This window comes from Duganella sp. GW822-FHT06D06 (genome assembly GCF_058799615.1).
In genome coordinates this window covers 228,197-285,867 of the sequence record NZ_JBXALQ010000003.1, presented here as the reverse complement: position 1 = coordinate 285,867, position 57,671 = coordinate 228,197, and the positions used below count along the sequence as shown (strand labels likewise).

Here is a 57,671-nt window from a genome sequence, read left to right as displayed (position 1 = left end):
CATGGGCCTGCTCGGTCTGCTGCTCCGCCAGCAACTTGAGCAAAGCCTTTTGACCGGCCAGGTCTTGCGCGCGCGCCGCCGTGATGGCATCGAACAGCTCGCGCGCCTTGGGAACGTTGATGACTTTGTCAAACTTGTCGAGCAGACCCTTGTTGACCGCGCGCAGGGCGTTCATGGCCTCGGTTTCGCGCTGTATCAGCGCCGGATCGGAGGCCAGCGCCGCATCGCGCATCAGCTTGTGGATCACGGCGACGTTGTGCTTGACGGTCGTCGCCAACTCGATCTTGTAGTAGCGATCGTCGATCATGTTGCTCATGCGGGTTTCCGCCGCCGCCATGCGCGACATGGCGATCGCGATGACCACCAACAGCAGCACAACCACCAGCCCGAATGCCAGGCCGAGCCGGGCGCCGATTTTCAGATTTGCGAAGTTCATGGACTACTCCCTCAGGCAGCAAGCGTGACGAAGACAGCTCTAGGCGAGGGCACCTGCCGCAGCAAATGCCTGAAGGAAAATATACTGCAAATTGAAAGTCAGTTGGGAAAAACCGGCCGTGACTGTTGCGCGGCTGGCCACGCTGCGGGTTTAGAAATCGACCAGGAAACCGGCGCCCAGCGACTTCTGCCGGTAGTTGTAATCGATCAAGCTTTGGCCATAGCCGCTGAAGGCTTGCAGGTAGCCCTTCAGGTTGGCGAGCACCGGGAACGCCCAACCGGCCTGCAAGGCGCCACGCCCCGAGGTAAAGTTATGGCGCACCAGCAGCGAGTACTCGTTGCCGTCGTTGCGATAGCTGAGGTTGAGGTCGCCATGCCCCAGGTAATCGACGATGTCGACGTTGTCGTTGTTCGAGCGGGCGTTGTCCAGCCGCTTCCAGACGCGTAGTTGGGCGGCCAGCTTGCCGTGCTCGGCGCCCACTTCCGCATACACCCGGTTCCAGCTGCGCGACAAGGTCGAGGTCTGGCCGTTCGACTGGTGCACCATGCCCACCGTCAGGTAGCGGACGTCGAGGGCCGGGCCCAGGTTCAGGTTCAGCGGCGTGGTCAGCATCAGCTCGGGCTGGTAGTTGGTCTCGCGGAAAGGGCTGGAAGCGGCGCGGTTGTAGGCCTGCCAAAAACTGTTCTGCGTGTAGCCGAACCACAGGTCGATCGGCGTCCTGAGCGCCTGCTCGATCAGCTTCATCTTGAAACTGAGCTGGTAGGTCAGCTCCACGTGCTGCGACTTGATGCCGGCCGGCGTGAAATCGTCAAAAGGCGCATCATTGGAGCTGGTGCTGTAATTGGTCAGCAGCAGATAGGTATCGCGGTGCGGACGGACGTTGAACACGCCGCGCTTGGCCGAGCGGTCCAGCTCCCACCACTGCACCATGCGCGAGACGGAGTCTTCCGGCGGAATGGTGGTGATCTTGGCGACCACCGGCGGCAGCACCGGCGCGGCGGGCGGCTCGGCCGGCTGGGTGCTGGACGGCAGCGTCAAGGCGGTGGCCAGTTTGCTGACTTTGCCAGGGTCGGGAACGCCGACCGCGGCGCCGCCGGCGGCCTGGATCGCAGGGCCGGCCTTGGCCAGACCGTCGTAGCAGGCCAGGCGGGCGCTGGCGTCGCCCAGCACGGAGCAGCGCTCCAGGCGCAGCTCCAGATCGGTCGCCGTTGGCAGGGTTGCGGACTGGGCTAAAGCCAGAGCCGGGGCCATGCCCAAGGATAGAAGCAGGGCGTGTTTCAATGGAACAGTCATGGAGAACTTTCAGTTAAACTTGCTAGTTATTCTACAGCCTATATTAATTGCCGCGAGTCATGTCGCACGGCAGAAATAACCTGGCTCTTGAAATTTGCATTAATCGCTACACTTGAGACTTCCTGCATTCACATTGCATCAAGGAGAGAATGATGACCCGCAAGACCCCCATCGAGCGTTACCGCAACATTGGCATCAGCGCCCACATCGACGCTGGCAAGACCACGACCACGGAGCGCATCCTGTTTTATACCGGCGTCAATCACAAAATCGGCGAGGTGCACAATGGCGCCGCGACGATGGACTGGATGGAGCAGGAGCAGGAACGCGGGATCACCATCACCTCCGCCGCCACCACCGCCTTCTGGAAAGGCATGGCGGGCAATTTCGCCGAGCACCGCATCAACATCATCGATACGCCCGGCCACGTCGACTTCACCATCGAGGTGGAGCGCTCCATGCGCGTGCTGGACGGCGCCGTCATGGTGTACGACGCCGTGGGCGGCGTGCAGCCGCAATCCGAGACGGTCTGGCGCCAGGCCAACAAATACGCCGTGCCGCGCATCGCCTTCATCAACAAGATGGACCGCGTCGGCGCCGACTTCTTCCGCGTGCGCGAGCAGATCGCCGCGCGGCTGAAGGGCGTCGCCATTCCGATCCAGATTCCGCTGGGCGCCGAGGACAATTTCCACGGCGTGGTGGACCTGGTCAAGATGCGCGCGATTAACTGGGACGACGAAAGCCTGGGCGTCAAGTTCAGCTACGAGGACATCCCCGCGCACCTGCAGGCGCTGGCGCAGGAGTGGCACGACAAGATGGTCGAGGCCGCCGCCGAAGGTTCGCCCGAGCTGCTGGAAAAATACCTGGACGGCGGCGTGCTGAGCGAAGATGAGATCAAGGCCGGACTGCGCCAGCGCACCATCCGCAACGAGATCGTGCCCATGCTGGCCGGCAGCGCCTTCAAGAACCGCGGCGTGCAGGCGATGCTGGACGCGGTGGTCGAGTATCTGCCATCGCCGCTGGACGTGCCGGCCATCGCCGGGCATGACGAGGATGACAATCCGATCGAGCGTCATCCCAGCGACAGCGATCCGTTCTCGGCGCTGGCGTTCAAGATCATGACCGATCCCTTCGTCGGCCAGCTGACCTTCTTCCGCGTGTATTCGGGCGTGGTCAATTCCGGCGACACGGTCTACAACCCGACCAAGAGCCAGAAGGAGCGCCTGGGCCGCATCCTGCAGATGCACGCCAACGAGCGCAAGGAGATCAAGGAAGTCTACGCCGGCGACATCGCGGCGGCGGTGGGCCTGAAGGGCGTGACCACCGGCGACACACTGAGCTCGCCGGAGCATGTGATCGTGCTGGAAAAGATGATCTTCCCGGAGCCGGTGATCTCGCAGGCGGTCGAGCCGAAGACCAAGGTCGACCAGGAAAAGATGGGCATCGCCCTGAACCGGTTGGCGCAGGAAGACCCGTCGTTCCGCGTGCACACCGACGAGGAATCGGGCCAGACCATCATGTCCGGCATGGGCGAGCTGCACCTGGAGATCCTGGTGGACCGCATGCGGCGCGAGTTCGGCGTCGAAGCGACGGTGGGCAAGCCGCAGGTGGCGTATCGCGAAACCATCCAGAAGATGGCCAGCGATATCGAAGGCAAGTTCGTCAAGCAGTCCGGCGGACGCGGGCAGTACGGCCACGTGGTGCTGACCTTGGAGCCGATGGAGCCGGGCAAGGGTTATCTGTTCGTCGACGCCATCAAGGGCGGCGTGGTGCCGCGCGAGTTCATCCCCGCGGTCGACAAGGGCGTGCAGGAGACCTTGCGCAGCGGCGTGCTGGCCGGTTATCCGGTGGTTGACGTCAAGGTGACGCTGACCTTCGGCTCCTACCACGACGTCGACTCGAACGAGAACGCCTTCCGCATGGCCGGTTCGATGGCCTTCAAGGACGGCATGAAGCGCGCCGATCCAGTGCTGCTGGAGCCGATGATGCAGGTGGAAGTGGAGACGCCGGAAGAGTTCATGGGCAACGCCATGGGCGATCTGACGGCGCGGCGCGGCATGGTGCAGGGCATGGACGAGATTCCTGGCGGCGGCGGCAAGATCATCCGCGCGCTGGTGCCGCTGGCCGAGATGTTCGGCTACTCCACCACGCTACGTTCGCTGACGCAGGGCCGGGCGACGTACACGATGGAGTTCAAGCACTACGCCGCCGTGCCGAAGCACATCCTGGACCACATCGCGACCTCGTCCAAGGCACGCCACTAGCCCACCCCGGGGTCAGGTCTGACAATCGGACACGAGCTCGACCGTAATGACGTTCTACGGCCGAGCTCGTGTCCGAATGTCAGACCTGACCCCGGGTTTATTCGAAGACCTTCAGCTTGAGCTGGACGGAAATGGCGCCGTAGAGCCGGTCCTTGTAGGTCGGCACGATGGCGACATTGACGCCCACGCTCTTGTATTCGAAGCTGGCGGTCGGGATGGCCGCCAGGAACCAGCCGCCGTCGCGCATCTTGGGATAGCCGCTAAAGGCTCCCGCCACCGCACCCAGGCGCACCGGGCCGATCTTCCACGGCTGGTAGTACACGCCCACATAATTCGAATAGCCGCGGTCGCTGTTGTAGAAGCGGCCCGCCGTCGCCGATGCCACCGTCGAAAAACGGTACTCGGCGCCCAGGCCGGGATTGCTGTCGTTCAGGCCTTTGTCGCGCTGGAAGTGGCGGGAGTAGAAACCGCCGTTCAGCCACACTTCCTTCAGCGGCGCCGGTTCGATGGTTTCGAAGGTGTCGGCCGCGGCCGCGCCGGACAGGCCGGCCAGCAGCGCGCCGGCAATACGTAAACTTTTGATCATCCGAAGCTTTCTTCGTCATGTGAGGACGTTGGATTATAGCGAAGGATTGCGTCCTCCTTGATCTGGATTAGACGGGAAATATTTTCCTTGTGGAAAATAAGAGCTCCACGTCCAACAGGGAGTCCTTCATGAAACGCTACACCGCAACGGCCTGCACCCTGGCCATCACGCTGGCGCTGGCCGCCTGCGCCTCCACCACCAAACCCGGCGTCGTCGGCGCCCAGCGCCAACAATTGATGCTGGTGTCGGCCGATACGGTCGAGAAAATGGCGCTGGTGAACTACACCCAGCAAAACCAGCAGGCGAAGGCGGCCGGCCGCCTGGTCACCGGCGGCGCCGAATACGATCGCCTGGCCCGCATCGCCAAGCGGCTGGAAAAACAGGTGGGCGCCTTCCGCGACGACGCCGCCAAGTGGAACTGGCAATTGGTGCTGATCGACGCGCCCATCCTCAACGCCTCGTGCGCGCCGGGCGGCAAGATCACTTTCTACAGCGGCCTGGTGCGCCAGCTGAAACTGAGCGACGATGAGATCGCCGTCATCATGGGACACGAGGTGGCGCACGCCTTGCGCGAGCACGGCCGCGAGCGGGTGTCGAAAGCCTATGCGCAGAACGCCCTGAGCCAGGCGGCGCTGATGGCCGCGCCCAACAGTCCGGCGCAGGTCGAGGCCGCCAACCAGGTGGCGCACTATCTGTACGTGTTGCCGAACTCGCGGCAGAACGAATCGGAAGCCGACGGCATGGGCCTGGAACTGGCGGCCCGCGCCGGCTACAACCCGAACGCGGCGATCTCGGTCTGGAACAAGATGGCGGCCGCCAACAAGGGCAAGGCGCCGGCCGAATTCCTGTCCACGCATCCGTCCGACCAGACTCGCATCACCGACCTGAGCGCGTTGATGCCCAAGGTGGCGCCGCTGTACCAAGCGGCGCGGCGCTAATCGCGGACGGCGCGTCGACGTTTCTGTGTCAGATCAAGTTTGTGCCGTTGCCGGTGCATAGGCCGCATCGGCAGTCGCGCACTGGACGACGCAGGTTCTAGACGCGGCCTTAGTTCGTGTGGCGCGGAGTTGCGGAGTTGCGATAAATTAAACTAATCGGTGGACCACCGGAATTGCTGCGAGTACACTGCAATGAGCAACCGCACCATATTCCAGCTGGCCTAGTGACTTGTGAATGAGTATTGACTTGCCTATCTCGTCCCGCTGGACGTCATGCGCCCCGTTGAATAGAGAGTCGCGAAACGGGTTCCGTATCCTCAGCCCTTACGAGAAAGTACAGTTATGTCCTCGCACAGCAAGCCGGCTTCCGGCAGCGAAGGTCCGATGGCGAGCGCCAGCGAACAATCGGAATTTTTGCAGAATATATTGGAGTCGTCGACCGAATATTCCATTATCGGCAAGGACTTGAAGGGCAAGATCCAACTGTGGAACGCCGGCGCGCGTAGGCTGTATGGATACGAGCCGGAGGATGTCATCGGCAAGGCCTACTCGTCGATGCTGCACACGCCCGAAGATATCGCCGCCGGCCGCCCCGAGCAGATCATGACGGCGGCCATGGAGAATGGCAAGTGGGAAGGCACCTTGACGCGCGTGCGAAACAACGGCAGCCGCTTCACGGCGCGGGTGGTCATCACGCCACGTCGCGACAGCTCGGGCAAGGCGATAGGCTATCTGCTGATCTCGAAGGATATTTCCGATGAAATTCGCCTGACCGAAGAGCTCAGGGCCACGCAATTCTATGCCCGCAGCCTGATCGAGGCTTCGCTCGATCCGCTGGTCACCATCAGCCCGGAAGGCAAGATCACCGACGTCAACGAAGGTTCGATCAAGGTCACCGGCGTGCCGCGCGAAAAACTGATCGGCACCGACTTTTCCGATTACTTCACCGAACCGGACAAGGCCCGCGAAGGCTATCAGCAAGTGTTTTCCCGCGGCGCGGTCACCGACTACCCGCTGACCATCCGGCACAAAGATGGCCGCCTCATCGACGTGCTGTACAACGCCTCCGTGTACAAGGATGCGCAGGGCAACGTGCTGGGCGTGTTTGCCGCCGCGCGCGACGTGACGGCGCAAAAGCAAGCCTCGCAATATGCGCGCAGCCTGATTGAAGCCTCGCTCGATCCGCTGGTCACCATCAGCCCGGAAGGCAAGATCACCGACGTCAACGAAGGCTCGATCAAGGTCACCGGGGTGCCGCGCGGGAAGCTGATCGGCACCGACTTTTCCGACTACTTCACCGAGCCGGCCAGGGCCCGCGAGGGCTACGAGCAAGTGTTCGCCGAAGGCTATGTCACCGACTATCCGCTGACCATACGGGGCAAGGACGGCAGCCTGACGGACGTGCTCTATAACGCGTCCGTGTACAAGGATGCGCGCGGCAACGTGCTGGGCGTGTTTGCCGCAGCCCGCGACGTCACCGCGCAGAAGCAGGCGTCGCAATATGCCCGTAGCCTGATCGAGGCCTCGCTCGATCCGCTGGTGACCATCAGTGCCGAGGGCAAGATCACCGACGTCAACGCGGCGTCCGCGGAAATCACCGGACTGGCGCGCGAAAAGCTGATCGGCACCGATTTCTCCGACTACTTCACCGAACCGGAAAAAGCGCGCGAGGGCTACAAGCAAGTGTTCGACAAGGGCCTGGTCTCGAACTATCCGCTGACCATACGCCATCGCGACAGCAAACTCACCGACGTGCTGTACAACGCTTCAGTCTACAAGGACACGCGCGGCAATGTGCTGGGGGTGTTCGCCGCCGCGCGCGATGTGACGGCGCAAAAAAAAGCCGAGGCCGAAGTCGCCGAGCAACGCACCAAGGAATTGGAGCGGCTGGCCGAGCTCGAACGTTTTCAACGCCTGACGGTCGGACGCGAACTCAAGATGATCGAGCTGAAGAAGGAGATTGAGGAACACAAAAGGGCGATCGGCCAGCTGAGAACCGTGGAAGGAAGATGATGCCGATGCCAGACATCGCGGCATACAGGCGTGACCCGGACCAGCAGTTCAGCCAGGAGGAATATGCCCGGGCAGTCCTCAACATCCTCGACGATGCGGCCGAAGAACGCGCGCGCCTGCACGAAGCCCAGCGCGCGGTGCTCAATATCCTGGAGGACGCCGCCGAGGAAAGGAGCCTGCTGGAACTGACCCAAAAGGCGGTGCTGAATATCCTGGACGATTCCGACGACGAAAAAATTCGTCTGGAGGAAATGCAGAAGGCCGTCCTGAATATCCTCGATGACCTGGCCGGCGAAATGGAGGAACGCACCCATCTGGAAGAACGTTTTCGCTCCCTGCTGGAGACCGCCCCGGACGCGATCGTCATCGTCAACGATGCGGGCCGGATCGTGCTGGTGAATGCGCAAACCGAGACCCTGTTCGGCTATGCGCGCCAGGAACTGCTGGGTTCGACAATCGAGGTGCTGTTGCCAGAACGCTTCAGAGGCAAGCATCCGCGCCACCGCATGGGATTTACCACCGAACCACGGGTCCGTCCGATGGGCGCCGATCTCGAGCTGTATGGACGGCGCAAGGACGGTACCGAGTTTCCAACCGAAATCCTGTTGAGCCCGGTGGTGACCGACGAAGGCGCGCTGGTGTCGGCGGCCATCCGCGATGTCACCCGTACCAAGGAGATCGAACACCAGATTCGCGCCTCGCTGAAGGAAAAGGAGGCGCTGCTGCAGGAGATCCACCACCGGGTCAAGAACAATCTGCAAATCATCGCCAGCCTGCTGTCGCTGCAATCGGGCTATATCAGCGACCCGCATACCTTGCGGCAGTTCCAGGACAGTCAGGGACGCATCCGGTCGATGGCCCTGATCCATGAAAAGCTCTACCAGTCGGAGACGCTGGCGGCGGTGGACCTGGCGGACTATGTGCGCTCGCTAACAGGAATCTTGATGCGCTCCTATACCGCCAACGCCCACGTCCACCTGGAATGCCAGACCGATGCGGCGATGGTCAGCATCGACACCGCAGTGCCGCTGGGACTGATGCTCAACGAATTGGTGACCAATGCGCTGAAGTACGCTTTCCCGGACGATCGGCGCGGTTGCCTGACGGTGACCCTGCGCGCCGTGGCGGACGGCGAGCTGGCGCTCATGGTGCACGACGACGGCATCGGCATGCCGGCCGATTTTCAGCTCGATCAAGCGAGCTCGTTGGGCTTGCGGCTGGTCCGCATGTTCGCCAAACAGTTGCGGGCCGCTATTTCGATGCGCTCGGAACCCGGCCATACCTCGTTCGATATCCACGTCAAGGAGTCGGTGCTCAAGTCACCGTCATAAACTATGCAAGCTGCACAGAACAAAATTCGGGTCCTGGTCGTGGAGGATGAGATCGTCGTGTCGGAAGATCTTCAGCAGCGCCTGCGGGCGCTGGGCTACGAGGTGACGGGCGCGGCCGATACCGGCGCCGAGGCGATACGGCTGGCTATCCTGACGATACCCGACGTGGCGCTGATGGACATTATGTTGCACGGCAAGGCCGAGGGCATCGAGGCGGCCGAGTATTTGCGGGAACAGTTGGACTTGCCGGTCATCTTCCTGACCGCGCACAGCGACGCCGCCACCTTGCAGCGCGCGCGCCTGACCGATCCCGCCGGCTACATCGTCAAGCCCTTCGACGATGCGCAACTACGCGTGGCCCTGGACATGGCGCCGGCCCGGCACGAGATGGAGCGCAAGGCGCGCCGCGTGGCGCGCTGGCTCACCGCGACGCTGACCAGCATCGGCGATGCGGTGGTCGCCACCAATACCAGGGCCGAGATTATCCTGATCAATCCGGCGGCGGAAAAGTTGACCGGCTGGAGCCAGGCGGAAGCGGCCGGCAAGCCGTTTGCCGAGGTGGTGCGCTTGGTGAACCAAGTCAGCCGGACGCCGCTCGAAGATCCCGCCACGCGCGCGCTGCGCCAGGGACTGACGATACGCATTGATCCCCATACCTTGTTGCTGACCCGTTCGGGCGCAGAACGGTTTGTGGACGACAGTGCCTCGCCCATCGTCGACGAGAGCGGCACGATACTGGGCGCGGTGGTCGTTCTGGTTGATTCGACCGACCGGCTGGCCACGCAGAGCCGGGTGCAGGCCTTGGCGCGCCAGGTGGAGAACCTGCTGGCCGACCAGGAGCGCAACGCCACGACCACTGCCGAGCTGGAGGCGTTCGCCGCCGCGGTGAGCCACGATTTGCGCGGGCCATTGAACGCCATTGCCGGCTTTTCCTATCTGCTCTCCCAGCAGCACCGCAAGCATCTCGATTCGAGCGGGCAGCGTTTCCTTGATCATGTGCAGAAAAATGCGCGGGAAATGATCAACATGACGGACGGCTATCTGCGTTTTCTCGGCCTGAGTCGAGGACAGGAACTGGTGCTGAGCGAGGTCGACGTGTACGAGCTGGTGCAAGACATATTCCGTAGCCTGACCGCGCGATCGGATACGCGGCCGGTCCAGTTCTGCTGCGCGCCATTGCCGATGATCGTCGGCGACGATGTCATGCTGCGGCAGGTGTTCGTCAATTTGCTGGGCAATGCCATCAAGTATACGTCCAGGCAGGAGCAGCCCGCGATCGCGGTGGGGGCCACGACGGAGGGCGAGGGCGCGGCGGCCAGGCATACCTTTTTTGTGCGGGACAATGGTGTCGGCTTCGACGCGTCCGGCGCCGAGAAACTGTTCGAGCCATTCCAACGCTTCCACAGCGTGGCCGATTTTCCCGGGACGGGGGTGGGCCTGTCGATCGTCAAGCGGATAGTCGAACACCATGGGGGCGCGCTGTGGGCGGAGAGCCAGGCGGGGAACGGCGCCACTTTCTTTTTGACGTTGACGGCGCGCGCCGGCATGAAATGAGCGCCACCATGCGCCCCGCCCGACTGTTGATTGTTGAAGACCAGGCCGTTATCGCGGCCGATCTGGACGCCAGCCTGACGCGCTGTGGCTACCAGGTGTGCGGCTTGGCGGCGTCCGGCCCCGAGGCCTTGCAGATGACGCATCGCTACCGGCCGGACCTGGTGCTGATGGATATACGCTTGCAAGGTTCGATGGACGGTATCCAGACCGCCGAGAAGCTGCGCCGCGAACTCGACACCGGGGTGATTTTCCTGTCGGCCCATACCGATGGCGCGACCATGCAAAGGGCCAAATTGGCGACGCCCTACGGTTTTCTGGTGAAGCCGTTCGATGAGCGGGAAGTGCAGATCAATGTCGAGGTGGCGCTGCACAAGCGCCAGGTCGAGCGTCAGCTGGCCGATGCCAACCTGGAAATTCACCGGCTGAACAACAGTCTGACGCAGCAGATGGCGGAGCGCACGAGCAAACTGGCGCTGACCCTCGATAAACTAAAGAAGGCCGAACATGACGCGTATTACGACATGCTGACCGGGCTGGCGAATCGCGCCCATTTCATCGAGCAATTGCATCAGCAGCTGGAAATCTGCAACCGCAACTGTGGTTGCCTGGCCTTGCTCTACCTGGATATCGACGGCTTTAAGGGCGTCAACGACACGCTGGGCCATCTGGCGGGCGATGCTTTGCTGTGCGCGGTGGCGACGCGGATGGAACGCAATATCCGCCGCGCCGATCTCGTCGCCCGGCTGGGGGGCGACGAGTTTGTCGTGATGCTGGTGCAATCGGACTTGAGACAGGCCAAGCTGGTCGCCGATAAGCTGGTGGCGACGCTGTCGCGGCCCTATCGGCTGGCCCGGCGCACGGTCAGTGTTTCGGCCAGCATCGGCGTGGCGTCCTACCCGGAGACGGGCGATTCCGGCGCCGGGCTGCTGGCACGGGCCGACATCGCCTTGTACGAGGCCAAACGGGCGGGCAAGCGCTGCGCCGTGGCGGCCACCCCGGGCAACGCGAGGATCGCGCCATGATACTGACCTCGCTGCTGATCGTAGAGGACCAGGCCGTCATCGCCGCCGACCTGGAGGCGAAGCTGACCCGCCGCGGCTACCAGGTATGCGGCATTGCCGCCAGCGGCGAGGAGGCGCTGGAGCTGGCCCGCCTCCATCATCCCGGCCTGGCGTTGATGGACATACGGTTGCAGGGAACCATGGATGGCATCCAGACCGCCGAGATCCTGCGGCGCGAACTGGACGTGCCGGTGATCTTTCTCAGCGCCTATTCGGACGAGCTGACGCTGCAGCGCGTCAAGGCGACCCAGCCCTACGCCTTCCTGATCAAACCCTACGACGAACAGGAACTGCAATTCAACATCGAGATGGCGGTCAGAAAGCACGCGGACGAGTCGCATCCGACGGCGGACGAGCGCCAGATCAGCATCTTGATCGTCGAGGACGAGGCGGTGATCGCGGAAAATCTCAAGGGCGGCCTGACGCAAAACGGCTACCTGGTGTGCGGCATCGCCGCCAGCGGCGAAGAGGCGCTGGAGCTGGCGCGTCAGCACCAGCCGGACCTGGTGTTGATGGACATCCGGCTGCAAGGGGCGATGGACGGCATCGAGGCGGCCGCCATCCTGAAGCGCGAACTCGACATCCCGGTCATCTTTGTCAGCGCCCATTCGGATAGCCAGACGCTGCAACGCGCCACCGAAAGCACCCCCTATGCATTTCTGCTCAAGCCGTATGATGACCGTGAATTGCAACTCAATATAGAGGTGGCTGTCCACAAGCACGCAGGCGAACGGCAACTGGCCGTCGCGCACCAGGAAATCAAGCGCATCAACGCTACGCTGGAACTGCGCGTTACGGAACGTACCGCGGCGTTGGCGGCGGCCTTGGCGGAAATCCAACGCGAAGGGCTTGAGCGCATGGGCATGCTGGAGGATCTGCAAAAGAGCGAGGTCCGCTTCCGTCAATTGGCGGAGAACATACCGCAGGTCTTCTTTCTGACCGACTTATGCGAAAGTCGTTTGTTCTACGTTAGCCTGGCCTACGAAGAAATATGGGGCCGCAGTTGCGCCAGCCTGTATGAACAGCCAGGCTCATGGATCGAGGCGGTCCATCCGGACGACCGGGCGGCGCTACTGCAAAGTGCGCCCGAGCGGGCGGCGAGCGGCCGCTTCGACCTGACCTACCGCATCCTGCGCCCGGACGGCGCGTTGCGCTGGATACGCGCGCGCGGCTTTCCGATCGCCGACAGCAGCGGGCAGATCGTGCGCATCGCCGGCATCGCCGACGATATCACCGTTCACGTGGAACAGGAACGCCGTATCGCCCGCCTGGGGCGCATCGCGCTGGTATTGTCCAGTGTGAATTCTGCCATCGTGCGCATCCGCGATCGCGACGCCTTATTCAGTGAAGTATGCCGGATCGCCGTCGACGAGGGCGCCTATGCCATGGCCTTTATCGGGATGATGGATGCCGTCACGCAGGACGGAACGGTGGTGGCCTCGCGTGGCATGCCCGCCGGCTATGTCGACAAGATCCGGTTGACGGCGCGCGCCGGCACGCCCGACAGCGACCGCCCGGCGTGCGTCGCGGTAAGGGAACGGCGCACCGTCATTTGCAACGACGTGCGGGAGGAGCCATCCTTGACGCCATTGCGGGAAGACTTGGTGCGACACGGCCTGCTAGCGGTGGCCGCGCTGCCGCTGATGTTGGACCAGTGCGCCGCAGGCGTGCTGGTATTGTTCGGCGGCGAAGTCGGACTGTTCGACCCGGAAGAATTGAAACTGCTTAACGAGGTGGCGGGCGACATCGCGTTCGGCCTGGACTTTATCGCCAAGGCGGAGCAACTGAACTACATCGCTTATTTTGATCTGTTGACCGGCTTGCCCAACAAGATGTTGTTCCATGAGCGCTTGGCACAGTGCCTCAGCGACGCCCACGCCAGCGTCGGCAAGATCGGGGTCGTCGTGATCGACCTGGTCCGCTTTTCGCAGTTAAACGATGTTTATGGCCGCCATGTGGGCGACGCCATACTGCGCGAAGTGGCGGCCAGGATCAGGGCGGCGCTGAGCGAATCGGGGCGCCTGGCCCGGATTGCCGGCGACATGTTTGCCATATTCATACCGGAGGTACGCGAAGCGGTGGATGTGGTGGAACTGTACGAACAGCAGCTGGTCAAGGTGCTGGAGCAGCCATTCAGCATCCTCAACAAGTCGATCCACCTGACCATCCGGGCCGGCATCGCCGTCTATCCGCAAGACGGCCAGGACGCCGAGAGCTTGCTCAAGCACGCCGAAGCCGCGCTGAAGAGAGCGAAATCGTCCAACGAACGCTACCTCTACTATTCGACGCAGATGAATGCCACGATCGCGCTGCGGCTGCAGCTGGAACACGATTTGCGTGAGGCCATTAGCGCACAACAATTCCTGCTGTATTACCAGCCGCGGGTGGATCTGATCAGCGGACGCATCGTCAGCGCCGAGGCGCTGATACGGTGGCAGCATCCGGATGAAGGCCTGGTTTCCCCGTTCCACTTCATCCCGCTGGCGGAAGAAACCGGGTTGATCCTGCCGATCGGTGCGTGGGTGATTGACGCCGTGTGCGAACAGCAGGCGGACTGGCGCCGGCGCCACGTCAAGATCGTACCGGTGGCGGTGAATTTGTCGGCGGTCCAGTTCAAGAAGCGGCAGGCGCTGTCGACGATAGTCGAGGCCTTGCGACGCAGCGGACTGGAGCGCGAGTATCTCGAATTTGAGCTGACCGAATCGATACTGATGGATGATCCGGACGAAGCCGCGGCCAGCCTGACGGCCTTGAAAGCGATCGGCGGTGCGCTGGCGCTGGACGATTTCGGCACCGGCTATTCCTCGCTGGCGTATCTGAAGCGCTTTCAATTCGACATAGTCAAGATCGACCGCGCGTTCGTGACGGAGATTACCCGCAGCAGGGAGGACGCGGCCATCGCCACCGCCGTCATCGCCATGGCCCATAACCTCAATATGCTGGTGGTGGCCGAGGGGGTTGAAACTGAGGCGCAGTTAAAGTTTCTGCGCAGGCTGAGGTGCGACGAAATCCAGGGCTATTTCTTTAGCCCGCCAGTACCGGCGCATGAGTTCGAGCAAATGCTGCGCAGCGACCGCCGCCTGGCGCTGGAGCGGGAGGTTTCCGGCCGGGCCGATACGCTGCTGCTGGTGGACGACGAGCCCAATATCCTGTCGGCGCTGAAGCGCTTGTTGCGCCAGGATAGTTACCATATCCTGACGGCGTCCAACGGCGCTGAGGCATTGGAGCTGCTGGCGCTCAATGCCGTGCAGGTGGTCGTGACCGACCAGCGCATGCATGGCATGTCCGGCACCGAGTTCCTGTCCATCGTCAAGAGCATGTATCCCGATACCGTACGCCTGATCCTGACCGGCTACACGGACCTGGCAACCGTGACCGAGAGCGTCAACCGGGGCGAGATCTTTAAATTCATACCCAAGCCATGGCATGACCAGGATCTGCGCGAACTGATACGCGCCGCGTTTCGACACTACCGTCCACGCTTTCTTGCCGGCGACGAACAGGCCTAGCGGCTGGCATGAGCAATATGGATCTCGGCGTCGAGTGGGAAACTGTTTCCCGTATTTATGGACTAGTTCGCCGTTCCCGGCTCTCTTAGACTGTGCTCGCTTTCTGGCGGCGAGCCCAGACTACTCAAGGGAACATCATGAAAATTACCGCTGCGCTGGCGCGCGCCACCCATCAGGCGCTGGACGTGACAGCGCTGGACCTGGACGAGCCACGCGACGACGAAGTGCTGGTCCGCGTGATCGCCAGCGGCATCTGCCGCACCGATATCGATGTCCGGGACGGCTACCTGCCCACGCCGACGCCGGTGGTGCTCGGCCACGAAGGCAGCGGCATCGTCGAGCGGGTAGGGCGGCTGGTGCGCCGCTTCGCGCCTGGCGACCATGTCGTCATGTCGATGGGCTCCTGCGGCGTTTGCGAGTCCTGCCAGCTTGGCCTGCCCGCCTACTGCGTGCAACATGTGCCGATGAACTTCCTGGCGGCGCGGCCGGACGGCTCGGTTTGCATGCACGAGCACGGCATGGACGTGCACAGCCATTTCTTTTCCCAATCGTCGCATGCCACCTACACGGTGGCGCATCAGAGCTCGCTGGTCAAGGTGCGGGACGACGTCGATTTGCGCTGGCTGGGGCCGCTCGCTTGCGGCGTGATGACCGGCGCCGGAGGCGTCATCAATACACTGAAACCGGAGGCCGGTACCAGCATCGTAATCTTCGGCGCGGGCACGGTGGGCTTGAGCGCGCTGATGGCCAGCAAGATCGTCGGCTGCACCCGCCGCATCGTGGTCGACAACAAGCCGGCGCGGCTGGCGCTGGCGAGCGAACTGGGCGCCACCGACACCATCTTGTCGACCGCCGACGCCGACGTGGCGGCGCAGGTCCGCGCCTTGACGGACGGATTGGGCGCCCACTATGCCTTTGAATCGAGCGGAGTGAAAAGTGTGATCGGCGCCGCCCTGGCCGCCATCCGCGAACGCGGCACATGCGTCATCACCGGCGTGCTGCCGCAAGGCAGCCTGGTGGAGTTCGACGCCTGGCAGCTGCTGCGCGGCCGCACGGTGCGCGGCAGTGTGATGGGCGACTGCCTGCCGTCGCAGTTCATACCGCGCCTGGTCGAGTTCTATCGACAAGGCCTGCTGCCGCTGGAGAAGATCTGCAGCTTGTACCCGCTGGCGGACATCAACCAGGCCATCGAGGACGGCATCTCCGGCGCGGTGGTGAAAGCCATCGTCGTCATGCCGCACCCGGATTAATCACTCACTTTAAAAATGCCATGAACCCACACAGCAACGTTTTTGATTTTGTCATCCTTGGCGGCGGCTCCGCCGGCGCCGTGTTGGCCAACCGCCTGTCCGAAGATGGACGCTATCAGGTCTTGCTGATCGAGGCCGGCCGGGCCTTCGATCCCGACGCCTACCCCGAACAAATCTATAGCAGCAACGTCATCGCCGCCAACGGCGACGCCAGATACGAATGGGGCTACCACGCCAAGCCGGTCGGGCAAGCCCAGCCTGTGTATGCGCCGCGCGGCAAGGTGCTGGGCGGCAGCTCGGCCATCAACGGCGCGGTCGCGTGCCGGGCCTTGCCGTTCGACTTCGCCCGCTTCACCGCCAAAGGCCTGAAGGGCTGGAGCTTCGACGAGGTGCTGCCGTACTATAAAAGAATGGAAAGCGCGCCGCACGGCGACGAACAATGGCATGGCCGCAACGGCCCCTTGCCGATACATCAGATGAGCATGGACTACATCACTCCGGTGCAGCGGGCGATGGTGGAGGCGTGTTGGGCGCTGGGCGCGAACCGGGTGGACGACTTCAACAATCCGCAAGCCAATAACGGCGCGGGCCCCAATCCGATGAACGTGGTCAACGGCGTGCGGGTCAACACCGGCATGGCCTATCTGACGCGCACCGTGCGGGCACGCCCCAACCTGACGATACTGGACCGCAGCATGATAGACCGCTTGCTGTTCGAGGACGGCGCGGTACAAGCGGTGCTGCTGGCCGACGGCAGCAAGGTCCAGGGTGCGGAAGTCATTCTGAGTGCCGGCGCCTACGGTTCCGCCGCGATCCTGCTGCGCTCCGGCATCGGCCCGAAGGCGGATCTGGAGGCGCTGGATATTCCCGTCGTCGTCGATGCGCCGGTCGGCACACGGCTGCTGGATCACGCCTTCTACAGGATGAATTTCAGCGGCAAGGCCGAGCTGAAGGGCCAGGAGCATCCGGTGGTGGGCGCCCAGCTGTGGACCAACTCGTCGCGGGCGAGTTCGAAGCAGGAGCTCGACATCGGCATCTCGCCGTCGCATTTGCTCGATCCGGCCATCAGCCCGACCGGCGTGGCGTTTTCGCTGGGACTGGAGCTGATGCATTGCACGTCCGAGGGGCGGATCCGCTTGCAGAGCCGCGATCCGCAAGCCGCGCCGCTGATCGAACTGAATCACCTGAGCAGCGAGGAAGACATGGCGCGCATGGTGGAGTGCTTCCGCCTGGCCAGGAAACTGGCCGCCACCGAACCGCTGGGCAGCATGATCGTGGCGGAGATCTATCCCGGCCCGGCGGTCGATGACAGCGATGCGCAGATCCGGGCGGCGTTGGCGCAGGGCGTAGGCTCCTTGCAGCATCCATGCGCCACCGCGCCGATGGGTCTGCCGGACGATCCGGCGGCGGTGGTGGACGAGCAGGGTCGCGTCTACGGCGTGCGGGGGCTGCGCGTGATCGACGCCTCGATCTTCCCGGAGATACCGTTGATTAACCTGAACCCCACCGTCATCATGATGGCGGAAAAGCTGTCCGATGCGATCAAGGCTGCCGATCGGGCGCCGCTGGCGCGGCCTCGCTGATGCCGTAAGCCACCGGCCAGCCGGCCGGCAAGTGCCAGGTGCCAAACAAGCGGTCGAGGAAGGGCAGGGTCGACGAGAAGTTGCGGTCCAGCGGCGCCACGCTGGTGTGGTGCCAGTGATGGAAGGCCGGCGTGGCGATAATCGATTCCAGCGGGCCGAGCCGGACCCGCAGGTTCGAATGGATGAAGAAGCCCCACACCGTGCCGATGACGATCACCAGCGCCGGCGTGGCGCTGCCGCCCGCGCTGGCGCCGGCCAGGCCGAGCACGTACAGCGGCGTCATGCCGAACAGCCGGGTGACGATCATGTCGACCGGATGCGCATGCGTATTGATCAGGAAGTACAGGTGTTCCGGCTGGTGGTGCACCGAATGGAAATGCCACAGCCACGGCAACTGGTGGCTCAAGCGATGGCCCCAGTAAAAGCCGATCTCCGCGATCAGCAAGGACAGCGGCAACTTCACAGCCAACGGCAAGGCGCCCATGGCGGCCGGCACGGCGGACGGCAGCAGCGCTTGCGCCGCCACGGCGACCACCGACATCAACGCCGCCACGATGGCCGCCGGCAGCAGGCTGTTGAGGAAGTACAGGCCCAGATTGATCGCCAGCGCGCGGCGCGGCAAGTGGGCCTTGCGCACCGCGAGCCAACGCTCCAGCGGCACGAACACCAGCGACAGCAGCACCAGCCACACGCACAGCCGCCCCACGTTGACGGCAAAAACAGGCAGGTAGGCGAGCAGATCGTTCATCAGTGTCAAGGCGTAGTAAAAGGCGGAAACGACAATGCCGGACGCGAACGTCCGGCATCGATTCAGGCGGGCCGGGAGTTAAGCGGCCTTGGCTTTGCGGCGACGCGCGGCGAAGGCAACCAGACCCATGCCCAGACCCAGCATGCCCCAGGTTTGCGGCTCAGGCACGGCCGAGGTCATCGACACGCCATCGAGCAGCGAGAACGGTGGCACGCCGCTAGGCGTACCCACGGCCAGGAAGCTCAGCACTTCGCTGGCGCTGGTGGCGGTGAAGGTGAAGGTTTCCTTCTGCCAGCCGGTGAAACCGTGGTTGGCATTGTTCTTCACTGCGGTCGAGATGGTCTGGCCGCCCAGCGACACTTTCCACTGTTCGGTGTTCGGACCGTCGAAGGTGTATTGCTGCGCGCCAGCCCAGTAGAAGCTCAGCTTGTATTGCTGGCCGGCGACCAGGCCGTTGACGGTCTGGCGAATCGGGGCGATTTCAAACGCGCCATCGGCGGCGATGAAGTTGCCGCCGACCGGGCTGGCGCCCAGGCCGTTGGCGGAGCCATTACCGGCGCCCCACAGTTGCAGATTGCCGTAGCTGCCATTGACGCCGCCGTGGTCGGCGTTGGTGTCGCTGAACAGGAAGTTGTAGCCGGTGCTGCTCCAGCCGTGAACCTGATTGCCGGCGTAGCCGATCTGGCCGTAGTTGCCGACTTCGAAACCACCGTTGACGATCAGTTCGCCAGGGACGGCTGCGTTAGCCACGCCTGCGCACAGGGCGGCAGCGGCGGACAGGGCCATCATTATCGATTTAATACGCATGTAGAAAACTCCAGGATACGAATTTCAGGCGGGCTTCCGGCCGCCGGCGGTGTTGAAAGTTGATTGATTCTGGTCAATTAACTTGTTCTAAATGCATTATGAATGAACAATGTATAAATTGGAATATTTTTAATTTGTAAAGCAAGTTGAGCGCATTGCAACACCTGTGCTAGTAATGGAAGCGCTACCGCGACTTGCGAAAAAGAAGCAAATGCCTCAGATCGTGAAGCGCCAGCCGCGTTTTTCGGCGCCCGCCATAGCCAGCCAGAAGAGCGCGGTGAACGCCGTGGCGAACGCCAGCGAGGCCGCCCATGGTCCGAATATCGGCGTCAGCGGGGTGCTGAAAACGTAGGTGTAGAGCGGTCCCATCAGGCCGCTGCCTTCAATCAAGCAAGTGGCGATCCAGGAGCCGGCGTAGGCGGCGATGGCATTCAGGCCCATGGTCCGGCCCAGCGGCGGCCAGCCGCGCACGTCGATCAGCCGGTGAGCCAGCGCGACGGCCAGCAGACCGAAGCCGCCGGTCCACAGCACGAAGGACGAGGTCCACAGCTGTTTGTTCAGCGGCAGCACCAGCGACCACAGGCCGCCCAACAGCATCGTCGCGGCACCCGCCAGGACCAGCGTGCGGGTCTGGCCGCGCCGCAGCCAGTCGCCGGCGCGCAGGCCGAGGATGACGGTGGCCAGCGACGGCAATGTGCCCAGGATGCCCTCGGGATCGTGGCCGATGCCGGTGGCGGCGTCGTACTGGTAGGCCAGGTGGCCCAGCAGCGCGCTGTCGACGCGGTCGGACAGGTTCAGGCCCGGCTCCAGCGAACCGCCCGCCGCCAGCAGCGCCCAGTAACCGAGCAGGATCGCCACGAAAGCCGTCCATTGGGCGCGGGCGCTGCGCAGGTAGATGGCCATCAGCCCTGCCGCCGCGAAGCAGAGGCCCGTCCTTTGCAGCACGCCGAATAGCCGGAAGCCGCGCCCGTTCAGGAGCAGCATCGCCACCACGTGCAGCGCGATCCCCAGCAGCACGATGCGCACGGAGCGCAACAGCACCGAGCGCGCCAGCGGCGCGGCGTCCGCCCCCGCATCCAGGCGGGGACTGAGCGCCAGGTTGATCGAGATCCCCACGATCAGCATGAAGATGGGGAAGATGAAGTCCGGCGGCGTGCAGCCGTGCCATTCGGCGTGTTCCAGCCAGGGGTAGACGTGCGACCAGTCGCCGGCGTCGTTTACCAGCAGCATGGCGGCCACCGTCAGGCCGCGCACCGCGTCGATAGAATTGATACGCATAGTCAAAGCTTGCCGCGCAGTCCAAGGTAGTATTGGCGGCCGTTCGAATACGAGGCGATAGGCTGGTCCTTGTTCTCGCCGTAGTAGCGCAGCACGGCGTTGTTGACGTTCAGCGCATCGAAGGTAATCGACAGGTTCTCGTTGATCTTGTAGTTGATCGACGCCGCCAGGTTGCCGGTGCCCGCCATTACCTGCGGGAAGCTGTTGTACAAGCCGCCGGAGAAGCTGGAGCGATAGGTATAGGCCAGGCGGGCGCTCAAGCGGTCGTCCTCGTAGTAGGTCTCGGCATTGTAGGTGTTCTTCGAATTGCCCACAACCGGCTTGCCGTCCGCCGCGCTGCCGTCGGTGTAGGTGTAGTTGGCCAGCACGCCGACGCCGCCGAACAGGTGCTGCTGGTAGGCCAGCTCCACGCCCTTGTTCTTGGCGCTGATATTGGTCGGCGAAGAGATGGCGTAGCTGTCGAAGCGCTTGAACGAGTTGTTGAAGTAGGTGAGGTTGGCCGTGCCGTAGGTGACGTAGGACGACATGTCCATGTAGAACACGCCGGCCGACAGCAGCGCTTTCGGCGCGAAGTACCATTCCAGCGCGACGTCGTAGTTGGTCGAACGCACCGGCTTCAGCCTGGGGTTGCCGCTGCTGCCGGTCAGGTTGGTGTCGTTCAGTGTGACCGCGCCGACCATGGCGCTGAAGTCGGGGCGCGCCATGGTCTTGGCGACGGCGGCGCGCGCCACCAAGCTGGGCGACAGGTCGAACTTGAAGTTCGCGCTAGGCAACAGGTCGTTGTAGGTGGTCTCGTTCAGCGTCGGCGTGTAGACGCCGTTCACGTTGTCCTGGCCGATGGGATGGTCGCCGCCGGGGATGTTGGTGATCGTGGCCTGCTTGGTGCGCACATAGCGCACGCCCACGTTGCCGCGCCAGCCGTCGCCGGCCAGGTTGACCATGCCGTAGATGGCGCTGGATTTCTCCTTGACGTCCATTTCGCCGGCCCAGTTCTCGGTGGTCGGGCCGCCCGCCAGGTCGTACTTGGCGGCCCAGGCGGCGATGTCGCCGGGTTTGATCTGCCATACATTGCGCAGGAAGTCGGCGCTGCTGGTGATGCCGTTGCCGAAGTTGGACGGGTAGGTGGAACCGCCCCACGCCGGTAGCGGCGCCGAGGTGGTGCCGTCGCAGGCTTTGCAACTGCGGTTCTCCGGCTGGCTCACACTGCGATGGTGCTCGGCGAAGCGCACGCCGAACTTGGCCGATTCCATGACGCCGCGATCGAGCCGTAATTCGCCGTCGGCCTGGGCGTATTTTTCGCTGTCCTTGGTGATGACATGCGAACCCCAGGCTGAGGCGGTGACGTAGTTGGTGAACTTGGACGTGTCCGCGCCGGGGAAGGACATGGTGGCCGGCGACAAGCCGTTCAGCGTGTAGCTGGAACCGGCGCCGGTCAGGCCGGCCTCGTAGCCGATATCGGCAGGGGTCTTGCCGGAGCCGCGCGTGTAGCCCACGCTGCCGCTGATGCGCAGGTCCTGATTGACCTTGTAGCTGCCGTCCAGGTCAAGGTAGGCCGACGAGGACGACGAGCCGGGACGGTAGATCTGGTCGCCGAAGGCCGAGTACAGCGAGGAGTTGTAGGTCTGGGTGGCGCTGACGGCAGGGTACTGCGATGCCGGTATCGTGGCCGCCACCAGCGTGCCGCTCTTGATGGTGTAGGCCGAAGGGACCACGCCGACCGAGGCGCCGGTATCCGGATTGGTGGCGTTGATGTTGGCGGAGATGTTGTTGTAGAAGCTGCGGTTGTAGTTGGCCGCGTCCAGCTGCGAGCTGAAGCCGTTGAGGTCGAAGGTCAGGTCCTTGCTGGGCTTGAACTGCAGGTCGAAGGCGCCGCCGGTGCGCTTGCGGGTCTGCTCGAACAGCGAGGCGCTGATGCCGGCCGGCGCCAGGATCCCCGCCAGTTCCGGGTGCGCCTTGGCGGCGTTGCTGTCGGCGGCGATGGCGGTGTAGCCGTAGAACTCCTGGCCGTCGCGGCGTTCGTGGCGCTTTTCAGAGAACAGCTGCACCAGCACGCCGAAGGTCTTGGCGTCGTTCTTCCAGCCGAGCAGCGCGTTCATTTGCGGATCGGTCTTGCTCGGCAGGTCGGAGTAGATGGCTTGCACCGTGCCCTCCAACGTCAGCTGCTTCTTGAAGTCGAGCGGCTTGCGGGTCTCGATGTTGACCGAGCCGGCCACGCCGCCTTCGACCATGTCGGCCTGCTGGCTTTTCTGCACCGTGACGGCGCTGACGATTTCCGACGGCAACAGCGCGTAGCTGACGCTGCGTCCGACGGCGCCCGCCTGGTCCAGCACGAACCAGTCGCCGGTCCCGATCGCATGGCCGTTGACCTGCGTCTGGGTCAGGCTGGAGCTGGTGCCGCGAATGCTGACGCGGTCATTTTCGGCGAAACCGCCTTCGCCGCCGGCGGAGGAGGAGATGTTCACGCCCGGCACGCGCTGGATGGCGTCGGCCACGTTCTTGTCCGGCATTTTGCCGATGTCTTCGGCCGATACCACTTCGGACAGCGTATCGCTATTGCGCTTGCGGGCCAGCGCCTGTTGCAGGGAAGCGCGGATGCCGGTCACCATCACCTGTTCGGGCGGTTGGGCGGTGTCGCCGGCCTGCTGTTGCGCCATTGCCGGCACGGCGGCGGCGCATGCCAGCATCAATGCCACAGCCGTAGCGATAGGCGTGAGCGTCGTTTTGATCCCTGCGTTGCTGTCCATCTGGTCTCCCTCGTTTTAAGTGTGGCCAGATTGTCCCTAGTCTTCCTTAACGCCACCCAAAAGGAACCTTAAGGTTTTCCTAACGTTGTGGCGCGCAGACGATTGACAGTTCGGCAAGAAGATGCGTAGATACGGGCTTCACGAAAGAGGTAGCGACATATGAAGATTTGCCTGGTCGAGGACGACCTGGAATTGGGCAAGGCCTTGCAAGCGGCCTTGCAGGATGCGGGACAGGATGTGATCTGGGTACGGCGCGCCAGCGACGCCCGCCATTGGGTGGAAAACGAACCGTTCGACGCGGTGCTGCTGGACCTGGGCCTGCCCGACGGGAACGGCATCGACGTGCTGCGCGAACTGCGCTCGGCCGGCCACACGCTGCCCATCCTGGTGATCACCGCGCGCGACAGCCTGGAGGACCGCTTGAACGGCCTGGATCGCGGCGCCGACGACTACCTGGTCAAGCCCTTCGTCGTCACGGAACTGCTGGCGCGGCTGCGCGCGGTGATGCGGCGCGCCACCGGCTGGAGCGAATCCGGCGAGCCGGTGTGGAAGGTCAAGGACCTGGTGCTGGACGATAAGCGCATGCTGCTGACCCGCGCCGGGGCCAACGTGGTGCTGTCGAAAACCGAATTCGCGCTGCTGCACGCGCTGATGCGCTACCCGGACCGCGTGCTGACCCGGCGCGAGCTGGAATCGCGCGCGCTGCCCCACAGCGAAGGCGCGGCGCTGGACGTGCACATGTCGCACCTGCGGCAGAAGATCGGCGAGGGCTATATCCGCACCGTGCGCGGCGTCGGCTACGTGGTCGACAAGTGATGATGCACAACCGCTCGCTGTTCAAGCGGCTGCTGTTCGGCTTCATCTCGGTGATGATGCTGATCTGGCTGGCGAACCTGGCGCTGGATGTCTACGAAACCCGCACCAGCAAGCGGCGCGACATGCAGCGCGAACTGCGCGCCAGCGCCTTGCGCATCATCGTGCTGATGCAAACCGTCGGCGAGCGGCCGCCGGAGCAGGTCCAGCCGCTGGTGCGCAAGATGGAGCAGCTGCACTACGCGCTCTACACGGAGCTGGGCTGGTACATCCCGGCGTTGCAAACGCAGGTATGGCGCCATGGGCAACTGGTCTATGCCTCGCCGGATGCCGGCCTGCCGGCCACCAATGCCGCCGCCGGCCCGCACGGCCAGCCGCTCAAGGATGGCTGGGTGGTGTCGGTCGAAGACGATGCCGCCACCGGCGTCACGGTGCGGATGGCGACGGAGGTGATCGGCGAGTGGATGTTGCAAGTGTCCAGCATCGGCTACTATTTCGCGCCGCTGCTGTTCAGCGTACCGTTCCTGCTGCTGCCGGCGTGGTTCATCATCCGCGTCGGGCTGCGGCCGTTGAAGTCCATCGTCGGCGAGATCGAGGAGCGCTCGGCCACCGACCTGTCGCCGCTGGCGCCGTCGCCGTACCTGGAGTTGTCGCCGCTGGTCGGATCGGTCAATCGCCTGATGGAGCGGCTGACCGAAAGGCTGGAGCGCGAGCAGGAGTTCCTGGTCGATGCCGCGCACGAGCTCAAGACGCCGCTGTCCATCATCCAGATCAACGCCGACACGCTGACCACGACACGCACGGCGCAGCGGGTGGAGGAGGCCGGGCAGGGCTTGCGCACGGGCGTGCAGCGCGCCACCCACACGGTGCACCAGTTGCTGGCCTTGGCCCGCTCGGGCGGCGACAGCGATCACGCCAGCCTGGTGCCGCGCGACCTGGTCGAACTGGTGGCGGACCGGCTGGCGCTGGCCGGGCAGATCGCCGCCACGCGCCATGTCGAAATCGAACTGCAGGCGCCGGAGCGCTGCATGCTGGCCATGCACCTGGAAAGCATGGCGTCCTTGATCGATAACCTGGTCAGCAACGCGGTCAAGTATTCGCCGGAAGGTGGCCGCGTGACGGTGGCTGTCGCGGAGGTTGGCGGGCGCATAGTGCTCTCGGTCTCCGACCAGGGGCCGGGCATCGCGCCGGAAATGCAACGCAAGGTGTTCGAGCGGTTCTTCCGTCTGCCGGACCAGGACCAGGCGGGCAGTGGCTTGGGCCTGGCCATCGCCGAACGCGCCGCTGCGCGCAACCAGGGGCGCATCCAGCTGGCCAATCGCGGCAACGGGCCGGGATTGCTGGTCGTCGTCAGCTTTGCCGACGTACGGGAGTGACGTGTACTTTATGCCATATAATCGGGCCGCTGACACTCTCATACGCCGCCATGAACTACCTGACCCGTTTTCGACCACTGATCCTCGCCGTGCCGCTGCTGCTGGCCGGCTGCCAATCCACCATGCAGCGCATTGCCGATTGCAAGGTAGGCGACTGGAACGCCATCGGGCATAAGGACGGCGTGCTGGGCGAGCCATCCGACTACGCCGAGCGCAAGGACTTCTGCGACGATCACGCCGACGACAAGAAACCCGCAGCCATGGGCGCGGAGGCGCAATACGTCGCCGGCTGGGCGCAGGGTAACTGGGATCTGTGGTCGCAGCTCGGCCAGCAGGATGGCGGCAAAGGTCTCCAGCCTCAATATGAGGCACACGCCGCCGGCGACGAGGTCCGCAAGCACAAGACGCCATTGAACCGTCCCGCCTACGATGCCGGCTGGGCGATCGGTAATTCCGAATACTGGAAAGGGCAGGGCAAACGCTCAGGCACCGACGGCCAGCCGCTGTCCGCCCAGAAGGAAGCCGCGCGCGCCAAGGCCGCCGGCATGCAGCTGCGCTTCGACGCAGCCGCCTATGCCGATGGCTGGCAGATCGGCAACCGCACCTTCTGGCAGGACGCCGGCTACACCGACGCCCGCAACGGCACGCCGGACAGCGCCTTCCGCGACCGCGCGTCCAATGCCCGCAGCGCCGGCGTGCAGGTGCAGGAAGAAGCCTACCGCGCCGCCTGGAACGGCGAGATCGTCAACTACTGGCGCAATCTCGGCACGCAGGATGCCGTCAGCGGCAAGGACTTCTCCATGCGCGGCACGGAGGCGCGGGCCAAGGGCCTGAAGATCTTCGAGTCCGAGTATCGCCAGGCCTGGGAAACGCGCCTGACCGACTATTGGCGCCAGGCCGGCGCCGACGACGGCTACGGCAAACCCTTCATGCTGGACGACCGCATCGCCAACGCGGGTCGCAACGGCGTGTTCGTCATCGCGGCGACGCGCGACCTCTACACGGCCGCCTGGGATGCGCAGAACGCCAAGTACTGCATACCGGAGAACGCCTTCGAACGAGGCCGCAGCAACAGCGGCATGGCGGTGGAAGTCTGCCGCGTCGAATTGCGCAACCAGTTAAAGCACGCTTATGTCAGCGGACAGGATTTTGAAGTGGCCGCCGCCAAACACCGCCAGGCGGTCGACGACGCCAACGAGATAGCGGGGCGCCTGAACGACGCCCGCCATCGCCTGGACCGGCTGCATCGCGAGATCCGCTCGAATCTGGAAGCCAAGGACCGCATGGTCAACGACGACACCCGCAAGCAGGATGCCCGGCGCGAGCAGGAGCGCCGCGAGCTCCACGAATACATCCAGCGGCTGGAGCACCGGCTGGATGACGCCCACCGCTGGGTGGAGCGTCACGAACTGCAAATGCAGCGACTGCGCCGCGAGATCTACTAACCCTTAAAATTTGGCTTGCATTTCAACCAATATGCTCTATGATTGCACTACTGTGCTACTTAACTAGCACACTAAACACACTCATCGGAGCGCCCATGCCATCATCGCCGAACCACCGCACCCCCAGCACTGACCGTGTAAATCCCTTCCGTTTGCTGGGCGCGCTGTTGCTGGCGATGGCCGGCGGCGCGCCGGCCATCGCCGCTGAGCCCGCGCCGGCCACCTTGGGCGAGCTGGACCAGCGCCTGGCAAAAATGTTTGAACAGCGCGGCATCCCGGGCGCGGCGTTGGCCCTGGTGGAAGACGGCAAGATCGTCCTTCTCAAGGGTTACGGCGTGGCGGACAAGGCCAGCGGCGAACGGGTGACGCCGGATACGATTTTTCGTGCCGCCTCGATCTCCAAGAGCTTCACCAGCATCGCCATCATGCAGCTGGTCGAAAACGGCAAACTGAAACTGGACGCGCGACTGGCCGACCTCGCGCCCGAGATTCGCTTCAACAATCCTTGGGAACAGAGCGACCCGGTACGTCTGGTGCATCTGCTCGAACATACGACCGGCTGGCCTGACATCAGCACGCGCGTCGAACTGCAGAACGGTCCCGACTGGTCGGTGCGGCGTGGCGTCGAGTTCGCCAGCCCGGAATACGTCAGCCGCTGGCGGCCAGGCCAGTTTGGCGTCTATGCAAACGCCGGCCCGGCCGTGGCGGGCTATGTGCTGGAAAAAGTGGCGGGGCAGGATTTCGCGGCGTTCGAGCGTGAACACGTGCTGCGGCCGATGGGCATGGCCAGCGCCGATTTCACGCTGACGCCTGAACTGGCGGCCAGGCTGGCCAAGAGCTACGCGCCGGATGGCGCAGCGACGCCGTACCAGCACATCATCATGCCGCCATCCGGATCGCTGGCCACCAGCGTACGGGAACTATCGCGCCTGGTTCTGTTCTTTGTGGGCAGAGGCACGGTCGATGGACAGCGGATCCTGTCGCCGCAGTCAGTCGAACGTATCGAACACGGCGAGTCCTCGCTGGCCGCGCGGGCAGGGTTGAAGCAAGGCCACGGGCTGGGCAACTTCCCGGTGAATGACGCCGGGCCGGGTTTTCGTGGCCACAATGGTGAAATCGATTCCTTTACCTCCGTCTATGGCTATTCCGCCGTGCAAGGCAGTGGCTATGTGGTGCTGGCCAATGGCGGCGAGGGCGTCGATTTCCGGACGCCGGTTACCGGCTTGATCCAGGCCTACCTGAGCCGCAAGCACAAGCTTGCTCCAGCGCCGATATACCCGGTCGAGCAAACGGAACTCGCGGCCCTGACCGGCTTCTACCGTAACGTGACGCCGGCCAAGGATTTGATGCGCCCCTATGCGGAAGTATTGGGCATGTCGCGGGTGACCCTGGTCGATGGCGGGCTGCGTGTCGGCGGCAAGCCTTACCTACCGACCGGCAAGCACACGTTCCGCCGCGCCGATCGGGAAGCGGCCAGCCTGGCCTTCGCCGTCCAGGATGGAGAAACCTACGTGCTGTCTGGCGGCCTGGGCGACCGCAAGCGCGAAGCGACCTGGCGCGTTGCCGGCTACGCCACCGTGGCTGCGCTGGCGCTGCTTGGCGGTGTGTTTGGCCTTCTGGCGTTGCCTGTCTGGGGCGTGGCCGCTTACCGGAACACGCTGCAAGCCAAGGGCGGCTGGAAGCCGCGGCTCACGCCGCTGCTGGCCTTCGGCTGCTTGTGCGCCACGTTCATCTTGCCACTGGTCGGCATAGGCGGGGGCATCGGGACTATGGCTATGCTGGCCGCTCCAAGCATGCTTTCCGTGCCGATTTTGCTGTGCAGCGTGGCGTTCCCGCTTCTGGCGGCGGCCGGCCTTTGGTACGCGCTGACGAACAAGCACGCCAGCCGGCTGGTGCGCTGCCATGCCGGACTGACGTCGGCCGGTATCCTGGCCATCGCCGGCTACGCATGGTCGATCGGTTGGATCGGTCTGCGCACCTGGACGATGTAACGTGATCAGAAGCCGGCGCTGGACGTGATTGCGCAACTGTAGCGGTACGGCGACATGCAGCGTATCGCCCTTCCGGCTCGGCAATATTTGGTAACAATACGAGGGCATCGGGCGGCGGATCCCTGCGTTATCATTACGCCATGTCCGCGCCCCGATCCGATGAAGTCCTTATGCTCAGCTATCGCGATGGCGATCTGGCGGCGTTCGCGGAACTGTATCAGCGCCACAGCCAGGGGCTGTACCTGTTTTTGGCATGGCGTTCGCCGCGCCGGGAGTGGGTCAACGACATCATGCAGGACAGCTGGGCCAATCTGCACCAGGCCCGCGCGCGCTACGAACCCGGCGCCAGCTTCCGCACCTATCTTTTCCAGATCGCCCGCAACCGCCTGATCGACCTGATACGCATGAACGAACGCGTGCTGCTGGCCAGCGACGGCGGCGAAGGCGACTGGTTCGAGCACGTGGCCGATGCCTCGCACGACAGCCCCGCACCCGACGGGCAACTGGAACGCAAGCAGCAGACCAGCCGTTTGCATGCGATGATACGCTTGCTGCCGGTCGACCAGCGCGAGGCGCTGGTGCTGCAGCAGTTCAACGGCATGAGCCTGGAAGAAATCGCGGAGCTGGTGGCGGCGCCGGTGGAGACTGTGAAGAGTCGCCTGCGTTATGCGATGCGCAAATTGCGGCAGGAATTGGCGCCGGCGGCCGAAGAGGCGAGGGCATGAATCCACACGATCACATTGAAGACGCGGAGTTTGAAGGCTTCCTCAAAGGCGAGGGGGAGTTGGCGCGTCAGCTGCGCGACCTGCCGCAGCCGCAACTGCCGGAGAGGTTGTCCGCCGCCATCCTGGCGCGGGCGGCGTCCGATATGGATGGTGCAGCCGTGCCGGGCGCGTCGGCCAACGATGCGGTGCACGATGCCGCGCCTGCGGCGCCGCCGGCGCGCCACTATCTGCGGCGGGCGCGGGTTCCGCTTGGCCTTGCCGCCAGCGTGGTGTTGGCGTTGTTTGTGGTGCGCGGCTTGATGCCGCAGGCGTTCGCGCCGGCGGTCGAGCGAAAGGTGGCCTCGCGGGAAACCGCGCCGGTGGATGCGAAAGTAGCTGCCGCAAGTCCGGTGGAGGAGGCGCCTGCCGCTACCGTATTGGCGGCGGCGCCACCACCACCACCGCCCGCGTCGAAGTTGGCGCAGGTGAAGCGGTCGGTGGTTCGGCCTGCCACGCAGCCTGCGCCGGCCGCTGATATCGCCGTTGCTGATAGCGCAACCGCAGCGGCGCCCCCGCTATCCAAGCCGCTCCCTGTTGAAGCTTCGGCCACTGCCGACTACGCGCGCGCCCGGACGCCGATGATGCTTGCCGCGCCTGCGCCTGTGCTTTCGTCCGAGCAGAAGGTGCTGGGCTATTCCGGCGCTGCGCCGGTGGTGGCGCTGCGGAGCGCGCCGGCCGCCGAGCCCCTGTCCGCGTCGGCCTGGCTGGCCCGCATGACCGACATGCTGAAAGCCGGTCAAACGAAAGAAGCGCATGCGGAGTGGTTGAAGTTCCGCATGCGCTATCCCGATGCCGAGGTGCCGCCTGAACTACGGCAGCAGCTCGACGCGATCAATTAACGTCAAACTCTCCCACCAGTACGGTGCTGCCGGTGTCGCGCAGACGCAGCGTCACCATTTGGTCGCGCTGTTTCGGCGTGCCGAAGCCGGTGCTGAGGCGCAGTTGCACGGTGGTCGCGCCGGCCACGATCTGCTGGCGATGTCCGAACGAGTTGACTTCCACCCGGTACTTGCCTGGCTTGGCCACCCGCAGTGAAAACTCCTCCGGCCCGTAGCCGCCGGTGAAGTCGCGCGACATGCGGCCGCCCTGGTAGGTGTAGCGGTTGGCGTAGTAGCATTTTTCTCCGTTCGGATCGGTGATCCACAAGTCGATGTCGGTGTTGTCGGCGTCCCAGGTCAGCACCGCTCGCAAGGCCAGCGGCAGATTGCGCAGCAGGCGACGATCGATGCGGCTGGTATCCGGCTTGACGGCGGCCTTGGCGACGATGGCGTTGAGCTCCGCCAGCGTCACCAGTTCGATCTCGGCAAAGCGGCCATCCCACGGGCGGTTCAGCACCTCCGCAAGCTGGTCGATCGCGGGCTGCACCTGGCCGGCGGCGGCGTAGGCGAGTCCCAGGTCGCGATACGATTGCGGCTCTTCCTCGGCCAGCCGCAGCACCTGCTGGAAGACCGGGATCGCCAGCGCCGGCTCGCCGGCTTGCAGCAATCGGTAGCCCAGTATCCGCAAGATCTGGCGGTTCTCCAGGTTCATCTCCGCCAGGTTCGACAGCACGCGCAGCGCCAGGTCGCGCTGGCCTTGTTCCAGCAGCATGTCGGCGCTGTCGAGGAAGAAGGCGCTGCTGTTGGTGTAGTTCGGTTTTTCGTCCAGGTAGACCGCATACAGGTCGGCCGCCTTGGCGGATTTCATGCGGGCGCGATATGGCTCGTTGGGTGACCACTTCTTGAGCTGGATGCTGGCGGCCGATGTGTCGCCGGCTGGCGCCGCCATCGGCTTGGCGGCGGTTTCCGCGCGCCGTGCATCGGAACGGCTATAGGCTAGAGCGGATGCCGGCGGTGGCGGCGCCATGTCGGCGACCGCGGAGGGCGCGTAGGTCGAGCGTGCAGCCCTGATCTGCTCAGGTGCGGCGTTGGCGGACGATTCTTCCATGGTCTTGAAGTCGAGCCGCTTTGGCAAACCGGATTTCGGAAAGCTCTTTTCCCACCATGCGACCTTCTGCTCAAACTCGCGCACTATCTGATCGGTGTGCTGAGCGGTGACGCGGCGTTGGGCTCCAATGCGATTCTGCTTGAGCTGGGCGTAGGCCTCCTTGTAGGCTGCCGGCGGTTCGATCTCGTAGCGCACGTAATCCTCCAGCCGGTCCAGCACCAGCAGCGAGGTCTCGCGTGTGGGCATGCCGAAGCGCTGCCCGAGGCGGCGGATTTCGCCGCGCTTCAAGTCGTAGTCCGCCTCCAGCGCATGCAGGCGGTAGCTGGCCCACATGCCGGCGGCCAGCGGATGATGGGGCGCTCCGGCATACACCGGCAGGGCCACGGTGCGGTTCCTGCCCTGCTGCGTCAAGGTCAGCGTGAGTTCGGCAGTCGGCTGCGTCAAGCGCCCGGCGAGGCGCAGCATGCCGTCTTGCGGCTCATGCGATTCGACCGAAATATCCCTGGCGCCAGTGGCGGTGATCTCGCTCACTCGCAGCGTATCCGCCAGCAGCGCCTGCGCGGCTTGCGCTGGCTGGTTCGCTTGCAGCTGCACCAGGCGGCCGCCGTTACGCTCGGCCAGCGCGGCCAGGCGCCCACTGTCCGACACCAGCGCCGAATTCAAAGCGTATAGACGCTGGGCCTTGGCCAGCGCAGGGAAGGGCGCATCGCCATAATTGGACAATCCGTCGCTGACCAGCAGGTATTCGTTGATGTCCGCTTCCGGCTTCCAGGCACCCAGCGCGCTGGCGCCATCGTAGACGGTGCTTGCCAGCGCCGTCCGCAAGGCGCTCCAATTGCCGTTGACGATGCGGAAGCGCTGGCTGGCCTCGGCGCGGTCGCGCAGGCGGATCAGCCGCACCTCCACATTGGGTACGGCCTTGAAGTAGTGATCCAGTACGGCCAGTTCGGCATCGGTTTGGCGCTGAGCACCTGAGCCGGAGCTGTCCCATAGCAGTCCCAGCACGGCCGGTGGCGTGCGAACTTGGGGCGTGCCGTCGCCGGCGACGGCGATCTCGCTGAGGAAGTAGGTCTCGCCGTCGAATTCCTGGACAAACGTTTGCGGCTGTGTGGAGGCGGCCAGCACCAGTTCCAGCGTGCCGTCGGCGCGGTAGGCGCTTTTGGTGACGCGAGCGCGATAGCCATCTTGCCGCCGCTCGAACTGCATGCTGCCCAGCACACCGCGAGGCTGCGGCGGCGTGGTCGCGCCATGCACATTTAGTTCCAGATCAAATTCGGCGATGCTGTCGCCGTAGGCCAGCGGCAAGCGATACAGTCGCTGGCCGTCAAGGCGCGCCAGCGGCTCGGCGTATTTCAGCTGCACGGTGCGGGTGCCGCGCGGCGGTATCGGATAGACGCGCAGCTTGAAGTTGTTCCCCTGCGTGACTTCCAGTAGCGCCGGATCGACGCGGCGGCGCTCAATCTCCTCAAAGATCATGCGGCCCTTGGCCTTCTCCACCGGCACGGCCGGCCGCAGCGCGCCGTCGATATCGAGCGCGAAGGCCGTCACCCGTTGACCGGGCAGCAGCGGGAATTGCAGTTCGCCTTCCAGTTGAACCGCATTGGGATTGTAGAACACCATCTCCACGGTGGTCTGCGCCAGCCCGCCGCTGATCTCCGCGTTGATGTGCAGGCTTTGCAGGCGCACCGGCGTTTGTGCGCGCGGGGCGATCAGGCGGGGCGGCATGATGGGCGGCAGCGGCGCAATGGCTTGTGCCATGGTCGATACCAGCAATAGAAAAACGACTAGCAGTGGGCGTAACATGACGTCTCCTTCACCGGAAAAGCCCGGCGTCCTGCATGAAACGGAGCAGCGCAACAAACGGGGTTAAATCATTTGAAAATAATCCATGCGGCACTGCAGCAATATTCAATTGCTTTATCTGTAGTTATTGCTATCATTTCCTGGCTTACTGCCGAGGAGAGCCGATGAATGCCCCGAACACGCCACACCCGAATTACGAAATACTGATCGCTGCGGCGCGCAAAGTGGGACCGGTGACGGTCGCCGTCGCCCATCCCTGCGACCGCTATGCGCTGGAGGCGGCGCTGGACGCCGCCCGCATGGGTTTGATCAACCCGATACTGGTCGGCCCGCAGGCGCGCATCCGCAGGGCCGCGGAAGAAGCGGGACTGGATATCTCCGCGCTGCCGTTGATCGACACTGAACATAGCCACGCATCGGCGTTCCGCGCGGTGGAGCTGATCCGCGAAGGCAAGGCCGCGGTCCTGATGAAGGGCAGCCTGCATACCGACGAGTTGATGGCCGCCGTGGTCGCCAGCGACACCGGCCTGCGCACCGGCCGCCGCCTCAGCCACTGCTTCGTGATGGATGTGCCGGGCCGCAGCGAACCGCTGATCATCACCGACGCCGCCGTCAACATCAACCCCACGCTGGACGACAAGGTCGACATCATCCAGAACGCCATCGACCTGGCGCATGTGCTGCAGTTCGATCCCGTCAAGGTGGCGATCCTGGCGGCCGTGGAGACGGTCAGCGCCAAGATGCCGTCGACGATCGATGCGGCCGCGCTGTGCAAGATGGCGGACCGTGGCCAGATCACCGGCGGCATCCTCGATGGCCCGCTGGCGATGGACAACGCCATCGATCCCGAGGCGGCGGCCATCAAGCATCTGGTGTCGCCGGTCGCCGGCAAGGCCAATATCCTGGTGGCGCCGGACCTGGAGGCTGGCAACATGCTGGCCAAGAGCCTGACCTTCATGGCCGGCGCGGCGGCGGCCGGCATTGTGCTTGGCGCCCGTGTGCCGGTCATCCTGACCAGTCGCGCCGATTCGGTGACCGCGCGCCTCGCTTCCTGCGCGGTGGCGGTGCTGGTGGCGCACAGCAAAGTGGCCGCAGGCCGCATCCTTGGAGAATGACCTGATGGCTCCAACCGATAGCATCGTCGTCATCAACGCCGGATCGTCGAGCATCAAGTTCTCGTTGTTCAGCGGCGCCGCGCTGGCGCTGACCTTCAAGGGCAAGATCGAGAACCTGTACAGCGGCGTCACGCGCTTCAGCGCCGTGGACGCGCAGGGCCAGTCCATCGGAGAGCACAGCTGGCCGGACGCGCCGCTGGACCACGAAGCCGGCATGCGCTTCCTGATCGACTTCTCGCAAACCCATCTTGAAGGACGTCGCGTGGTGGCGGTCGGCCATCGCATAGTGCATGGCGGCGTGGCCTACAGCGGGCCGCAGCGCCTCAATCCCGAAGTGCTGGCGGCGCTGGAAAAACTGATACCGCTGGCGCCACTGCATCTGCCGCACAACCTGGCGCCGGTACGCGCCGTGGTGGCGATGGCGCCGGACGTGCCGCAAATCGGCTGCTTCGATACCGCCTTCCACGTCGGCCAGCCGGCGGAAGCCCAGGCTTTCGCGCTGCCGGCGCGGATCACGGAGCAGGGCGTGCGGCGCTACGGCTTTCACGGACTTTCATACGAATACATTGCCAGCCGGCTGCCGGAAGCCGATCCATCGCTGGCCAAGGCCAAGGTCGTGGCAGCCCATCTGGGCAACGGCGCCAGCATGTGCGCGATGGCGGCGGGACGCAGCGTCGCCAGTTCGATGGGCTTTACCGCCGTCGATGGCCTGCCGATGGGCACCCGCTGCGGCGCGCTCGATCCCGGCGTGGTGCTGTACCTGATCGACGAACTGGGCATGGATGTCGGCGCGGTGCAGAAGCTGTTGTACCAGGAATCGGGCTTGCTCGGCGTTTCCGGCATTTCGTCGGACATGCGCACGCTGGAACAGAGCGACGATCCGCGCGCCAAGGCCGCCATAGGACTGATGGTCTATCGCATCGGCCGCGAACTCGGCTCGCTGGCGGCGGCCTTGGGCGGCCTCGATGCGCTGGTCTTCTCCGGCGGCATAGGCGAGAACAGCGTCGCCTTGCGCGCCGCCGTCTGCCGCGACGCCGCCTGGCTGGGGGCAAAGCTGGACGCCGCCGCCAACGCAGCCAATCCGCGCGGCGTGGCGCGCATCAGCGCCGCCGATAGCAAAGTGGCGGTCTGGGTGGTGCCCGCCAACGAGGAACTGATGATAGCCCGCCATACGCTGACCTTACTGGAGCATGCATGAACACGGAAACGATTTATCCTATTTTGGCCGGCAAGCGCGCGCTGGTGGTCGGCGTCGCCAATGAACATTCGATCGCCTGGGGTTGTGCGCTGGCGTTCCGCAAGCTGGGCGCGGAAGTCGTGCTCACTTACCTGAACGAGAAGGCGTTGCCGCACGTGGCGCCGCTGGCCGAGGAAATCGGCGCCCAGCTGCTGCCGCTGGACGTGACGAAGCCCGGCGAGATGGAGGCGCTGTTTGCAAAACTGGCGGAGCAGGGCAAGCTGGATATCCTGGTGCATTCGATCGCCTTCGCGCCGAAGGCCGATCTGCAAGGCGGACTGCTGGACTGTTCGCTGGACGGCTTTTTACAGGCGATGGATGTCTCTTGCCACTCCTTCGTGCGCATGGCCAGGCTGGCGGTGCCGCTGATGACGGATGGCGGCAGCATGTTCGCCATGAGCTACCATGGCGCCGAGAAGGTCGTCCCGAACTACAACGTCATGGGGCCGGTGAAGGCGGCGCTCGAAGCCTGCTGCCGCTATCTGGCCTATGAGCTGGGCCACCAGAGCATCCGCGTGCACGCCATCTCGCCCGGACCCTTGCAAACGCGGGCGGCCTCCGGCCTGAAGGACTTCGAACTGCTGCTGCGCGACGCTGCAACGCGCGCGCCGCTGGGGCAGTTGGTGGACATCCTCGATGTCGGTAACACCTGCGCCTACCTGGCTTCGCAATATGCGCATCGCCTGACAGGCAGCACCGTGTACGTCGACGGTGGCCTGAATATCATCGCTTAAGGAAAAAAATGGCAACACACGTCACACTGCAAGACATCGACGAGGACAATTTCGAGAGCTTCATGGACATGGAGCTGCCGGAACAGCAGAGCGCTTTCCTGGCCACCAATGCCTATTCGATCGCGCAGTCCAAGTTCTACCCCGACTTCTTCGCGCACGGGATCTACTGCGACGGCGAACCGGCGGGCTTTCTGCTGTACGACTGCTGCGCGGGCGATGTTCCCGGCCTGTATGGCATCTACCGCTTCATGGTCGACTTTCCGCAGCAGGGCAAGGGCATAGGCCGCAAGGCGATGGCGCTGCTGCTGGCGGAACTGCGCGCGAAGCCGGATGTCGAACGCATCATCATCTGCTACAAGCCGGACAACGCCGTGGCGCGCGAGTTCTATCGCAGCTTCGGCTTCCGCGAATGCGGCATCGACGAGGAAGGCGAGATGATCGCCGAGATCATCCCGTCAGGGTTTCCCGATCAGCAGATATAGGGCCGTCTGGTTGGGGGAGCAGGGGAAACGGAAAAACCCTTAGCGTGCTATTTTTTTTCGAATTCTGTGGCCCCCCCTTACAGGACCAGCGCGACCAGTTCTTTCACGGCCGTAATCGCCCCGGTGAGCGACGCGAAGGACTTCACCGTTCCGCTGACGCTGTCGAGCACCGACGAAATCACGAGTTTGTTCGGCGCGGGCTTGGCCGCTTCCTGCCGGACGACTTCGATGGCTTTTTCGGCCTCGGGCGCTAGAGCGTGCCTGTTTTCTCGCATGAGCGCCAACAAGGTGTCGAGCTGCGCGCGCAAGTCGTCGATCGTCTTCCCGTTCGCCCCGCTCTCGCTTGCATTGACGATGCACTCGGCTCGGGAATTTGGGCCGCCAACGATCTGATGCGCCGTGACAGTTCCACCGCTAATGCTGACTCCCTTATTGTGCGTACTGCTCATGGCTATCTCCTGTGGCTGGATTGTGGATTGTGGACTGGATCGCTTATGCCTTGGGAGCGGTGCTCGCCGCGTTCGCAGTGTTTGTTGCAGCGCGCATCGCCTTCTTGACCATGGCGCGCGCGCCACTGCCAGCGGCGATGCTGTCGGCCTGTAATGTTCCTCCGCTGACGATGACCCCTTCGTTGTAAATCCGGGTCGAGGCATCTTTCAATCCCGCCGTCGAAATGTTGCGTTTTTCCAGAGACTTGAGCAGGCTGTCGAGCAGGGTCTCCTTCACCATCTTGCTGTAGAAATCCTTGTCCGCCATTTGAAAGTAACGGTTGTACTCGGTTCCAGACCAGGTTTCGCGCAAGGAGGACGGCCAGCCATAATTGTATTTCTGGTTTTCTTCGACCTCTTTCTTGTTGTTCTTATACCACCTGCTTTCACCATTGAAAAAGCCGCCCTGGAGGTAGCTCGCTCCGGTCAGCAGCACTGGTATCCAGATCACCGGCGCACGCACGACACTAGCCACGAGATCGCTTAACAACTCACGCGTGGTGGGCACCAGCGCTATGTTTTCCAGCTTCGAAAACTTTTCCAGCAGCGGCGGCAGGATCAGGTTTCTGTTCTCCACATACAAGGTGCCGGCAACAATCGTGTATCGAAGGAAGATACTCAGGATGACCTGCCCATCCCACAATTCCAGACGAATGACCTTATAGTGACGCAAGGCGTATTCATTGCTACCGACCAGTTGCGCCATCTCAGCCTCTGAAATGGTCCGCGCGGGCCGGGAAAACGGTCCCGCCGGCGTCAGCAGCGGCAAGCCACGCACGTCGCGTCCGTCGACGAACGCTTCGTCCTTGACCTGCATGACCGGAATGGCAAGTTTTTCCAGCGATGCCGTCGTTTCCGCATACAGGTCCCTGGCCGTCGCCGGTTCCGCCGGTCTGCCAGCATGTTCTGGTTCGATCAGATTTACCGTGAACGACCAGCCGCCGCCATCGATACCGGAGCCGACAAACGGGCTGTATCCGCCGGAAATATTGACGTCGCGCACATGGCCGGGCGGCTCACTGTTCGGAACGCCGCAGGACAGCTCCTTGATGATGGCCCTGGCGCGTTTAAGATTGCCACGCCGGTTCAGCAGATCCGCCAGGGCGATCAGCAGCAGCGCGATCCCCAGCTGGAACCAGGGCAGGCCGTCGCCGGCGAAAACATCGCTGTCGGACGTGCCACCAAAGACCAGCCCTATACCGACCAGGGCCACGATGCCGATCACGACATCGAAGCCAATGGCGCGGTGCCGGGCCAGCGTGGCCTCGGCGTGAACACGTTCGATGTTCAGTCCATATTCAGGCGTCTCCGCCTTGATGGGCAACCGCCGCCGCGCGTCGATCGCGTCGAGAATCTCGCGCCAATGCGTGTTCGCGGCCGCCAGCATGATGGCGGTGACATGGTTGGGACGACTGCGGTCCACATCGGCCCTGGCCAGTTCGGTGCGCTTGACGTACCAGTCATTTTCGACCTGGCGACCGGCAAGCCGGCCGGCCTGCAGCCTGGTAACGACCTCGTCCGGCGTGCTCCTGATGTGCTGCGCGAAATCGGAGACCGACAACATTCCTCTTGGAGCGATATGCATAGTATTTCCCCTTGGAGAATCGACAATTCCGTGAAAGACAACACTGAAAAACGATCATTCGAAAAGTCTACTCCCGTTTTTTGATATTCATTTTTGGTAACGAACACCGCGCTGACCAGCAACTCGCATCTAGCCGGCAGGCTATCGCCATTTTTCCGTTGCCTCTGTTCTCTGCTGGTCGCGCAGGCCCAAATGTTTAGTAAAGTTGGTTAAACTGGGCTGCCGTACCGCTGCTGTCACGCCAGTGTCAACAGGCCGTGGTTAAATTGTCCCCCTGTATTTCCCCTTTAACCTTCATATCGCCGGAGTCGATCGACATGAGAATAATGTTTTCGCTGCGCGCACGAATGTCCGCGTTTGCCATGCTGCTCGCCATCGCCTGCGTGCCAGCTGTGTCGGCGCCGATCAACGTCGCCAGTTACAACCTGCGCTACAACAGTGCCGGCGACGGCGTCAACGCCTGGCCGGCACGCAAGGAAATGGTCAAGTCGCTGATCCGCTATCACGAGTTCGACATCTTCGGCACCCAGGAAGGACTGGCTGACCAAATCGCCGACCTGGCCCAGATGGAGGAATTCGACCATGTCGGCGTCGGCCGCGACGATGGCAAGAGCGCCGGCGAACATTCGGCGATCTATTTTCGCAAGAGCCGTTTCGCCCTGCTGGGCAAGGGCGACTTCTGGCTGAGCGAGACGCCCGACCGCCCATCGTTCGGCTGGGACGCCACCTGTTGCCACCGGCTGGCGTCGTGGGCGCGCCTGCGTGAGCGCGCCAGCGGCAAATCGTTCTTCGTATTCTCGGTCCATTTCGACCACCAGGGCGAACAGGCGCGGCGCGAATCGGCCGATCTGGTGCTGCGCAAAATCGCCGAGATCACCCACGGCGAACCAGCCATTTGTGTCGGCGACTTCAACTCGACGCCGGAAACGGCGCAGATGCAAGCCATGGCCAAGGCGATGCGCGACGCCTTCCGGGTGAGCGCGGCGCCGCCATATGGCCCGGTTGGCACCTTCAACGACTTCCACCTGGACGCGGCAATGAAGGCGCGGATCGACTATATCTTCGTCGACCGCCATTTCGACGTGCAGAAGTATGCGGTGTTGAGCGACTCGCTGGACCGGCGTTATCCATCCGACCATCATCCGGTGGTCGCGCGCGTCATCCTCAAATAGGGCTTGACCTTACCTCAGTGGGAAGGTGTAAGGTGCGCACAGTTGCCTCTCGTGGAGAGACTGCGGTACCATACATCCCACTTATGCGTCCATTCATCCCACTCGTCCGCTTTCTGCTCTGGATTTTGATAGCAGCTCTTCCGCTGCAGGGGACGGCTGTCGTCTTGATTCCGTGCGTGACGCTGACGCTGCCGATGCAGGTGGCCAGTCAGCCGGCGGCGCAGTCAGAGCACTGCGCGCCCGTCAAACCGGAGCAGCAGGCGTCGGGCGCGCATGGCAAGTGCAGCCATTGCGCCAGCTGCGTGGGCGCTGCGGCGCCGCCCGCCGTGCCTTCGCTTGTGCTGCCCGCATCGTTTTCCGGCGCCGAATTCATCGCGGCCGAGCCTTCGATGACCGCCTACATTCCCGCCACGCTGGAACGTCCGCCACGCCTGTCCTGAACTTGCCGAAGCTGCGGGCTTGTCCCGCGTATCCGTAATTTTCCAGGAGTCCTATGAAACACTTCCCTATACTGCTGCCCGCAGGATTTTCGCTTGTCCTGCTGACGGGGTGCGCCAGCCTGTCCAGCGACGGCGGGCTGAATGACGTCTCCCGGCTGACGCAGGAGCGCATCGGCCAGCCGGCCGGCTTCTCCCGCGATGCCAACAATGACCAGCAAGTGAGCGCGCTGCTGGCGCAAACGCTGACCCCGGAAACGGCCGTGCAGATCGCTCTGCTCAACAGCCCAGCGCTGAAAGCTTCGTTTGCGGAGCTGGGCGTATCCGAGTCCGAGTTCGTCCAGGCGGGCCGCATGCGCAACCCCAGCCTCGGATTCGGCCGCATACGTGGCGGCAGCGAGACCGAGATCGACCGCAGCGTCATGTTCGACATCGCCGGTCTGCTGACCTTGCCGGCGCGCTCGCGCATCGAACAGCGGCGCTTCGAACAGGCCAAGCTGCGGGCGGCCGCGCAAGCCGTCCAACTGGCGGCCGACACCCGGCGCGCCTACTTCATGGCGGTGGCGGCCGCGCAATCGGCCGCGTTTGCGGAACAGGTACGCGGCGCCGCCGAAGCGTCATCCGAGCTGGCGGCGAAAATGTCCAAGGCCGGCAACTGGAGCAAGCTGGATCAGGCGCGCGAACGCGCCTTCTACCAGGATGCGTTGACGCAGCAGGCCCGCAGCCGCCACGAAGCGGTGGCCTCGCGCGAACAACTGATCCGTCTCCTGGGCCTGTCGGGCGAGCAGCAGGGTTTCGTGCTGCCGGACCGATTGCCCGATCTGCCGCCGCAACCGCAGGAGATCAACAATGCGGAAGCCCAGGCGTTGTCGCAGCGGCTGGACATGCTGGCCGCGCGCCGCGACACCGAAGCCACGGCCGACGCCCTCGGCCTGACCAAGGCCACGGGTTTCATCAACGTGTTCGACGCCGGCTATGCCAACAAGAGCAGCACCGGCCTGCCGCGCGAAAACGGCTACCAGGTCACGTTCGAACTGCCGATCTTCGACTGGGGCAGCGCCAAGGTGGCGCGTGCGCAGGCGCAGTACATGCAATCCGTGCATCGGGCGGCCGATACGGCGGTGCGCGCCCGCTCCGAGGTGCGCGAGGCGTATTCGTCCTACCGCAGCACCTACGAGATCGCCCGCGGCTACCGCGACGAGGTGGTGCCGCTGCGTAAAAAAATCTCCGACGAGGTCCTGCTGCGCTACAACGGCATGCTGGCCAGCGTGTTCGAACTGTTGGCCGACTCGCGCGAACAGCTCAACAGCGTCAACACCGCCATCGAAACACAGCGCGATTTCTGGATCGCCGAGACCCGCCTGCAAGCAGCCGTCAACGGCGGCAGCGCCAACGAAACAAGGATGACCCCATGACCTCACGTAGAGACTTTTTCAAAGGCGCCGGCGCCATCGCAGTCAGCGCGGCCGCCATCAGCAAGGCCGGCGCGGCGACGCTGCCGGAAGCGATGACGATGGATAACGCGAACACCCACGTGCCGCCGCTGCCGTCCAATGGCCGCCCGTTCAATCCGGTGGTGACGCTGAACGGCTGGTCGCTGCCGTGGCGGATGAATAACGGCGTCAAGGAATTCCACCTGATCGCCGAGCCGGTGGTGCGCGAAATGGCGCCCGGCATGAAGGCCAACCTGTGGGGCTACAACGGCCAGTCGCCCGGGCCGACCATCGAAGTGGTGGAGGGCGACCGTGTGCGCGTGTTCGTCACCAACAAGCTGCCGGAGCACACCAGCGTGCACTGGCACGGCCAGCGCCTGCCGAACGGCATGGACGGCGTGACCGGTCTGACCCAGCCGGGCATCGAACCGGGCAAGACCTTCGTCTACGAATTTGTCGCCAGGCGCCCCGGCACCTTTATGTACCACCCGCACGCCGACGAGATGACGCAGATGGCGATGGGAATGATGGGCTTCTGGGTCACGCACCCCAAGGATCACACGCAGTACGCGGTAGACCGCGACTTCGTGTTCCTGCTGAACGCCTACGATATCGAGCCAGGCAGCTACACGCCCAAGACCAACACCATGTTGGACTTTAACCTGTGGACCTTCAACAGCCGCGTATTCCCGGGCATCGACTCAATGCCGGTGCGGCAGGGCGACAAGGTGCGCATCCGCGTCGGCAACCTGACGATGACCAACCATCCGATTCACATCCACGGCCATGAGTTCCACGTCACCGGCACCGATGGCGGCTGGACGCCGCCGGCCTCGCGCTGGCCGGAAGTGACGACCGATATCGCGGTCGGGCAGATGCGGGCGATCGAGTTCATCGCCACCGATCCGGGCGACTGGGCCTTCCATTGCCACAAGTCGCACCACACCATGAACGCCATGGGCCACAACGTGCCGAACATGATAGGCGTGGACCATAGCGGCATCGCCGAAAAGATCAACAAGATCGTGCCGGACTACATGACCATGGGCGACAAGGGCGGCGCCATGGGCGGCATGCAGATGCCGCTGCCGGAAAACACGCTGCCGATGATGTCGGGCGAAGGTCCGTTCGGCGGCGTGGAAATGGGCGGCATGTTCACCGTGGTCAAAGTGCGCAAGGAGCAGAAGCGCGGCGACTACACGGACCCCGGCTGGTACAAGCACCCAGCGGGCACGCAGGCCTACGAATGGACCGGCGCCTTGCCGGAACCAGCACGCAAATATACCGCCGGCGGCCAGTCCATGCCGGCCTTGAACCAACCCGACGTGGAGCTGACGGTGCGCAAGCCGAGCGGCCATAGCGGACATTAAGGAGAAAACAGATGAAGACATTACACACCATGCTGGCAACAGTGATCGTGGCCGCGGCCACGCTGGCCGCGCCGTACGCAGCCGCCCACGCTAGCCTGAAGAGTTCCGATCCGGCGGCCAACGCCGTGCTGGCCGTCGCGCCGAAGGAAATCGCTCTGACGTTCAACGAGAAGGTGGAGCAGGCGTTCAGCAGCATCACGTTGACGGATGCTGGTGGCCGCGCGGTTGCCGGCGCCGCCGCCGACAAAACCAAGGCCACCGTTGACGCGGCCAATCCGGTTATCCTGCGCCTGGTCCTGCCGCCGCTGCCGGCCGGCGCGTACACGGTCGTCTGGGCGGTGGCGGGCCATGACGGCCATCGCCGCAAGGGCGAGTTCACCTTCACGGTCAAATGATGGGGGCTGGATACGATCCGGTCTGGCTGCTGCAAGTCGGCTCGGCGTTCCTGCTGGTTTGCGGTTTCAGCTGGCTGGCCGGTTCCTGGTGGGCGCGACGCTGGCTGCCGTCCGCCGTCGAGCTGCGTTTGCGCGCGTTCGATTTGGCGGCGGCCGGCGTTGCCATCGTGGCCAGCGTCCTGTCCTTGCTGGCTGCGACCGCCGTCATGGGCGGCACCGGCCTGGCCGAAGCGTGCGGCATGTTCTGGATGATGGTCGGCAGCACGGCTTACGGCTGGTCCGGCGGCGTCGCCATCGTGGCGCTGCTGGTGGTGGTGGCGCTGCGCTGGCCGCGGCGCCAGTCGGCGGTCGGCGAGGCTGCGGTTGCGGCGGCCATGCTGGTGTTTGCGGCAATCCGGGCGTCCATGGGCCATGCGGGCGAGCAGGGCGTCTGGACCGTCGCCATGGCGGTGGAGGCCATCCATTTGTCCGCGATCGCGGTCTGGGTGGGCGTGGTGGCGGTGTCCGGCTGCTGCGTGCTGTCCGTGCGGATGACGGCGGCGGACATGAACCGGTATCTGGATTGGATGTCGCGTACCGCGCTGGTCGCTGTTGCGGCCATCGTCGTCACGGGTATCTACAGCGGTTGGCACCGCGTCGGCGTCGTGGAGAATTTGATTGGTACCGATTACGGCCTTACCTTGCTGGGCAAGATGGGGTTGGTGCTGGCTGCCGTCGGCATCGGCGGCTACAACAAATTCGTCGGATTGCCGGCCGCGTCGCGATCATATCAAGGCGTTGTCACGGTGCGCCTGGCGTTGCGGGTCGAGATGGTGCTGCTGCTCGGCGCCATCCTGGCCGCCGCCATCCTCACATCCCAACAGCCGCCGTCGACGTTCTGACGGCGGCCGCTGTCGCTACAAGGACTTGAGGAAAGCCAGCAAGGCATCGCGCTCAGCCTTCGACAGATTCTCGAAGCGCTGGCGCGATTTGTCGGCCTCGCCGGCGTGCCACATGACGGCTTCGGTCAGGTTGCGCGCGCGGCCGTCGTGCAGGTAGCCGACCTTGCTGCTGTTGCCCATCACCTTGTCCGTATAGCCGATGCCCCACAGCGGCGAGGTGCGCCACATGCCGCCCTTGGCCTGGCCTTCGACGAATTTGTCGGCCAGCCCGGTGCCCATGTCGTGCAGCAGCAAGTCGGAGTAAGGACGTATGGTCTGGTTGCGTAGTTCCGCAAACAGGTGACCGGAGCCGGTTTTCATTTCCGCAGTGTGGCAGGCCATGCAGCGCATACCCTGGAACAGTTTGGCGCCGGCGGCGACCTGCTGCGCATCGACCCGGTGCTCATCCAGCGGCGCCACGCCTTTCGGGAAGCCGCTCGGGATGCTGCGCTGGGCCGGTACCGCCACCAGCGACAGGTAGCGTGAGATCGATTGCAGGTCGGCCTCCGAGATGCCTTTCTGCGTGCCGCCGGCGGCGCAGCCGGCAGGGCCGGTGGCGCAGGCGCGGTTGGGGTAGACCGGCGACGTGACCGCCATGTCCAGCAGCAGCGCTTCGCCGGCCTGGTGGCGCAGCGTGGATTTGCCGGCCTTCCAGCCGAAGCGTCCCAGGCGCACGGCGCCGGTTTCCGGCTCGTAGACGTAGTTGGCCACGCCGACCACGCCATCCGCGTCCGGCCCGGTGCGGGCGCGGGCGATGACGTCGGCTTCCGGTATGGCTTCCAGCAGGCCGGCACCTATCATCGGCTGGGCGGCGCGCAGAGAGTAGATGTCAGGCGTCGGACCTTCGAAGGCCAGCGTCGGCTTGCGCAGTTCGACGGCGGTGCCGTCGGCCAGCTTGACGGTGCGGGTCTCGAAGCCGCCCACGCTGACGGTGTTACCCCAGTTCTGCGGCGCGCCGCTGGCCGACACCGCGTTCATCTGGACCGCGCTGCCGTACTGCGCGTGCGGCTGTTGCTGGCCTTGCGCATTGGTGGTCGCCACGCGGATCGCCATGTTGTCCAGCTTCTGGTTGATGGCGTTGGGCGCCGCGCTGCGGCCGTTGTTGACATGGCAGGCGATGCAAGCCGACTGGTTGAATCGTTGTCCCTGCAAACCCACGGCCGGCAGGTAACGGTCGTTGCCTGGCTCGTTGTGGTCGCCGGTGCTGAAGTTGGTGTGCACCAGGCGCCGGCCTTCAACGAAGCGCTGCATATTCTGCATGCCGATGTTGTTGTGTGGCTGCTGGAACATGAACAGGCCGTTGTCCGAATAGTTGTACGACACCGAGCCCTGGCCGCCGGACAGCGTCGCCTCCGGCAGCGGCACCGAGTTCAAACGCGGCTGCACGCCGTACCACGGCTTCAGGCCTGCGCCGACCACGTAAGTCCACTCGTAGGAGTAGTAGCGGATGCCGCCGGTGTCGCCGTTGGCGGTCATGGATGCGGTGGTGGAGAACATCGACGGCGATACTTCGATGATGTCGCCGGCCACCAGCGGGCGCGCCTTCACGTCCTGGCCGTTGGGCATGCCGTTGGCGTCCACGTCGCCGTGGCCCGGATATTCCCTGATGCGCAGCGTGCAGGCGCCGTTGATGCCGTCCACGCTGGCCAGCTTGCCGGCGGCGGGGAAGGGCACCGGTTTGCAGACCGGGACGTTGCGGTCCACCAGTTCGCCCGGCGCCATCCAGCCGTAGCCGGTCACGCCGGGACGGTCGAAGCCGCGGAAGAAGGCAATGCCGCCGGACAGGAAGTCGACCGTGGTGTACTGGTTGACGATCAGTACAGGCTTGGTCACGCCGGGCACGCGGCTGTTGTCGATGATCTCGACACCCCAGGTGCGGTTCTTGAAGTAGTTCGACACGAAGGTCAGGTAATTGCCCGGACCTTTGTCGAGCGGCAGGCCGGTGACGGCATCGACGGTTTCGTTGGGACCGTAGCCGATCTCGTTCCACTCTTCGCCGCGCTCGCGGCCGTGGCGGGCCAGGCCGCGCGCGCCGAAGCGGGTGACCAGGGTGCCGTCGGGCAGCGTGAATTGCAGCGTTTCCAGCGGCTGCGCGGCGGCGGGCAAGGGCGTCCAGTCGGCGCCGCCGGCCGGATACTTCAGCGGCGAGGTGGCGGTGGCGGTCAGCGTGTTGTCGCTGCCCGGCGTTTTGAATTCCACTTCGTACAGCGAGTAGCCGTATTGCGTGGCGCGGGCCACGCCTTGCAGGCGGATGTAGCGGGCGTTGACGCCAAGGTTGTAGAACTCCTCGGTGCCGCCCTGGCCGGCGCCGACGTAACGCACTTGCGACCAGGCCTGGCCGTCGTCGGACACGCGCAGCGCGTATTGCTTGCCGTAGGCGTTTTCCCACTGCAGCTTCATGTAGCCGACCTGGGTCTTGGCGCCGAAGTCGAACTGGATCCAGGCGCCGTCTTCGGCGGTGCTGGCCCAGCGGGTGGCGGCCTTGCCGTCGATGGCCATCAAGGCCGACAGGCCGCCGTTTTCCACCGCCGACGAAGTCGCCGCCACCGGTTTGATCGCCACACCCGGCTTGGCCGGATCGATCACCACGGGTGGCGTGTTGTCCACCGGCGGCGTCGTGACCGGGGTGCCGGTGAAGGCCTGGATTTCGAAGATCGAATACCCGTACTGGCTGGAGCGCTTGACGCCTTGCATGCGCAGGTAGCGGCCCTGGCCGGTAAGGCCGCTCCAGTCCTCGGCGCCGCCCTGGCTGTTGTCGACGGTCTTGATGGTGGTCCAGGTCGAGTTGTCGTCGGACACCTGCAGCAGGTATTGGGCCGCGTGCGCGTTTTCCCACGCGATGTGGACGCGGCTGATGGTTTGACTCATACCGAAGTCCAGCGTCAGGAACTGGTCGTCGTTGAAGCCGCTGCCCCAGCGGGTGCCGTCGTTATGGTCGATCGCGGCGGCGGCCGACAAATCGCCACGTTCGGACGAGCTGGCCGTGGCGCTGGCCGGCGTCAGCGCGGTTTCGGCCGAGGCGGCGCCGCCCTGGACCTTCATCCCACCGAGCATGCGCGCCGTCGACGGCGTGGCGGCCTGATCGCCACCACCGCCGCAAGCGGCCAGCAGCAGCGACAAGACTACGGGGAGGCCCTGTAGCGTAAATTTCCTGCAACGATTATTCATGGTGCATCCTTCGTTCCTGGTTCGTGATGGCGAAATCGGAGGGCGTGGAAGCGTTTCCATCTCCGGTCGTGGCTTTCCAGTCGGGTGCTGCTGTTCGGTTGCGGTTGGGGGTGCTGGGTGTGCGCAGGTGAAACTTGCCCGGATTGAATTTTATGAAAACTTTCGATGGGGCAATAGTTGTGAAGATATCGTGAGTCGTCAGACATGTCAAGCGTGCGCGCGCTTTGAGCGCCAGGCAGGCGCTGCCGCGACTGTCGTGACTGTCGTTGTGGCGCGACGAAATCGGCGAGGCGATGCAAGATCACCTAGATTGTTGATTTACTACCGGTTGGCTGCTTTTCGCCGTGATACGATTTAAGTCCGGTTATTGACTGTCTACGCGGTATCTTCCGATCACTGGACATCCATGAACATTATCGTGTTGACGCCTATCCGCATCCTGGGCGATGGATTGCACGCCTGCCTGAGCCGCTTCCCCCAGATGCAGGTCGTTGCCGTGGTCGACGAATTCCCCCTGTTGCGCGGCATGCTGGACGCCAGCGCCGTCGACCTGGTGCTGATCGACGTCACCCAGGGCATAGACCTGTACGATGTGCGCGCGCTGGCCGCGCAGTATCCCGGCGTGGCGCTGGTCGCGCTGGGGCTCACCGAGCAGCGCCAGGAAGTCATACGATGCGGCCGCGCCGGTTTTACCGGCTACGTCGCGCGCGCCACCCCGGTCGACGCGCTGTACGACGCGCTGACCGATGTGGTGGCGGGCCGCCTGTCGTGCTCGGCGGAGATTTCCAGCGGTCTGTTGCGCGCCTTGTTTCGGATGGAGGACCCGCCTGCGGTGTCTGCTCGCGCGCCTGAGGAGCAGGATCCGTCGCTGACCCGGCGCGAGGCCGAGGTGCTGCGCCTGATCGGCGAGGCCCGCTCCAACAAAGAGATCGCCCGCGAGCTGTGCATCAGCGTGGCCACCGTCAAGCACCACGTCCACAACCTGCTGGAAAAGCTGCACCTGCACTGCCGCGCCCAAGCGATGCGGCGCGTGCGCGACGCGCCGTGGCTGGCGCCGGCGGCCAAGCAGGGCGGGCGCGGCGGATGAACGGTCGCGGGCGCTTCAGTCCGTTCGCGACCGTAGCTGGGCCAGCAAATCCAGGTAGACCCGTAGCTTGGCCTTATGCAGGTGATCGGCCCTGACCTCGCCGCCAAGCGCCGGCGCCGGCACCAGCGCATAGACCTCGTCCTCAGCCGGCGGCCCCAGCCGCTTCAGACCTTTCTTGTACATCGACAGGAAGAAGATTTCGTTCAGCGCGGTGCGCTCGCCAAGGACCATGTCCAGCACCGCCTCCATGCTGTCGGGCAATTCCATGCTCACCATCGTCACCGCTGAAAGGTAGAACAGCTTGCCCTTGTGGGAAAAGATCAGATCTCCCAGGCCGGTGCGCAACATCACGTCGACATCGTTGATCTGATCGGCATGCACGAAACCGGCGATCACGTCGCGGAATTCATCGGGATTGACGGTCCATAGAAAACCATCCGAAAATTCCTGGAAACCTGAGGCAACCCAGGTGTCGACCAGTACATCGGGCAAGCGCCCCCGGTATTTGGCGATGGTTTCTGCAGGGCAGGGCTTGTAGCTGCGCTGCCGCCTGTGGATCTTGTTAAAGTCCGCAAAGTCGGCGATGGTCGTCATTTTTTGGGGTCCGCTTTCAGCGTTACGTTCATGTTCTCGACCGGGAACGCGGCCGGGTCGACTAGCTTCTCGATATTTTGCTTGAGTTCACGGGCACGCGTCGGCCAGGCGGCGCCGATCGAATAGTCCACCCTGCCGCTGCCGAGGTAGGCTTCGTCGCTGGCGGCGGGGTTGTTTTTCTTGATCAGGTCGCCGACAAAGACGGTACCCTCGCCGCCGCCGGCCTGGTCCAGCAAGTGCAACACGGCGGTGCCTTCGTAGTGTGCCATAGCAGCCGCCATCGCGGCGTCCTTGTCGAGGGTCGGGTTCTTCGCCCTCAATTCGGCGGCCTTCTTGATAAACAATGTCCTCCTGATTTGCTTGGCTCTGCTGTCTCCTTCGACGCTCCGGGACGACGTCTTCTGCTCCTTCTTCTGCTTTTTTCCCGGCTTGGTCTCGGGCGGGTAAAACTTGTTGATGTTGGTCAGCCACGTGGCAATTTTCATCCGCCGCAACGCGCCTTCCTGCAGCGACAGTTGCCGCAGGTACTCGTCGAGCAGTTCGACGCCGGTTTCCGGATCTTTTTGCAAGCTCTTCTTGACAGTGAAGCTGATGCTCATGGCCGGCATCTTCATGGCCTTGGTGCCGGGCGCGGCGTCATTCTGCGCGACGGTTACTCTGGTTGGCCGCTTCAGGTTCGGATTGAGCACGCCGTGGATAGACCAGGTCTTTCCGACCGCTACCACATCGAGTAACTGGAAGCCGTACCTGGCTTTGATCCCGTACAGCAGCGGCGAGAGCACCAGCTTGCCGACGGCCTTGCCGGCAAAGCGATTGACCGCCTTTTCCGCGGCATCCATGCCGAGCTTGAAGCGCTCTTTGGGATCGGCAGGCACGCCGGCCTGCGCCACCATCTTGCCGAGCTTCTTGGCGGCGGTGACGATCCAGTTGACCAGCCAGTCGATCGCCTTGTCGATCGGCGCGCGGATCTTGTTGAACACGGCCATGATCTTGTCGGCCACCTTGCCCAGTCCAGCGAAACCGGCCAGGAAGTTGATGGCCAGCGAGAGCAATCCGGCCAGCGTGGTTTCCACCTTGGTGGCCGCCGATCCGATATTGCCGGCGGCGATGTTGACGATGGAGTCGATGAAGCCGGTCACCACCTGGATGATCTTGGAAATCTTGTTCACGAACACCATCACCGTGTCGTAGATCGACAGGATGGCCGAGATGAAGCCGGCGCCCGGTATGAACATCGCGATCATCTTCGGTATCGCCTTCTGCACCACCATGTCGACCACGAAGTCGGTGATGCCGCCGATCACCATGTCCTTCAGGTTGGACAGCTGCTCCTTGATTTTCTCCCAGGCCGCGCCCGGCCCTTCGCGCACCAGCGTCACCACGATGTCGAAGGTGGTCTCCAGCGTCTTGACCACTGGCTCGCTGGTGGCTTTGACCAGCTTTTGCCGGATGTTGGCCCAGCTCAGCCCCAGCACCGAGAAGGCGAACTTGGCGATCTCGCCCAGCGAAAAGGCCTTGGGAATATAGATGCCCGGCAGCGAGCCGGTGAGCCAGTCGATCAAGCCGGCCTTCAGGTGGACCAGGAAATTGGCGCCGAAGTTGATGAAGCCCAGCTTGGCCGCCTTGACCAGGTTGCCGACGAAGGGCAGCGGATTTTTCAGGATGCTCTTCAGCGCGGAACCGGTCTTCTTGATGTAGGCCAGCGCGCCGGGGCTGACCACGTCGAAGATGATCTCCAGCAGATTCCACGCCGCCTCCGCACCCCAGCTGATGAAACGCCCGGCGAAGTCGCCGAACACGCGGGCCAGCTTGAGGAAGGCGCGCGGGATCAGCAGGATGTCGATCACCTCCAGCGACTTGAAGGCCGCCACGAACAGGCCGGGGATCTCGTTCAGGAAGCCGCGCAACGCCGCCAGCGCGCCGTTGAACCAGGCAAAGGCGCGTGGAATCGCATTCGCTTTTTGCATGTTGTTCCAGATTTCCTCCTCGCCGATGAACTTCATGAAGCCGCCCAACAACGCGATCGGGTCCTGCGGCACGCTCTCGCCGGTGATCGGGTCCTTGCCCATGATGGTGCAGAGCAGGGGATAGCCGCTGGTGGTGCGCGCAAACGCGCCGATGGGCTTGAGGATGGCCTCCTTGATCAGGTCGACGATGCCGTCCTTGAGCATGCGCGCAAACGCGATGACGCGGTCGATGGGCCGGGTGACGATGGCCTTGGCGCGGTCCCACAGCTTGCCCGGCTGGCGCAGGTCCAGCAGCGAGAAGCCGTTGATGAAGTTCTCGATGTCCTGCCAGATGCTGGCGCCGATGTCCTTGATGGTCTGGAACTGCTCGGAAGCCCAGGCGCTGACCTTGTCGAACACGCCGTGGTTGTTGAGCGCCTCGGTGATCACGGAGCCGCCGGGTATCAGCTCGATGGCGCCGCGCAGGATGTTGCCGGCGCTGCGCTCGACCCGCGCATTGTTGATCGGGTTGAAGCCGATCACCACGGTCAGCATGGTAAAGCCGGGGATCGCGCCTGCCTTGCCGGCGAAATATTCGCGCGGACTCGGTATGCCGAGGAAGTCGCGCTGCACGCGCGGGGTGAGCTGCGAGGACACTGTCGGCGCCTCGCTGCGCCGCACCGCCGCCGTCCGCGGCGCCGCGCCCTGCTGGATGGTATGGGTCAGCTCATGGGCGATCAGCGCCTTGCCGGCCGCCGTCTCGGGCTGGTACTGGCCGGCGCCGAAGTAGATGTTCTGGCCCAGCGCGAAGGCATTGGCGTTGAGGCGGGCGCTCTGCGTGGCGGCCGCCGCGCCGGTGTGGACGCGCACCTTGCTGAAATCCGCGCCGAAGCGGGGTTCCATGAAATTGCGCACGCCTGTTGGCAGCGGCGCACCGCCGCCGGTCTGCACGCTGACCGGCGCGGCCGCGCCGGGGCCTGCCGGAGATCGCTGCACCACGCCAGGCGCCGCGCCGCCTATCGGCGCCGGCGACGCGGGCGCGGACATCCCCATCACCTTGGCGGCGACGGCATGGGCCTCGACTTCAGACGGGTCGTTGGGCGCGGTGGCGGCGGACAGGCATTGCACCGCCGCGCCGCTGCCCGTTGTGACAGCGGGGATGGCCGAACGGGCAATCAGCGTTTGCGTGCCCTGGTTGCCTAGCCGCTGGCGCAGCGCCAGCGCAGGGGAGCGCGCCGTCGCGGCCTGGCGCGACAAGGCCGCCGCCGCCGGACGGCGTTCCACTACCGGCGCGCGGGCCGCGATGCGCTCTGGCCTCATGTCGTCTCAGGTCAGGGTTTGAGCGCATTGTCGATGGCCGGCTGCGGATCGGCCAGCAGCAGCGGGCGGATGAAACGCCGTACCGAGTGGTCGGGCTTCCAGCTGCCGTCGGCGGTGAGGGTGAGGCGCGCCAGCAGCACCCATTCGCAGTTGCAGTCGCCGCAGCAGACGGCGCAAGTGCCGGCGTAGTGATCCTTGTAGCAGGGATCGTCGGGCGAGCTGGCGGTGGGCTGGCTGCGGCTGCCCGGGTTCGGGGCTGGCGTTGGAAGCGGAGCCGGCGTAGCGGCTGCCGCCGTTGTCGAGGCTTTGTTTTTGCCGCCGCCTTCGGTGGCCGCCGCGCTCCTGGCTTTGGTCTCGCCGCTGGCGTCGGGCTTGGCGGGGACGGTATCGGTGGTTGGCGGGGGCGTGGTGTCGGTGCAGCCGCAGGAGCAGGCGGGCAGCGCGTTGACGACGGCGATTTCGACGCTGTCGCGGATGCGGGTGCAGACCGAGGTGGCATCGTCGCAAGGCGAGCACTCGGCGCTGCGCGGCGCGCAATGCTTGTCGTAGCGGCGCGCCATCACCCATAAGGGCGTGGTCAAGACGACGCAGGGGTCGATGTTGACCGTGCAAGTGCCAGGCAGATGCAGCGGGTCGCCATGGCAATCGAGGGCGAGGCCGGGATCGACGCTGATCTGCAGCGCGCCGCAGGTGCCGGTCGATTTGACCGCCTTGACCACCAGGCCGCAGACCACGCCGCAGCCCAGCAAGGCGCGGAACAGCATGCGGTTCAGATCGCGCGTGTAGTCGACCGCCTGGCCGAGGTCATCGTCGTTCAGCAGCAAGCCTGGGCTGTACTGCGGACGGACCAGCGTGGACAGCGCCTTTTGCGCGCCGATGATGGATTTCTGGTTCATGACTGATTACCTCCTTGAACGGTGTTCTGTGGTTGCGCCACATCGGGATCGGGCCGGAGGGGCTTGGCCTCCAGTTGGAAGCTGGAGCGGAACGTGCCGCCCGGGGTGCCGTTGCCGCTGGGGGCGGGCTCTCTGCCGCGCGCATCCGCGTCCAGCGCCTGGCCGTTGCAATCGAGGATGAAGTCGCCGTAGATCTCGATTTCGACGGTGACGCCGGGGCGTTCGAACTCGGTTTCCAGGCCGCGCAGCGCATCGCAGACCCAACCCCAACCCACCACCAGCGACGCCCGGCCGGCCAGTTCTCCGTTCTCGCCCGATAGTTCGCCGTGGACGACGCGCACAATGGGCGCGCGCATCGGTATCAGCCATCCGCCTTCGCGCTGGCGTATCAGGAAGGTCATGCTGAAGCAGTCCGCCGTCAGCGTGGCGACGCGCACCGGCCGCGAGAAGCGGATGACGAAGTCGGTCTCGCAACCGCCTTGTTCGCTGCGTTGGGTGTCGAAGTAGCCGTCGAATTCCGTCCAGGCGACGCGATCCGGTGAACGATGCCACTCGGCCCAGCTGATCTCCGTGATGCGGGTCAGGTCGCAGCCGCGTATCAGGTCGAACAGCAGGTCGTTGCGCTTGACCAGCCTGCGCGGACCGCAGGCGTCGATGACTTTGTCGATAGACCAGTTGCCGCATTCGTCCTGCTTCAGCGCGAGGCAGGCCAGTTCGACGCCGTTGTGCAGGTCGACCCGAACACGCCTGGATACCTCGGTCAGACCGCTGCACTCCGCGCCGGGGGAAAGGTGCGTGAGGTGGTCGCACAGGCAGCACGCGGCGCCCGCCCGGACCGGGTGTCCGTCATCCTGCTGCTCGGCGCAGCAGACGGCGCAGGCGCAATTGAGTTCGCACGGCTGCGGGGCGCAGCACTCTGAGCTTGGCACTCTTTGCAGCGAATAGCGCACCGTCTCGCAAACGTGATCCCATTGCTGCCGCTCGCAGCTGCAATCGTCCTTGACCGACACCGGCGCCACCAGCTGTTCGGCATAGTGCACGCGCAGCAGGTAGCTGTCATCCTCGCCTTCGCTGCCCGGCAGCTCCAGCATGTCGTCGAGCGACACGGGGATTTGCTCCGTTTGCACCAGCTCTCTTCCCATGCGGTCGAACGCCAGTCCGGCGCCGACCGCGATGCCAGCCGCCTGGGCAACCATCGTCACCGAATAGCCGTACACCACGCCCCAGCCGTGCACCGCGCGGTTGACCAGGCGCCGTCGTCCGATCTGGTAGTCCTGCTCGACCTGCCAGGCGTCCGGCGTCAGGCGCTTGTTGAGGAAGTAGCGGTTCCTGGTGCCGGAGGTGCAGTCATGCTCGCAGCAGGTTTCCGGTTGCGGCTTGTCGCATTGCTTGGCCTTGCTCCATGTCGTACTCATATTTTCACCTCTTCCTGTGTGGCTCGTTCTTGATGGCTGTTCATCGCAATTCCGGCCCGGCGGTTCCGCCCAGGCGGGCCAGTCCAATGACGGCGTCGGTGCCCAGGTGCGGCGCCGGCGCTTGATTCAGCACGTAGCCGTCGATCAGACGGTCGTCCAGCAGGCGCGCCGCAACGCTGCGCCATTCCAGCACCAGCCGCAGCGTGGCCGGCAACATGGCGCGGATCAGCGCCGCCAGCCACGGCTCCCATGCGGCCCGCTGCGCCGCCGTCGCGGTGACGGCGACCTTCACCTGGCCGGTCAACCACGCGGTGTCGTCGGGCGGCACGGTGGGACATGTCAGGCGCCCCCGGCCCAGGATGGCCTTGCGGTTCAGCGCCATCGCCGATGCGGGCAGCCCCGCCAGCAGGGCGGGCAGCGTCGAGCCGCCCAGCTGCACGAAGCCGTACTGCGCGCTCGGATCGACCACGCGGTAGGGCGGCGGCGTGCCGGGCAGCAGCGCCGCCAGCAGCGCTTCCAGTCCCGCGCGGGTGCCGCGGCCGCCGGCCAGCAGATCGGCGCTGGCGAGCAGGCGGCGTTTCTGGCCGGTTTCCAGGGCGTCGTCCCAGGGCAGGTCCAGCCAGCGGGCCACATAGTCCAGCCATTCCGGCGGCGCGGTGTCGGGCGCGATCATGCTGCCCATGGCGGCGATGCGCTGGTCCTGTTCCTGGGCGCCGGTTTCGAGCACGCCTACCAGCGCGCGCAGGAAATTGCCGGGTTCCGCCTCCGCGCGCTGGTATCGCTGCGGCAGGTACTGCATCAGCGTCAGGCCCGGATAGAGCACGTCGAGGCGGGTCAGGCGCGGCAGCGCGGCGCCGGGCGCCGCGACCAGCGTGACGCTGACCCACAGCCATGGCTCGCGCACGTCGAACAGCGGCACGGCCAGCGCGCCGTCGGTATCGGTGATGGCGCCCTGGAATACCAGCGGCGCCTGCCAGGCCGGCAGAAACTCGCGCAGGCGCGCCAGGCGCTGGCCGGCAGTCAGGCCACGGTCGGCGGCGATGCGGCTCGCCTGTTCCTGCACCTGCGGGTCCGCCGTGGCGGCATAGCTGATCTCCATGCTGCTGCCCGGCGGCAGCTTGGCAAGCGCCTCCACCCGCAACCAGCGGCGCGGGTTCTCGTTGACCGGGGATTGCAGCACTGGTGTGATGAACTCGCAGCGGCTCTCCGACGCGCCGCCGGCGGTGGCGTCCAGGGCATAGCGCATCAACCCATCCAGCGTGGTGACCAGCAGCGCATCGGGCGTGGCATGGATGCCGGTGGCGGGCGAAGGCAAGGGCAGCGTGTGCAGTGCCTGGCCGTCGGCGTCCAGCGTCAACACGGTGGCGCCGCCACCCCAGGCGCTGTGTTCCAGGCCCGCGAGCACCAGACGCGATCGGACGTCGCCGCCCAGGAAGGTCACGGTGAAGCATGGGCGCACGCGGTCGATATCGACCACGAACAGCGGTTCCGACAGTCCGGGGGCGTAGGCGTTCAGGCGTTTGCCGCCGGCGGCGAGCACGTACAGGCGTTCGGTCCGCGCAAGCCACGCCAGCTGGATGGGCGCCGAGGCGCCGGCGAGCGTGAAGCGGGCCACCTCGTAGCCGCCGCAATCGATATGGATACAGCAGGGTGGCCCATCGCCGCCGGCGGGTGTCGCCAGGGCCCAGACGCCGTCATGCCCGTCGGATGCGAAATCGATGAGGACCATGCCGGCCAGGTCGGCGACAAAGCGCCGCGCCAGGTGCTCGCTGTCGTGGCAGCGCAATTGGGGCGGCGTGCCGCCAGCCAGCCAAAGATTGTCGCAGGTGGCAGCCATGCGGCGTACCGCATCCGGCGCGGAGGGGGCTGGCCGCACATGGACCGCTTCGTCGTCGGCGTCGAGCTGCAGCAGCTTGCAGTCGGCGGCCCGCCAGAACAGGCGTCCGTAGCCGGTGGAAGCGGGGGCAAACGCGCCGCTGGACGCAAACAGCGTGGGCACATCGTGGTACGGGGCGTAGGGCGCTACAGCGCCCGTTGCGGTCATGGTTGCGCCATCGACGCGTGCGCTCAGGCCCGCCGCCCATTGCGCGGCGGTTTCGAAGCGGTAGCGGCGTTGCAGATTCGCGCTCATCTCGCACTCCCCGACGCCGGCCGGCGCACCGTTACGACGCTGTCTTTGAGGAGCAGTTTCGGCAGGCCGAGGCGGGGCACCGCAACCGCGGGAATGGCGTGCTTGTCCGCGTCGAATAGCTTGAGCGTAAGAATGCGCGCTACCCCGTCGACCTTGCGTATCCAAGCCGTCAGGTCGCGCTGGGTGACGCCCAAACCCAGTTCGCGCTGCATGCCGCCCGGCCGGCTGGCGGT

General features: G+C 64.5%; 43 protein-coding genes (2 of these 43 running past the window's edge). 26 read left to right on the top strand and 17 right to left on the bottom strand.

What is annotated here, in order from left to right:
• A protein-coding gene (locus AC1RMD_RS07395) for a methyl-accepting chemotaxis protein (RefSeq protein WP_492925158.1) crosses the window boundary here: on the bottom strand, positions 1 to 436 show its 5' portion. 1,175 nt of this gene lie to the left of the window's left edge; only the first 436 of its 1,611 coding nucleotides appear in the window; the start codon lies at positions 434 to 436; its stop codon lies off the left edge, out of view.
• 150 nt (positions 437 to 586) lie between these two features.
• A complete protein-coding gene (locus AC1RMD_RS07390) occupies positions 587 to 1,687 on the bottom strand; it encodes a phospholipase A (RefSeq protein WP_492925652.1) in 1,101 nt (366 codons plus the stop codon).
• A 194-nt stretch (positions 1,688 to 1,881) separates the two neighbouring features.
• On the opposite strand from AC1RMD_RS07390, the gene fusA reads away from it, so the two are divergent.
• Positions 1,882 to 3,993 carry an elongation factor G gene (fusA, locus tag AC1RMD_RS07385; protein ID WP_492925156.1) on the top strand — a complete coding sequence of 704 codons (2,112 nt, stop codon included), beginning with the start codon at positions 1,882 to 1,884 and terminating at the stop codon, positions 3,991 to 3,993.
• A 97-nt stretch (positions 3,994 to 4,090) separates the two neighbouring features.
• Here the strand turns inward: fusA and AC1RMD_RS07380 are convergent, their stop codons facing one another.
• Positions 4,091 to 4,579, bottom strand: coding sequence for a hypothetical protein (locus AC1RMD_RS07380; RefSeq protein ID WP_492925154.1), 489 nt, complete (start codon positions 4,577 to 4,579; stop codon positions 4,091 to 4,093).
• Positions 4,580 to 4,707: 128 nt separating this feature from the next.
• Between AC1RMD_RS07380 and AC1RMD_RS07375 the strand changes: the two genes are divergently transcribed.
• The 8 genes from AC1RMD_RS07375 to AC1RMD_RS07340 all read left to right on the top strand — a co-directional run bounded on the left by AC1RMD_RS07375 (position 4,708) and on the right by AC1RMD_RS07340 (position 17,818).
• Complete coding sequence (locus AC1RMD_RS07375) at positions 4,708 to 5,517, top strand: M48 family metallopeptidase (RefSeq protein WP_492925152.1); 810 nt, start codon at positions 4,708 to 4,710, stop codon at positions 5,515 to 5,517.
• Between the two features lie 342 nt (positions 5,518 to 5,859).
• The gene (locus AC1RMD_RS07370; protein ID WP_492925150.1) at positions 5,860 to 7,530 is read left to right on the top strand and encodes a PAS domain-containing protein; all 1,671 of its coding nucleotides are present in this window, start codon (positions 5,860 to 5,862) and stop codon (positions 7,528 to 7,530) included.
• Positions 7,527 to 8,861 (top strand): sensor histidine kinase, encoded by a 1,335-nt coding sequence (locus AC1RMD_RS07365; RefSeq protein WP_492925148.1) that lies wholly within the window; start codon positions 7,527 to 7,529, stop codon positions 8,859 to 8,861. The genes AC1RMD_RS07370 and AC1RMD_RS07365 overlap by 4 nt, the downstream gene beginning before the upstream one ends.
• Positions 8,862 to 8,864: 3 nt before the next feature.
• On the top strand, positions 8,865 to 10,415 hold the full coding sequence (locus tag AC1RMD_RS07360; protein ID WP_492925146.1) for a sensor histidine kinase: 1,551 nt from the start codon (positions 8,865 to 8,867) through the stop codon (positions 10,413 to 10,415).
• Positions 10,412 to 11,437, top strand: a complete 1,026-nt coding sequence (locus AC1RMD_RS07355) for a GGDEF domain-containing response regulator (RefSeq protein ID WP_492925144.1) — start codon at positions 10,412 to 10,414, stop codon at positions 11,435 to 11,437. The genes AC1RMD_RS07360 and AC1RMD_RS07355 overlap by 4 nt, the downstream gene beginning before the upstream one ends.
• A complete protein-coding gene (locus AC1RMD_RS07350; protein ID WP_492925142.1) occupies positions 11,434 to 14,985 on the top strand; it encodes an EAL domain-containing protein in 3,552 nt (1,183 codons plus the stop codon). Before AC1RMD_RS07355 ends, AC1RMD_RS07350 begins: the two co-directional genes overlap by 4 nt.
• A gap of 137 nt (positions 14,986 to 15,122) precedes the next feature.
• On the top strand, positions 15,123 to 16,235 hold the full coding sequence (locus AC1RMD_RS07345) for an NAD(P)-dependent alcohol dehydrogenase (RefSeq protein ID WP_492925140.1): 1,113 nt from the start codon (positions 15,123 to 15,125) through the stop codon (positions 16,233 to 16,235).
• Between the two features lie 20 nt (positions 16,236 to 16,255).
• The gene (locus AC1RMD_RS07340; protein WP_492925138.1) at positions 16,256 to 17,818 is read left to right on the top strand and encodes a GMC family oxidoreductase; all 1,563 of its coding nucleotides are present in this window, start codon (positions 16,256 to 16,258) and stop codon (positions 17,816 to 17,818) included.
• Here the strand turns inward: AC1RMD_RS07340 and AC1RMD_RS07335 are convergent.
• The 4 genes from AC1RMD_RS07335 to AC1RMD_RS07320 all read right to left on the bottom strand — a co-directional run bounded on the left by AC1RMD_RS07335 (position 17,778) and on the right by AC1RMD_RS07320 (position 23,395).
• Entirely contained in the window at positions 17,778 to 18,566 is a 789-nt protein-coding gene (locus tag AC1RMD_RS07335; RefSeq protein WP_492925136.1) for a sterol desaturase family protein, read from the bottom strand. The genes AC1RMD_RS07340 and AC1RMD_RS07335 overlap by 41 nt on opposite strands.
• Before the next feature lie 78 nt (positions 18,567 to 18,644).
• Positions 18,645 to 19,373, bottom strand: coding sequence for a PEP-CTERM sorting domain-containing protein (locus AC1RMD_RS07330; RefSeq protein WP_492925134.1), 729 nt, complete (start codon positions 19,371 to 19,373; stop codon positions 18,645 to 18,647).
• 216 nt (positions 19,374 to 19,589) lie between these two features.
• Positions 19,590 to 20,651 carry an acyltransferase family protein gene (locus AC1RMD_RS07325; RefSeq protein WP_492925132.1) on the bottom strand — a complete coding sequence of 354 codons (1,062 nt, stop codon included), beginning with the start codon at positions 20,649 to 20,651 and terminating at the stop codon, positions 19,590 to 19,592.
• A gap of 2 nt (positions 20,652 to 20,653) precedes the next feature.
• Positions 20,654 to 23,395, bottom strand: coding sequence for a TonB-dependent receptor (locus AC1RMD_RS07320; RefSeq protein WP_492925130.1), 2,742 nt, complete (start codon positions 23,393 to 23,395; stop codon positions 20,654 to 20,656).
• A gap of 159 nt (positions 23,396 to 23,554) precedes the next feature.
• Here AC1RMD_RS07320 and AC1RMD_RS07315 point away from each other — a divergent pair, with 159 nt between their 5' ends.
• The 6 genes from AC1RMD_RS07315 (at position 23,555) to AC1RMD_RS07290 (ending at position 30,623) form a co-directional block, all read left to right on the top strand.
• On the top strand, positions 23,555 to 24,211 hold the full coding sequence (locus AC1RMD_RS07315) for a response regulator transcription factor (RefSeq protein ID WP_492925128.1): 657 nt from the start codon (positions 23,555 to 23,557) through the stop codon (positions 24,209 to 24,211).
• A complete protein-coding gene (locus AC1RMD_RS07310; protein ID WP_492925126.1) occupies positions 24,211 to 25,584 on the top strand; it encodes a sensor histidine kinase in 1,374 nt (457 codons plus the stop codon). Before AC1RMD_RS07315 ends, AC1RMD_RS07310 begins: the two co-directional genes overlap by 1 nt.
• A 50-nt stretch (positions 25,585 to 25,634) precedes the next feature.
• A complete protein-coding gene (locus AC1RMD_RS07305) occupies positions 25,635 to 27,029 on the top strand; it encodes a DUF2799 domain-containing protein (protein ID WP_492925124.1) in 1,395 nt (464 codons plus the stop codon).
• Positions 27,030 to 27,124: 95 nt separating this feature from the next.
• Positions 27,125 to 29,020, top strand: a complete 1,896-nt coding sequence (locus AC1RMD_RS07300; protein ID WP_492925122.1) for a serine hydrolase domain-containing protein — start codon at positions 27,125 to 27,127, stop codon at positions 29,018 to 29,020.
• Positions 29,021 to 29,190: 170 nt separating this feature from the next.
• Positions 29,191 to 29,745, top strand: coding sequence for a sigma-70 family RNA polymerase sigma factor (locus tag AC1RMD_RS07295; protein WP_492925120.1), 555 nt, complete (start codon positions 29,191 to 29,193; stop codon positions 29,743 to 29,745).
• On the top strand, positions 29,742 to 30,623 hold the full coding sequence (locus AC1RMD_RS07290) for a hypothetical protein (protein WP_492925118.1): 882 nt from the start codon (positions 29,742 to 29,744) through the stop codon (positions 30,621 to 30,623). The genes AC1RMD_RS07295 and AC1RMD_RS07290 overlap by 4 nt, the downstream gene beginning before the upstream one ends.
• Here AC1RMD_RS07290 and AC1RMD_RS07285 read toward each other — a convergent pair.
• Complete coding sequence (locus tag AC1RMD_RS07285) at positions 30,616 to 33,513, bottom strand: DUF2135 domain-containing protein (protein ID WP_492925116.1); 2,898 nt, start codon at positions 33,511 to 33,513, stop codon at positions 30,616 to 30,618. The genes AC1RMD_RS07290 and AC1RMD_RS07285 overlap by 8 nt on opposite strands.
• Before the next feature lie 164 nt (positions 33,514 to 33,677).
• On the opposite strand from AC1RMD_RS07285, the gene AC1RMD_RS07280 reads away from it, so the two are divergent.
• From AC1RMD_RS07280 to AC1RMD_RS07265, 4 genes are read left to right on the top strand one after another with little or no spacing between them, the layout of a single operon-like run.
• Complete coding sequence (locus AC1RMD_RS07280; protein ID WP_492925114.1) at positions 33,678 to 34,628, top strand: phosphate acetyltransferase; 951 nt, start codon at positions 33,678 to 33,680, stop codon at positions 34,626 to 34,628.
• A gap of 4 nt (positions 34,629 to 34,632) precedes the next feature.
• Positions 34,633 to 35,826, top strand: a complete 1,194-nt coding sequence (locus tag AC1RMD_RS07275; RefSeq protein WP_492925112.1) for an acetate/propionate family kinase — start codon at positions 34,633 to 34,635, stop codon at positions 35,824 to 35,826.
• Positions 35,823 to 36,599 carry an enoyl-ACP reductase FabI gene (gene fabI / locus AC1RMD_RS07270; protein WP_492925110.1) on the top strand — a complete coding sequence of 259 codons (777 nt, stop codon included), beginning with the start codon at positions 35,823 to 35,825 and terminating at the stop codon, positions 36,597 to 36,599. Before AC1RMD_RS07275 ends, fabI begins: the two co-directional genes overlap by 4 nt.
• 8 nt (positions 36,600 to 36,607) lie before the next feature.
• Positions 36,608 to 37,081, top strand: a complete 474-nt coding sequence (locus tag AC1RMD_RS07265; protein ID WP_492925108.1) for a GNAT family N-acetyltransferase — start codon at positions 36,608 to 36,610, stop codon at positions 37,079 to 37,081.
• A gap of 77 nt (positions 37,082 to 37,158) precedes the next feature.
• On the opposite strand, the gene AC1RMD_RS07260 is transcribed toward AC1RMD_RS07265, so the two are convergent.
• Positions 37,159 to 37,530: a hypothetical protein gene (locus tag AC1RMD_RS07260; protein ID WP_492925106.1), complete on the bottom strand. Its 372-nt coding sequence runs from the start codon at positions 37,528 to 37,530 to the stop codon at positions 37,159 to 37,161.
• A 43-nt stretch (positions 37,531 to 37,573) separates the two neighbouring features.
• On the bottom strand, positions 37,574 to 39,154 hold the full coding sequence (locus AC1RMD_RS07255) for an AbeC-like domain-containing protein (protein ID WP_492925104.1): 1,581 nt from the start codon (positions 39,152 to 39,154) through the stop codon (positions 37,574 to 37,576).
• 347 nt (positions 39,155 to 39,501) lie between these two features.
• On the opposite strand from AC1RMD_RS07255, the gene AC1RMD_RS07250 reads away from it, so the two are divergent.
• The 6 genes from AC1RMD_RS07250 to AC1RMD_RS07225 all read left to right on the top strand — a co-directional run bounded on the left by AC1RMD_RS07250 (position 39,502) and on the right by AC1RMD_RS07225 (position 44,842).
• Positions 39,502 to 40,326: an endonuclease/exonuclease/phosphatase family protein gene (locus tag AC1RMD_RS07250; RefSeq protein ID WP_492925102.1), complete on the top strand. Its 825-nt coding sequence runs from the start codon at positions 39,502 to 39,504 to the stop codon at positions 40,324 to 40,326.
• 164 nt (positions 40,327 to 40,490) lie between these two features.
• A complete protein-coding gene (locus tag AC1RMD_RS07245; RefSeq protein ID WP_492925100.1) occupies positions 40,491 to 40,766 on the top strand; it encodes a hypothetical protein in 276 nt (91 codons plus the stop codon).
• Between the two features lie 53 nt (positions 40,767 to 40,819).
• Entirely contained in the window at positions 40,820 to 42,178 is a 1,359-nt protein-coding gene (locus tag AC1RMD_RS07240; protein ID WP_492925098.1) for a TolC family protein, read from the top strand.
• Positions 42,175 to 43,566: a multicopper oxidase family protein gene (locus AC1RMD_RS07235; RefSeq protein WP_492925096.1), complete on the top strand. Its 1,392-nt coding sequence runs from the start codon at positions 42,175 to 42,177 to the stop codon at positions 43,564 to 43,566. The genes AC1RMD_RS07240 and AC1RMD_RS07235 overlap by 4 nt, the downstream gene beginning before the upstream one ends.
• Before the next feature lie 11 nt (positions 43,567 to 43,577).
• Positions 43,578 to 43,961: a copper resistance CopC family protein gene (locus tag AC1RMD_RS07230; protein WP_492925094.1), complete on the top strand. Its 384-nt coding sequence runs from the start codon at positions 43,578 to 43,580 to the stop codon at positions 43,959 to 43,961.
• The gene (locus tag AC1RMD_RS07225) at positions 43,958 to 44,842 is read left to right on the top strand and encodes a CopD family protein (RefSeq protein WP_492925092.1); all 885 of its coding nucleotides are present in this window, start codon (positions 43,958 to 43,960) and stop codon (positions 44,840 to 44,842) included. The genes AC1RMD_RS07230 and AC1RMD_RS07225 overlap by 4 nt, the downstream gene beginning before the upstream one ends.
• A 15-nt stretch (positions 44,843 to 44,857) precedes the next feature.
• Here the strand turns inward: AC1RMD_RS07225 and AC1RMD_RS07220 are convergent, their stop codons facing one another.
• Complete coding sequence (locus AC1RMD_RS07220) at positions 44,858 to 48,049, bottom strand: di-heme oxidoredictase family protein (RefSeq protein WP_492925090.1); 3,192 nt, start codon at positions 48,047 to 48,049, stop codon at positions 44,858 to 44,860.
• Positions 48,050 to 48,455: 406 nt separating this feature from the next.
• On the opposite strand from AC1RMD_RS07220, the gene AC1RMD_RS07215 reads away from it, so the two are divergent.
• Positions 48,456 to 49,136: a LuxR C-terminal-related transcriptional regulator gene (locus AC1RMD_RS07215; RefSeq protein ID WP_492925088.1), complete on the top strand. Its 681-nt coding sequence runs from the start codon at positions 48,456 to 48,458 to the stop codon at positions 49,134 to 49,136.
• Positions 49,137 to 49,151: 15 nt separating this feature from the next.
• On the opposite strand, the gene AC1RMD_RS07210 is transcribed toward AC1RMD_RS07215, so the two are convergent.
• The 6 genes in view from AC1RMD_RS07210 to AC1RMD_RS07185 are tightly spaced (at most 40 nt apart) and all read right to left on the bottom strand, a layout consistent with a single transcriptional unit that may run on beyond the window.
• Positions 49,152 to 49,730 carry a GAD-like domain-containing protein gene (locus AC1RMD_RS07210; RefSeq protein WP_492925086.1) on the bottom strand — a complete coding sequence of 193 codons (579 nt, stop codon included), beginning with the start codon at positions 49,728 to 49,730 and terminating at the stop codon, positions 49,152 to 49,154.
• Entirely contained in the window at positions 49,727 to 52,996 is a 3,270-nt protein-coding gene (locus AC1RMD_RS07205; protein WP_492925084.1) for an eCIS core domain-containing protein, read from the bottom strand. Before AC1RMD_RS07205 ends, AC1RMD_RS07210 begins: the two co-directional genes overlap by 4 nt.
• Before the next feature lie 11 nt (positions 52,997 to 53,007).
• Positions 53,008 to 53,892, bottom strand: a complete 885-nt coding sequence (locus AC1RMD_RS07200; protein WP_492925082.1) for a hypothetical protein — start codon at positions 53,890 to 53,892, stop codon at positions 53,008 to 53,010.
• A complete protein-coding gene (locus AC1RMD_RS07195; protein ID WP_492925080.1) occupies positions 53,889 to 55,307 on the bottom strand; it encodes a hypothetical protein in 1,419 nt (472 codons plus the stop codon). Before AC1RMD_RS07195 ends, AC1RMD_RS07200 begins: the two co-directional genes overlap by 4 nt.
• A gap of 40 nt (positions 55,308 to 55,347) precedes the next feature.
• On the bottom strand, positions 55,348 to 57,438 hold the full coding sequence (locus AC1RMD_RS07190) for a phage tail protein (protein WP_492925078.1): 2,091 nt from the start codon (positions 57,436 to 57,438) through the stop codon (positions 55,348 to 55,350).
• Positions 57,435 to 57,671 carry the final stretch of a putative baseplate assembly protein gene (locus AC1RMD_RS07185; RefSeq protein ID WP_492925076.1) on the bottom strand. It continues 1,677 nt past the right edge of the window, so 237 of the gene's 1,914 nt are visible here — the last part of the coding sequence; its start codon lies beyond the right edge, outside the window; its stop codon occupies positions 57,435 to 57,437. The genes AC1RMD_RS07190 and AC1RMD_RS07185 overlap by 4 nt, the downstream gene beginning before the upstream one ends.

Bases quoted from the DNA above. Each gene is read 5' to 3' on its own strand.
- AC1RMD_RS07190 (WP_492925078.1), bottom strand. From the start codon at position 57,438: ATGAGCGCGAATCTGCAACGCCGCTACCGCTTCGAAACCGCCGCGCAA.
- AC1RMD_RS07230 (WP_492925094.1), top strand. From the start codon at position 43,578: ATGAAGACATTACACACCATGCTGGCAACAGTGATCGTGGCCGCGGCC.
- AC1RMD_RS07265 (WP_492925108.1), top strand. From the start codon at position 36,608: ATGGCAACACACGTCACACTGCAAGACATCGACGAGGACAATTTCGAG.
- AC1RMD_RS07220 (WP_492925090.1), bottom strand. From the start codon at position 48,049: ATGAATAATCGTTGCAGGAAATTTACGCTACAGGGCCTCCCCGTAGTC.
- fusA (WP_492925156.1), top strand. From the start codon at position 1,882: ATGACCCGCAAGACCCCCATCGAGCGTTACCGCAACATTGGCATCAGC.
- AC1RMD_RS07310 (WP_492925126.1), top strand. From the start codon at position 24,211: ATGATGCACAACCGCTCGCTGTTCAAGCGGCTGCTGTTCGGCTTCATC.
- AC1RMD_RS07305 (WP_492925124.1), top strand. From the start codon at position 25,635: ATGAACTACCTGACCCGTTTTCGACCACTGATCCTCGCCGTGCCGCTG.
- AC1RMD_RS07260 (WP_492925106.1), bottom strand. From the start codon at position 37,530: ATGAGCAGTACGCACAATAAGGGAGTCAGCATTAGCGGTGGAACTGTC.
- AC1RMD_RS07330 (WP_492925134.1), bottom strand. From the start codon at position 19,373: ATGCGTATTAAATCGATAATGATGGCCCTGTCCGCCGCTGCCGCCCTG.
- AC1RMD_RS07390 (WP_492925652.1), bottom strand. From the start codon at position 1,687: ATGGCCCCGGCTCTGGCTTTAGCCCAGTCCGCAACCCTGCCAACGGCG.
- AC1RMD_RS07380 (WP_492925154.1), bottom strand. From the start codon at position 4,579: ATGATCAAAAGTTTACGTATTGCCGGCGCGCTGCTGGCCGGCCTGTCC.
- AC1RMD_RS07200 (WP_492925082.1), bottom strand. From the start codon at position 53,892: ATGAACCAGAAATCCATCATCGGCGCGCAAAAGGCGCTGTCCACGCTG.
- AC1RMD_RS07255 (WP_492925104.1), bottom strand. From the start codon at position 39,154: ATGCATATCGCTCCAAGAGGAATGTTGTCGGTCTCCGATTTCGCGCAG.
- AC1RMD_RS07350 (WP_492925142.1), top strand. From the start codon at position 11,434: ATGATACTGACCTCGCTGCTGATCGTAGAGGACCAGGCCGTCATCGCC.
- AC1RMD_RS07225 (WP_492925092.1), top strand. From the start codon at position 43,958: ATGATGGGGGCTGGATACGATCCGGTCTGGCTGCTGCAAGTCGGCTCG.
- AC1RMD_RS07345 (WP_492925140.1), top strand. From the start codon at position 15,123: ATGAAAATTACCGCTGCGCTGGCGCGCGCCACCCATCAGGCGCTGGAC.
- AC1RMD_RS07360 (WP_492925146.1), top strand. From the start codon at position 8,865: ATGCAAGCTGCACAGAACAAAATTCGGGTCCTGGTCGTGGAGGATGAG.
- AC1RMD_RS07370 (WP_492925150.1), top strand. From the start codon at position 5,860: ATGTCCTCGCACAGCAAGCCGGCTTCCGGCAGCGAAGGTCCGATGGCG.
- AC1RMD_RS07340 (WP_492925138.1), top strand. From the start codon at position 16,256: ATGAACCCACACAGCAACGTTTTTGATTTTGTCATCCTTGGCGGCGGC.
- AC1RMD_RS07300 (WP_492925122.1), top strand. From the start codon at position 27,125: ATGCCATCATCGCCGAACCACCGCACCCCCAGCACTGACCGTGTAAAT.
- AC1RMD_RS07210 (WP_492925086.1), bottom strand. From the start codon at position 49,730: ATGACGACCATCGCCGACTTTGCGGACTTTAACAAGATCCACAGGCGG.
- AC1RMD_RS07290 (WP_492925118.1), top strand. From the start codon at position 29,742: ATGAATCCACACGATCACATTGAAGACGCGGAGTTTGAAGGCTTCCTC.
- fabI (WP_492925110.1), top strand. From the start codon at position 35,823: ATGAACACGGAAACGATTTATCCTATTTTGGCCGGCAAGCGCGCGCTG.
- AC1RMD_RS07275 (WP_492925112.1), top strand. From the start codon at position 34,633: ATGGCTCCAACCGATAGCATCGTCGTCATCAACGCCGGATCGTCGAGC.
- AC1RMD_RS07195 (WP_492925080.1), bottom strand. From the start codon at position 55,307: ATGAGTACGACATGGAGCAAGGCCAAGCAATGCGACAAGCCGCAACCG.
- AC1RMD_RS07335 (WP_492925136.1), bottom strand. From the start codon at position 18,566: ATGAACGATCTGCTCGCCTACCTGCCTGTTTTTGCCGTCAACGTGGGG.
- AC1RMD_RS07365 (WP_492925148.1), top strand. From the start codon at position 7,527: ATGATGCCGATGCCAGACATCGCGGCATACAGGCGTGACCCGGACCAG.
- AC1RMD_RS07375 (WP_492925152.1), top strand. From the start codon at position 4,708: ATGAAACGCTACACCGCAACGGCCTGCACCCTGGCCATCACGCTGGCG.
- AC1RMD_RS07215 (WP_492925088.1), top strand. From the start codon at position 48,456: ATGAACATTATCGTGTTGACGCCTATCCGCATCCTGGGCGATGGATTG.
- AC1RMD_RS07320 (WP_492925130.1), bottom strand. From the start codon at position 23,395: ATGGACAGCAACGCAGGGATCAAAACGACGCTCACGCCTATCGCTACG.
- AC1RMD_RS07250 (WP_492925102.1), top strand. From the start codon at position 39,502: ATGTCCGCGTTTGCCATGCTGCTCGCCATCGCCTGCGTGCCAGCTGTG.
- AC1RMD_RS07355 (WP_492925144.1), top strand. From the start codon at position 10,412: ATGAGCGCCACCATGCGCCCCGCCCGACTGTTGATTGTTGAAGACCAG.
- AC1RMD_RS07325 (WP_492925132.1), bottom strand. From the start codon at position 20,651: ATGCGTATCAATTCTATCGACGCGGTGCGCGGCCTGACGGTGGCCGCC.
- AC1RMD_RS07295 (WP_492925120.1), top strand. From the start codon at position 29,191: ATGCTCAGCTATCGCGATGGCGATCTGGCGGCGTTCGCGGAACTGTAT.
- AC1RMD_RS07285 (WP_492925116.1), bottom strand. From the start codon at position 33,513: ATGTTACGCCCACTGCTAGTCGTTTTTCTATTGCTGGTATCGACCATG.
- AC1RMD_RS07240 (WP_492925098.1), top strand. From the start codon at position 40,820: ATGAAACACTTCCCTATACTGCTGCCCGCAGGATTTTCGCTTGTCCTG.
- AC1RMD_RS07280 (WP_492925114.1), top strand. From the start codon at position 33,678: ATGAATGCCCCGAACACGCCACACCCGAATTACGAAATACTGATCGCT.
- AC1RMD_RS07315 (WP_492925128.1), top strand. From the start codon at position 23,555: ATGAAGATTTGCCTGGTCGAGGACGACCTGGAATTGGGCAAGGCCTTG.
- AC1RMD_RS07205 (WP_492925084.1), bottom strand. From the start codon at position 52,996: ATGAGGCCAGAGCGCATCGCGGCCCGCGCGCCGGTAGTGGAACGCCGT.
- AC1RMD_RS07235 (WP_492925096.1), top strand. From the start codon at position 42,175: ATGACCTCACGTAGAGACTTTTTCAAAGGCGCCGGCGCCATCGCAGTC.